A 42,523-nucleotide genomic window follows, 5' to 3' on the forward strand; every position below is an offset into this window, starting at 1 on the left:
TGTAATGGCCGGTGCCCGGCGGCTCGGTCTCGGCGCCGGAGTTGAAGGACGGCTGCAGCCGGTCGGCCTCATCAGGGCTGTGGCCCCGGCGGGCGCCGATCTCGGTCAGCTCCGGCAGGCCCGGGATCTCCAGCCGCCAGCCCTCATCCTCGGTCAGGTGGAAATGCAGGGTGTTCAGCTTGTACAGCGCCATGACGTCGAGCAGCCGGATCACGGTCGCCGCGTCGTGGAAGTTGCGCCCGACATCGAGATGCAGGCCGCGATAGGGGAAGCGCGGCCGGTCGGTGACGGCCAGGTGCGGCAGCTCGACCGGCCCGCGGCTGCCGGGCGGCACCAGCTGCAGCAGGCTCTGCACCCCGCGCATCACCCCGGCCGGGCCACGGCCGGCGATGCGGATGCCGGCGGCGTCGATGACCAGGATGTGGGCCTCGTCGGTCGCCTCCGCCACCTCGGCAATCGGGCCCAGTTCCAGCCGGATCGCCGCGGGATCTGTGCCGGATGGAAGGGCCAGACCGGCCAGTTTTTCGAGGCCTGCCGCCAGCACCGCGGCCTCGCGCTCCAGCCCCGGCGCCGCGGCGATCGCGGCCGTGGGGTCGAGCCGGAACCGGCCCGTGCCGACCGTGCTGCGCCAGGGTTTCGGCGTCAGCGGCGCCAGCGCCGTCTCCGGCAGCGCCGCGACGCCCCGATGGGCGGCGAACAGCGTCGCCGGCGTCTCCGGCGGCACCAAGTCCTCGGTGCCGCGGCTCCAGGCGGCGGGGTCGCGCGGCAGGGTCCGCCGCACCGTGCCGGTCCGCGGCGGCTGCTCCCGCCCATCCGCGCCGGTCACCACCAGGAAGCAGGTGGCGGGCAGGTGGGTCACCTGCGGCAGGGCGGATTCGCTGACCAGCCGGGCGTGCCAGCGCCGCTGCCCGGCGGCGCCCGCCGCGGGCCGCAGCCGCCGCAGGTCGCCGTTCAGCCGGTCCAGCGCCAGGTCGCCCTTGAGGCCGTCCGCCGCCAGCACGTGCCAGACATTGAAGTACAGCGCCCAGGTCGCGCCCGCCGGAATCGGGGTGTCGCCGAGGTCGAGCTGCAATTGGCTGACCGCCCGGCCGTCCGGCCGCCGCTCCAGCACCTGCCAGATCAACAAGGGTGCGGTTGTGTCCGTCATTCCAGGCCTCGTGTGAATCGGGCGCTTGTCAGATCCAGGCTATTAAATCTAAATGATTTGACAACTGTCGAGGCCAAACATGCAGGAGGCCGCCCTCGCGCGCCGTGCGGGCGCCAATCTGGAAGGGGCGAGCGCGCACAACCGGCGGGTGGTGTTCGACCTGCTGCGCCTGTCCGGGCCCCTGTCGCGGGCGGAGCTGGCGCGCCGCACCGGCCTGTCGTCGCAGACCGTCTCCAACATCATCGAGGATTTCGCCGCCGCCGGGCTGGTCGAGACCGGCGCCCGGGTGGCCGGCGGCCGCGGCCAGCCGCCGACGCCCTACCGCATCCGCCCCAGCGGCGGCCATGCCATCGGCCTGCATCTCGACCACCACGAGGTCCGCGGCGTGGTGGTGGACCTGTCGGGTGCGCCGGTGGGCCGGGCCAAACGCTGGCTGCATGCCGGCGACCCCGCCACCCGGGTCTCGACCCTGGCCGATCTGGCGGACGAGCTCGGCCGCGACCTGGCGGCGATCGATCCTGCGGCTCCGGGCCGCGTGCTCGGCATCGGCCTGGCCATGCCCGGGCCCTTCGGCCTGCCGCTGAAATCGGTGGCGGGGCGGCACGCCGACTGGATCGAATCGGCCGGCGACTACGTGCAGTCCCTGACCGAGCGCACCGGGCTGGTGGTCTCGCTCGAGAACGATGCCCGCATGGCGGCGATCGGCGAGCGCATGGCCGGCGCGGCGCGGGGGCTGGAGAATTTCGTCCAGCTGTTTATCGGCCAGGGCCTCGGCTGCGCCATCGTGGTCGAGGGCGAGGTGGTGCGCGGCGCCGCCCGCAACGCCGGCGAGATCGGCATGCTGCCGGCGGCGATGTTCGGCACCCCGCCGCCGGACGACATGCCCTTCGCGACGCTGGAGGAGCTGGTGTCGCTGTGGGCCGTCGCCCGCCATCTCGGGCTCGACCCCGACATGGCCGACCTCCACGACCGGCTGGAGGGCATCCGCAAGGGCGAATCCCCCGCGCTGGCGGACTGGATCGCCATGGCCGCGGACCGGCTGCGCGTCGCCGTCCACCTGCTGGAGACCCTGTTCGACCCCGAGACGATCCTGCTCGGCGGCCAGCTGTCGGAACCGTTCCTGGAGCGCATCGCGGCGGCGATGACGCCGCTGCTGCCGTCGCTCAGCCACCGACCGGGGCGGACCCGCCCGCGCCTGATCATCGGCACCGCCGGCCCCTGGGCCGTCGCCATCGGCGCCGCCACCGAGCCGATCGCCCGCACCTACGCCCCGCGCTTCCAGGCGCTGTTGAATCCAGTGGTCTAGTCCACTTTGTGTTGACAAGCGGTTCGGGGCCGGGTCACGATTAATTCGAAATGAATGAATAAAACGGTCGGTCCAACCATTTGCCGGGGGGCAACATGCAGTTCTGGAAATCCACCGTCATCGCCGCCCTGACGCTAGGGGCGCCAGCCGCGGCTCTCGCCGAAACCGTGCTGACCCTCCACATGGAGGAGCAGAGCGCCTGGGTGCGCAACTTCAACCCGTATAATCTCGGTTCGCGCCGCGCCAGCACGGTCGACCTGATCTACGAGCCGCTGGTGATCTTCAACCCGATGGAGGGCGGCAAGCCCTATTACCGCCTGGCCACCGGCCTGACCTTCTCCGACGATCTGAAGGCGGTCACTTACACCCTGCGCGACGGGGTGAAATGGTCTGACGGCCAGCCCTTCACCGCCGACGACGTGAAGTATTCGATCGATCTCGCGCGCGGCAACCCGGCGGTCGACGCCTACGGCATGGCCGATGCGGTGGAGTCGGTCGACGTGGTCGACCCGCACACGGTGACGATCCACCTGAAATCCGTGGATTCGACCTTCCCCGAGACCTTCAGCGACGTGCCGATCGTCCCGAAGCATGTCTGGTCGGCCATTCCGGACCCGATCGCCACCGCCAACGAGACCCCGGTGGGCACTGGCCCGATGACCGAGATCCGGCGTTTCACCACCCAGGTCTACGAGCAGTGCCGCAATCCGAACTACTGGGATGCCGCCTCGCTGAAGATCGACTGCCTGAAGTTCCCGCAGATCGCCGGCAACGACCAGACCCTGGCGATCGCGCAGAGCGGCGACCTCGACTGGTTCGGCTCGTTCCTGCCGGACATCGAGAAGACCTACGTCGCCAAGGACCCGGCCAACCACCATTACTGGCAGCCGCCGGCCGAGACCGTGTCACTCGTGTTCAACCTGAAGGCGGAGAACGAGGGCAACCGCGAGGCCTTCAACGACCTGGCCTTCCGCCAGGCCGTCAGCCTGGCGATGGACCGGGACTCGATGGTCAACGTCGCCGGCTATGGCTACCCCACGGCCAACGCCCACGCCAGCGGCCTGCCGCCCCGCTTTGAGGTCTGGCGCAGCAAGACCGATCCGGCGCAGTGGGACGCCTTCATGCATTACGACGTCGAGAAGGCGAAGGCGCTGCTCGACGCCGCCGGCTACAAGGCGGGGGCCGACGGCATGCGCACCACCCCGTCGGGCAAGGCGATCTCGTTCAAGATCCTGGTGCCGAACGGCTGGACCGACTGGATCGACGACAGCCAGATCGCGATCGAGGGGCTGCGCGCCATCGGCATCGACGCCGGCGTCGAGACGCCGGAGCTGGAGCAGCGGACGACCGCGATGATCGGGGGCTCGTTCGACGCCGGCCTCGGCTCGACCCTGGACGGGGCGACGCCGTTCAAGTTCTACAACGACACCTACAATTCGAAGAGCGGCGGCCGGGTCGAGGGTGGGTCCGCCCGCTACGCCAACCCCGACCTCGACGCGGCCCTGGCGGCGTTCCGCGACACCACCGACAGCGCCAGGCAGCATGAGCTGATGGGCAAGGTGCAGGACATCGTCTCCGCCAACCTGCCGGTCATCCCGTTGTTCAACAACCCGACCTGGTACCAGTACTCGACGAAGCGGTTCACCGGCTGGGCGACGCCGGACAACCCCTTCGCGGTGCCGGAGAACCATGACGGCGTGCACACCCGCATCCTGCACCTGCTGGCCCTGCGCCCGGTGCAGTAGGCCGTCCGGCGAGGGGGGAGGCCGGCGCCACCCCCTCACCCGACGCCCTTCCTCCGGGGGGAGGGATGGGCCCGGCGCCAGCGGCGACGGAAGGGTGAGGGGGTGGAACGCCGGCGGGTGACAGGACGACCCCATCAGCACAGCCTTGATCCGACCGGCTGGGAGGCCGCATGCGCGTTCCATACCGACGCCTGCTGATCTACGCCATCGCCTTCGCGGTCGCGATCGTGATGAACTTCCTGCTGCCGCGGCTGATGCCGGGCAGCCCGGTCGACGCGATGATCGCCCAGTTCGGCAAGCGCGCCACCCCGGCGATGATCGAGGCGATCAAGATGCGCTTCGGCCAGGGCGACGCCACACTGCTGGAGCAGTTCTGGGTCTACCTCAAGGGCATCGCCAGCCTCGATCTCGGCGTCTCGACCAAATACTACCCGCAGACGGTGGTCGAGGTGCTGGGCCGGTCGATCGGTTGGACCGGGCTTCTGGTCACCACCTCGATCGTGTTCAGCTTCGCCCTCGGCAGCCTGCTCGGCACCGTCTCCGCCTGGCGCCGCGGCAGCAAGTTCGACGGCATCGTCTCGCCCGTCGCCGTGGTGCTGCTGGCGCTGCCGCCGGTGGTGATCGCGATCTGCGCCCTGTTCCTGTTCGCGGTCAGCCTGCGCTGGCTGCCGCTCGGCTACGCCTGGGACCCGGCGCTGGACCCCGGCCTGTCCTTCGCCTTCCTCGGCAGCGTCGCCTGGCACGCCATCCTGCCGGTCTTCACCCTGTCGCTGTTCCTGATCGGGGACTTCCAGGCGACGATGCGGAACAACATGATCTCGGTGCTGGGCGAGGACTACATCACCATGGCCCGGGCCAAGGGGCTCAGCGAGACCAGTGTCATGTTCAGCTACGCCGCCCGCAACGCGGTGCTGCCGAACCTGACCAGCCTGGCGCTGGCGCTGGGCAGCGTGTTCGGCGGGTCGATCGTCACCGAGGTGGTGTTCAACTATCCCGGCCTCGGCCTCACCCTGTTCCAGGCGGCGATCTCACGCGACTATCCGGTGATCCAGGGCCAGCTGCTGATCATGACCCTGGCGACGCTGGCGGCCAACCTCGCGGTCGACATCGCCTATCTCTGGCTCGACCCCCGGCTCCGGGACCAGCCGGCATGACCGGCCTGATGCAACGGCTGTGGCGCCAGAAGAAGGTGACGATCGGCCTGGCCATCGTCCTGGCCTTCGTGCTGATCGCAGTCTTCGCCCCGCTGATCGCGCCCTACGACCCCTCCGCGCGGGTCGGGCGGCCGCATGAGGCGCCCAGCGCCGAGCACCTGCTGGGCACCACCCGGGTGGGGCGCGACGTGCTCAGCCAGCTGGTCTGGGGCGCCCGCACCTCGCTGCTGGTCGGCTTCGCCGGCGGCATCGTCATCACCGTGATCGGCACCGCGGTCGGGCTGATCGGCGGCTATCGCGGCGGGCGGCTGGACGAGGTGCTGGACCTCGCCACCAACGTGGTGCTGGTGATCCCGAATCTGCCGCTGCTGATCATGCTCGCCGCCTTCCTCGGCAATGCCGGGATCGGCGCCATCGTCACCATCGTGGCGCTGACCTCCTGGCCCTGGGGGGCGCGCGTGACGCGGGCCCAGACCCTGGCGCTGCGCCACCGCGAATTCGTGCTGGCGGCGCGGCTGGTGGGCGAGCCGACCTGGCGCATCGTCGGGGTCGAGATCCTGCCCAACCTGGCCTCGATCATCGGCATCAACCTGGTCGGCAGCATCATCTACGCCGTGGTCGCCCAGGTGACGCTGGAATATCTCGGCTTCGGCGACCCGCTCGGCGTCTCCTGGGGCCGGATGCTGTACAATGCCCAGAACGCCTCGGCGATCACGGTCGGGGCGTGGTGGGACATCATGACCCCCTGCGCCGCCATCGCCCTGCTCGGCCTCGGCCTGGCCCTGATCAACTTCACCCTGGACGAGGTGGCGAACCCGCAGCTGCGCTCCGGCCCCGCCTTGACCCGCTGGCTGCGTCTGGTCGACCGGCGCCGCCGCGAGAGGAAGCCGGCATGACCGCGCCGCTGCTGGAGGTCCGCGACCTCGTGATCGAATACCTGCTCGACAAGGGATCCTTCGTCGCGGTCGACACCGTCTCCTTCGAGATCGGGCGCGGCGAGATCTTCGGCCTGGCCGGCGAATCCGGCTGCGGCAAGAGCACCATCGCCTATGCCATCACCCAGCTGCCGCGGCCGCCGGCCTGGGTGCGGCAGGGCGAGATCCGATTCGACGGCACCGACCTGCTGCGTCTCGACGAGGCGTCGCTGCAGAAACTGCGCTGGCGCCGCATCGGCATGGTGTTCCAGAGCGCGATGAACTCGCTCAATCCGCTGCTGCGGATCGAGCGCCAGTTCTTCGACGTGCTGTACCGCCACACCGGCTGCAGCCGGGCGGAAGGGCGGGCGAAAGCCGAGGCGATGCTGCGGTTGGTGGGCATCGACCCCAAGCGGGTCGGCGACTATCCCCACCAGTTCTCCGGCGGCATGCGCCAGCGGCTGGTGATCGCCATCTGCCTGGCGCTGGAACCCGACCTGATCATCATGGACGAGCCGACCACAGCGCTCGACGTCGTGGTCCAGCGCGAGATCCTGCAGCAGATCTGCGACCTGCAGGCGCGGCTCGGCTTCTCCGTCCTGTTCATCACCCACGACCTGCACCTGATGTCGCAGTTCTGCGACCGCATCGCGGTGATGCTGACCGGGCGGATCGTCGAGCAGGGGCCGGTCGACCAGATCACCCGGGCGCCGCAGCACGACTACACCCGCCGGCTGTGGGACGCGATCCCGCGCCTGCCGGCGGCGGCGGCCGTGGAGGGTGGGACGGGCGCGCCGGCGGATGCGTTGCGGGAGCGGACCCTGTCATGACCGAAGCCGCCCTTCTCGAACTGCAGGGCGTCGGCATGCGCTTCGGCGCCGGCGACCATGCGGTCACCGCGCTGCGCGACGTCACCTTCCGGCTGCAGCCCGGCCGCGCCATCGCGCTGGTCGGCGAATCCGGCTGCGGCAAGACCACCTGCGCCCGGCTGATAGCGGGCCTGTACCGGCCGACCGAGGGCCAGGTCCGGTTCCGCGGCACCGATGTGACGGCCCAGGCCGGGCGGGCGGGGGAGTTGGCCTATCGCCGCGCGGTGCAGATGATCTTCCAGGATCCCTTCGCCTCGCTGAACCCGGTGTTCAACGTCTCGCACCACCTGTCCCGGCCGATCCGGCTGCACGGGCATGCCGCCACGGCCAAGGCGGTCGAGGCCCGGGTGGCGGAGCTGCTGCGCTGGGTCGGGCTCGACCCCGACATCGCCGCGATCAAGTTTCCGCACCAGCTCAGCGGCGGCCAGCGCCAGCGGGTCAACATCGCCCGCGCTTTGGCGGTGGAGCCGGAGATCCTGGTGGCGGACGAGCCGACCTCGATGCTCGATGTCTCGATCCGGCTCGACATCTTGAAGCTGCTGGCCGAGACCAAGGCGGCGCGCGGCCTGGCCATGCTGTACATCACCCATGACATCGCCACGGCGGCGCATGTGGCGGAGGAGATCGTGGTGATGTTCGCCGGCCAGATGGTGGAGTGGGGCGACACCGCGGCGGTGACCGGCGCGCCGCGCCACCCCTACACCCAGCTGCTGCTCTCGGCAGTGCCCGACCCCGACGTCAAGCTGCGCGGCACCGGCAGCGGCGCCTTCCAGGCCAGGGCCGAGGCAATCCGCACCGCCAGCCGGCAGGCGACGGACAGCATCGTCACCGTCGGCCCGAACCACTTCATGCGCGCGGCGCCGGGGCTGTCGCTGCAGTAGGCGACGCGTCCGGTCCGCTGCGGGCGGGCGAGGAGAAATAGTCCTGTAGCGCCTGATCCGTCTGGATCCGGGTCTCGGCCACGGCCTCCGGGGCCGAGCCGGTTCCCTGGACGGAGAAGAACGTCAGGTCATGCAGCCCGGTGATGCCCAGGACGGCCTTCAGATAGGGGGTCAGGAAATCCGGCTGGCGCGCGCGCTCCCCGGAAAACCGTCCGCCCGAGGCGATGGCGACGAAGACCGGGCGGTCGCGCAGCAGGCCCACCTTGCCCGCCGGGGTCACGTTGAAGGTCCGGCGGGCCCGGACGACATGGTCGATCCATGCCTTCAGCATCGAGGGCACGGTGAAGTTGTGCATCGGGGTTCCGATGACCAGGACATCGGCACTCTCCAGCTCCTGGATGAGCTTGTCCGACAGGGCGATGGACGCCCCGTGAAGGATGTCCACGGACGACCCCTGGGATGTCGCGTAATCCGCATCGACATGCGGGATGGAACCATCGCCGATCACCCGTTCCACCAGGATCGCGGTCGGGTCTTCCTGCTGCAGAAGACCGACGATCTTCTGCGACAGCCGATGGCTTTCGGTGTCCTGGCCGCGGGGGCTGCAGCTGACGCGCAGGATCTTCTTCATCGTCCGATCTCCGAATTCTTGCCGAATGCCGCCGTTCTCGCCGGGTTTCCTGATGTCGCCGGCCGGCCGCCACGCGAGAAGTCCTCAATCTACGGGCTGGATGGCCCATGCCCCAGATCCATGAACCGACATTGAAACTGGTCCATGATGGCCATCGCCCAGTCGCGCATGGTACAGTCGGCTTTGGCCCATCCACAAAGTTGACTGGTCCATGGCCGCCCTGAAGCCCAGCAGCATCCCGCCATTGGATCCCGCCGCGACCGCACCGTTCTACCGGCAGATCTACGATCGGTTCCGCGGCGCCATCACCAGCGGGGTGTTGAAGCCGGGCGACCGCATCCCCTCAGCCAGGGCGCTGACCAAGGAACTGGGCCTGGCGCGGGGCACGATCGAGACGGCCTATTCCCTGCTGGCCGCGGAGGGCTACATCCAGGCCCGTGGCCAGGCGGGCACCATCGTGACGCCGGGCCTCGAACCAGGGGCGGCTGTCGCCAGCACGGTGCTGCCATCCGACCGCGGCAGCGCCGTGACCAGCTTCCGTCCGGATTCGATCCTGCCGTTCCAGATGGGCTTGCCGGCGCTGGATGCGTTTCCCCGCAAGATCTGGGCCCGCCTGGGCGCGCGATGCGTCCGCGCCCTGCAGCCCTCCGGCATGGTCCATCCCCCCGTCCACGGCCTGCCGGCCCTGCGCGCCGAGATCGCCGCCTATCTCCAGCTGTCGCGCGGGATCAGCTGCTCGCCCTCCCAGATCTTCGTGACCTCGGGGTACCGCAACACCATCGAGCTGATCGCCCATGCCCTGCTGAAGGCAGGGGATCGCGTCTGGCTCGAAGATCCGGGATACCCGCCGACGCGGGAGCTGCTGGGCCATATGCGGATCGCGGGCGTCTCGGTGCCGGTGGACCGGGACGGCATGGTGGTTTCCGACGGGATCAAGCGGGCGCCGCGGGCGCGTGCGGCCGTGGTCACGCCGGCGCATCAGAGCCCGCTCTGCGTGTCCCTGTCCTTGCCGCGGCGGCTGGCGCTGCTGGACTGGGCGGCGCGGACCGACGCCTGGATCATCGAGGACGATTACGACGGCGAATACCGCTATGTCAGCCGCCCCCTGCCGGCGTTGAAGAGCCTGGATCGCGACGGGCGCGTGCTCTATGCCGGCACCTTCAGCAAGGTGCTGCTGCCGAGCATCCGGCTGGCCTATCTCGTGGTGCCGGACTCGCAGGTCGAGCGGTTCGAGCAGATCACCCAGGCCTTTGCCGGGGGCAGCCCCGAGCTGACGCAGACCATCGTCGCCGCCTTCATCAAGGAAGGGCATTTCGCGCGCCATATCCAGCGGATGCGGAAGCTCTATGCCGAGCGTCGGGACGCGACCGCAGCGGGGCTGGAAAGCGTGCTGGGGAAGCACATGCCGATCGATTCCCAGCCGGGGGGCATGCACCTGATCCTGCGGCTGCAGGGCCGGCAGTCGGACCGCGGGCTGGTCGCGCGCATGCGGGAAGATGGCCTGTACGGGGAAGCCCTGACCGATTGGACGGCGGGCGGCGATGGCCCGTCGGCCTTGCTTCTCAACTTCACGAACATCGACTCCCGGGGCACCGCCGAGGCCTTCGGACGGCGCATCCTGGCGCTGCTTTGACCGCGGCTGCGGCCCTCCCAGGGGTGATCATGGCCTAGTGCTGAAGCCGGTTTATGGCCCTTCTCGAATAGGCCAAGACGCATCACGTTTGGGATCCTTCAATCAGTTAGAGATGAGGATCATCGTGAGCAATCGCATCGACTACGCCAAGGCTTCGCCCGAGGGTTACAAGGCTTTCGGCGGGGTGTACGTCACCGTTCAGAGAAGCGGCCTGCCGAAAGAGCTGGTCAACCTCGTCTATCTCCGGGTTTCGCTGATCAATGGCTGTGCGTTCTGCATCGATATGCATTCGCGCGACCTGCTCAAATCCGGCCTAGCGGTGGAAAAGCTCGTGCTGGTGCCGGTGTGGCACGACGCGGGCGAAGTCTTCAATCGCCGCGAACGGGCCGCGCTGGCCTGGGCGGAAACCGTGACCCGCGTGTCCGAAACCGGCGTTCCCGATGCCGACTACGAGGCGGCGGCTGCCGAGTTCAACGACAAGGAACTCGCCGACCTGACCTATGCGATCAGCCTGATGAACGCCTTCAATCGCTTCGGGATCGCGTTCCGTTCCACCCCAGCTGCCGCTGCCAAAGCTTGAAACACCCCATTGGCGGGCGCTCAGCGCAGGACGACGTCCCGTCGCAGGCGCTCGCCTCCCCATGTGGCGGCCGGGTCTGAAGCCTTCCCGGCTGACATTCGCGTCAGCGGATCGAACCGGCTGCGGTTCCCTCGCCTGACATGGCTCCCACCCCCCAACAGCTCGCCCGGCCGCAAGGCCCGGCGAGTCCTTGAACGGATCTGTCACAATGGCATGGATACTCCTGAGCATCGCCGGCCTTCTCGAAATCGCATTCGCCCTCAGCATGAAGTCGTCCGAAGGCTTCACGCGATGGATACCGGGGCTGCTGACGGTCGCCACCGGCGTGTCGAGCGTCTTTCTGCTTTCACTCTCGCTCCGCACGCTGCCGGTCGGCACCGGCTACGCGGTCTGGACCGGCATCGGCGCGGCCGGCACCGTGATTCTGGGCATGGCGCTGCTGGGCGACTCGGTTGCGCCGATGCGGGTGCTCTGCATCGCCCTCATTCTGGCCGGCGTCATCGGGCTCAAGCTGGTCTCGAGCGCATGAGGTCAAGACCGGATCCTTAAAACGAGAGAAGGTCTCCTTTGTCGCGCTTCGGTGATAAGAAGGAATTTCGTGATAATTAGTGAAATTTTATCTTTATATTCGGATGCGCAATAGGAATTGCAATTCTGGACAGAATTGGGAATAGTGTCTCTCAGAGTGCGTCGTTTCGTGAGACCCGATATTTTCCTCGCGGAGATACGGCTCCTAATCTGATGTTAAGCAGATCTTTCAGATGATTGCTGGATATTTTAATATATAGATTTTTGCAGTAAAAGAGTTATTGCAGATATAGTTTATTTCAAAAGCAATTAATAAAAGGAATGTAAAGTAGATAACATCAAACGTTATAGATGAGGTGGTGCAGTTTCACCATCTCGTATTATAGTATTCGAAGAATCGGCGATTCAGATTTTGAATATGCCCGGTCAGATGGTCGATAAATTCGGATTGCCTCTTCTCAATTTCAGATTATTGGGGGATCGATATGGATAACTCGGGATTCCATTTGTCGCGTCGTGACGTTCTGGTGGCCGCCGCCGTGACGGCCGGTGCAGCGGCCATTCCGCTCAGGCCATCGCGGGCCGCCGCGAAATTCACCCGCCCCAATGTCACCAGCGAGGCCGGCCAGAAGATGCTGGCCATCTACGCCAAAGGCGTGGAGGCGATGCTGAAGCTGCCGGCGGACCATCCGCACAACTGGTTCCGCAACGCCTTCGTGCACATGATGGACTGCCCGCACGGCAACTGGTGGTTCTATGTCTGGCACCGCGGCTACATCGGATATTTCGAGCAGACCATCCGCACCGTGACCAAGGAGGACAGCTTCGTTCTGCCCTATTGGGACTGGACCCAGCTGCCGCAGATTCCGGACGGGATGTTCGACGACTGCCTGACGCCGTCGAGCGCCCCCTTCCTGCCCTATACCGGCAGCGTGACGGCGTTCACCAACTTCATGAAGCCGGCCCTGACGACGTACTGGAGCGGCTTCTCGCCCGCCCAACTCGCGCAACAGGCCAAGCGGGGCTACAAGAAACTCGACGATGTCTGGAGCGACATCCTCGGCTATGCCATGTGCGATGGCAATCCGGTGCCGATCTCCCAGAACCAGGCATTCGTCATCACCGGCGGCGCGCGCTACCTGACGCGCGACAACCCGAAGCTGGACGACAAGACCGCCGCCAATGTCGAGATCGACAAGATCCTCGGGGGGCTGTCGCCCGAGGGGTTCAACGTCACCGAGCAGAACGGCGACACCGACGCCGTCAACAGCTTCACCAGCTCGCACACGAAGTCGCATCACGTCCCGCCGCCCGGCAGGACCGTGTTCTCCACGCTCGAGGGCTTTCCGCACAACAAGGTCCACAACTACATCGGCGGCTACGGCTCCCTTCCGGATTCGGATCTGCAGCCGGGTCCCTTCGGCAACATGACCAACAACCTGTCGCCGGTCGACCCGATCTTCTTCCTGCATCACGCCAACATGGACCGGCTGTGGGACGTCTGGACGCGGAAGCAGGTGGCGATGGGCCTGTCGCCCAACCCGTCGGATGCGGACAAGACGGACTATTTCGGCGAGCCGTTCCTGTTCTTCATCGACGGCAAGGGCGATCCGATCGTCGCCGGCAAGGCCGAGGATTATTTCGACAAGGCCGTGTTCGACTACGACTACGAGCCGGGGTCGGGGGAACAGATCATCCCGCAGACGAGCGTGGCGAACGCCGAACCGCTGCCACTGATCCGCAGCGCCGTGGCCGCCAACATCGCGACGCTCACCGTGCCGCGCGCGGCGGTCCAGGGCCATCTGGCCGCCGGCCAGGCCCGGCTGCTGGTCGCGGCGGTGACGATGAGCCGGCCGATGGAGCTGGCCGGGCCGCGCGAGTTCGACGTGCTGGTCAACGCGCCCGAGGGCGTCACCCATGTCTCGGCCGACAGCCCCTATTATGCTGGCACCTTCGCCCTGTTCGGCGCGCCGATGCCGGGCATGCACATGCATGGGGACCTGACCTTCTCGGTGCCGCTGCCGCGGAGGCTGCAGGCCTTCACCGCCCTCGCCGCGGGGGCGGATGCAAAGCTGCAGATCCGGGTGGTGCCGTCCCATGGCGAAGACAAGCGGGCCGTCGTGCTCAAGGCCGTCTCGCTGTCCGTGCGGTAGGGCGATGCCGCGCTCCGCCGCCGCGGCCCTGCTCGCGATCCTGGTGCTCGGCGGCGGGCACGCGGCGGCGCAGGAGCGGACGCTGCCCCTGCCGCCGTCGTTCCGGCCGGGCGAGACTGCCTGGATCGAGCTGGAGGTCGGCCCGGTCGGCCGGCGGGAGGTCACCATTGCGACGGCGGCGGGCCGGATCATCGGCGTGATCTCGCCCTTCGGCCCGCGCGCCGGTGAGACCGCTGGGGTCTACGCGCTGCCCCTGCCGGCGGAGGCGATCGCGGATGGGCATGTGACCATCCGGCTGACGATCACCCAGACCGGCGGGGCGGCGCGGGCTCCGACCGAGCAGGAGGTTCCGCGCGTCACGGTGCGCATCGGCCCCTGACCGGCCGGCGCGCCCCGTGGGGCGGGATGTTTTGAGATTTCGATATTCGAACAATTTTCGGAGGATGATATGGCTGTCACGACCAAGATCCCCATCGCACGTCTTCTGCTCGCCGGGCTGGCCCTGGCCGCCTTCGGCGCGATCCCGGCCTCGGCGCAACAGACCACGGAGCGCCTGATCAGCAACCCCCGGGTGCTGGGCGCGGGGATCGCACCGGAGAGCCTGACGCCGACGGTGCGGGCGCTGCCGCATGAAAGGGTGCTGGACCTCAACATCGTCTACACGCCGGGAAAGATCTACAACCCGGCGACGGGCCGCGAAGACGAGGTGTATCTGCGCAGCTACAACGGCACGGATGTCAATCCGGACACCCCCTACGTCTCGCCGACGATCGAGGCCGTGCCGGGCGACACGATCCGGGTCAACCTGGACAACCAGTTGCCGGCCGACCCGAGCTGTACGGCCGACGATCACGGTCATAACGGGCCGCATTGCTTCAACGGCACCAACCTGCACACCCACGGGCTGTGGGTGAACCCGGCGGGCAATGGCGACAACGTGCTGCTGTCGATCAACCCCGGCGTCAAGTTCCAGTACGAATACAACATCCCGGGCGACCATCCGGCGGGGACGTTCTGGTACCACACCCACCGCCACGGCTCGACCGCGCTGCAGGTCTCCAGCGGCATGGCCGGGGCGCTGATCATCCGCGGCAACCGGCAGCCGACTCCCACGAAGACTGGCGATCTCGACACGCTGCTGGATGGGTTGACGGACCGGGTGCTGGTGTTCCAGCAGATCCAGTATGCCTGCCGCAACCCGGATGGATCGATCAAGCGAACCAATCCTCCGGAAGACAAGACCTATCGCTGCGACCCCGGCGATGTCGGCAAGATCGAAAACTACGACCTGTTCTCCCCGGGGCAATGGCCCGAATCGGGGCGCTACACCTCGATCAACGGCGAGGTCCTGCCGACCTTCAAGGCCACACAGGGGCAGCTCGAGCGCTGGCGGATGATCCACGGCGGCGTGCGCGACACGATCAGCCTCCGGATCGTGAAGATGAGGCCCACGGCCCGGCTCGCCGCGACATTCAGCGCGGCGCAGGCCCAGGCCTTCATCCAGGAATCCTGCAGCGACGCGGGCATTACCCATTATCGGGTCGCGGCGGACGGGCTGACCCTGGCGCAGGCGCAGGCCTCGAACCTCACGGTCTTCCAGCCCGGCTACCGCTGGGATGAGGTGGTGATGTTCCCGGAGGCGGGCCGCTACTGCCTGATCGACGCCTCCTCCCCGGCGGCGGGGTCGGTCAACGGCGACAGCCCCAACCCGTCGCTGCTCGGCTTCGTCGATGTCGAGCCGGGCACGGCGCCGCCCGCGGACTACACCAACTATGTCAGGGACGCCCTGGTGGCCCAGGCCGACGCCAAGATGCCGGATGATGTCAAGGCAACGGTGGTCGCCGATCTCAAGGCCGGCCTCAAGCTGTCCAAGTTCGTCCCCCATCCGGATATCGCGGACAGCGAGGTCACCGGCCAGCAGGAGCTGACCTTCTTCATCGACACCAGCACCGACGACACCAAGTTCGAGGTGAGCAACACCCTGGACGAGAAGCAGGCCGAACCCTACGACCCCACGCGGCTGGACCGGGCGCTCAAGCTGGGCGGGGTGGACGAGTGGACGCTGCAATCGCATTTCGTCAGCCACCCGTTCCACATCCACGTCAATCCGTTCCAGGTCGTCTCGATCATCGATCCCAAGGGCGTCGATGTCAGCGTCCCGGGGGCCATCGACAACAACGGCGGCCAGCCGGGGGTGGCCGATCCTCAGTATCCTGGCTTGAAGGGCGTCTGGAAGGACACGCTCTGGATCAAGAGTCTGCTGCCGAGCGACCCGAAGGGCCTCTATACGATCAAGATCCGGACCCGCTATCAGCGTTACATCGGCGAGTTCGTGCTGCACTGCCACATCCTCGATCATGAGGATGGCGGCATGATGCAGAACGTCGCGATCGTGCTGCCGGACGGGGATGTCGCCGACGTGGCCGAGGGGGCGTCGCCGCTCCAGCTCCAGGGTGGGCATATGCAGCACATGCCCTGAGCGAGCCGGGCGGCGTCTTCATCCTCCTTGGGAGGTGAAACGTCTCGCGCAACTGAAGAGGAATCGGCGGCTTCGGCCGCCGATTCCATTTCGAGGCGGCGGCGGTCGAGACCCTGACCACAGGATGTCCGCCGCGTGCCAAAGCGTCGCTATGCCGACCTCTATTCCCCCGCGGGCAAAGGGTCGTATAGTTTAGAACGACTCAAAACTGAGCAACGCCAACGGAGGGAACATGGCCAGCGAAAGCAAATGCCCGGTTGCGGGCGGGACCCGCGGGCACACCAATCGTGACTGGTGGCCGGACCAGTTGAACCTTTCGGTGCTCCACCTGCACTCCGCCCTGTCCGACCCGATGGGCGAATCCTTCGATTACGCCAAGGAATTCAAGACCCTAGACCTGAACGCGGTGATCAACGACCTGAAGGCCGTGATGACCGATTCGCAGGAATGGTGGCCGGCCGATTTCGGCCATTACGGCGGCCTGTTCATCCGCATGGCCTGGCACAGCGCCGGCACCTACCGCATCGGCGACGGCCGCGGCGGCGGCGGGCGGGGTCAGCAGCGCTTCGCGCCGTTGAACAGCTGGCCGGACAACGGCAATCTCGACAAGGCGCGCCGGCTGCTGTGGCCGGTCAAGCAGAAATACGGCCGCAAGCTCTCCTGGGCCGACCTGCTGATCCTGACCGGCAACGTCGCGCTCGAGTCGATGGGCTTCAAGACCTTCGGCTTCGCCGGCGGCCGTCCCGACACCTGGGAGCCCGACCAGGACATCTTCTGGGGCCCCGAGGGCAAGTGGCTGGGCGATGAGCGCTACAGCGGCGACCGCGAGCTGCAGGGCCATCTCGGCGCCGTGCAGATGGGCCTGATCTACGTCAATCCGGAAGGCCCGAACGGCAACCCGGACCCGGTGGCCGCGGCCCGTGACATCCGCGAGACCTTCGCCCGCATGGCGATGAACGACGAGGAGACGGTCGCCCTGATCGCCGGCGGCCACAGCTTCGGCAAGACCCATGGCGCCGGCGACGCCGCCCATGTCGGCAAGGAGCCGGAAGGCTCCGACATCGTCAACCAGGGCCTGGGCTGGATGAGCAGCCATGGCAGCGGCATCGCCGGCGATGCGATCACCAGCGGCCTGGAGGTGACCTGGACCTCGACGCCGACCCGGTGGAGCCACGAGTTCTTCAAGAACCTGTTCGAATATGAATGGGAGCTGACCAAGAGCCCGGCCGGCGCCCATCAGTGGACGCCGAAGAACGGCGCCGGCGCCGGCACGGTCCCGGACGCCCACGACCCGTCGAAGCGCCATGCGCCGGGCATGCTGACCACCGACCTGTCGCTGCGCTTCGACCCCGCCTATGAGAAGATCTCGCGGCGCTTCTACGAGCATCCGGAGCAGTTTGCCGACGCCTTCGCCCGCGCCTGGTTCAAGCTGACCCATCGCGACATGGGCCCGCGCGCCCGGTATCTCGGCCCGCTGGTGCCGCAGGAGATCCTGCCCTGGCAGGACCCGGTGCCGGCGGTCGACCATCCGCTGGTCGACGCGTCGGACATCGCGGCACTGAAGGCGAAGGTGCTCGCCTCCGGCCTCACCGTGCCCCAGCTGGTCTCGACGGCCTGGGCGTCGGCCTCGACCTTCCGCGGTTCCGACAAGCGCGGCGGCGCCAATGGCGCGCGCATCCGCCTGGCGCCGCAGAAGGACTGGGCGGTCAACCAGCCGCAGCAGCTGGCGACGGTGCTCGCCAAGCTGGGGGAGATCCAGGCGGCGTTCAACGCCTCGGCCCCCGGCGGCAAGAAGATCTCGCTGGCCGACCTGATCGTCCTCGCTGGTGGCGCGGCGGTCGAGAAGGCGGCGAAGGATGCCGGGCAGGACGTGCAGGTGCCCTTCACCCCGGGCCGTACCGACGCGACGGAGGAGCACACCGACGCCGCCTCCTTCGCGCCGCTCGAGCCGAAGGCCGATGGGTTCCGCAACTATCTCGGCAATGCGCAGGGCCTGCCGCCCGAGGAGCTGCTGGTCGACCGGGCGCAGCTGCTGACGCTGACGGCGCCCGAGCTGACCGTCCTCGTCGGCGGTCTACGCGTGCTGGGCGCCAATGCCGGAAACTCCCCGCATGGCGTCTTCACCAAGCGGCCGGGGGTGCTGACCAACGACTTCTTCGTCAACCTGCTCGACATGGGCACGAAGTGGCACCCGTCCGCGGACGAGCACGGCGTGTTCCAGGGCCGGGACCGGAAGACGGAAGAGCCCAAGTGGACGGCGACGCGCGTCGACCTGATCTTCGGGTCGCATTCGCAGCTGCGGGCGCTGGCCGAGGTCTATGGCGGCTCCGACGCGCAGGCGCAGTTCGCGAAGGACTTCGTCGCGGCCTGGACCAAGGTGATGAACCTCGACCGGTTCGACATCGCCTGATGTCGGCGGCGGATCCCCGGCGGTCGACGCCGGGGATCCGCTCCTGCAGCGTGGCGCCGGCCAGGATGGGCACGAACGGGCGAAAGCGGGCCCGTTGGCTCTGGAGAAGCTTGGCGCCGCTTCAGTCAGCCCGGCCTTCGGCTGCGCCGGGCGCGACCAGGGGCAGGATCACGGTGAAGCGGGTGCCGTGGCCGGGTGTGGAGTCGACCGTGATCTGCCCGCCCAGGCTCGCGGTCACCAGGTTGTAGACGATGTGCAGGCCCAGGCCGCTGCCCCCCGCCCCCCGCTTGGTGGTGAAGAACGGGTCGAAGATCCGGCCGATGGTCTCGGGCGGGATGCCGGCCCCGTCATCGGCGAAGCCCAGGATCACCTGGCCCGGCTCCGGCCCCGGCGCCACAGTCAGCGCCACGGTGCCCGGCGCGCCGGTCGGGAAGGCATGGGCCAGGGCGTTGATCACCAGGTTGGTGACGATCTGCGAGAGGGCGCCCGGGAAGCTGTCCATGGTGATGCCGGCCGGGCTGCGCAGCGTCACCCGGTGCGGCGTGCGCCGGTAGTTCGGGGCCAGGCTCGTGATCACGCCTTCGAGATAGGTCGCGAGGTCGAAGGTCCGGCGCTCGGCGCTGGTCTGGTCGACCGCGACCTGCTTGAACTCGCGAATCAGGGCGGCCGCGCGCTCCAGGTTCGACAGCAGCAGTCGCGACACCTCGCCGGCGCGGTCGACGAAGCGCTCCAGCTCCGAGCGCCGGATCTGGCCACCGGCCACGATCTCGGCGAAGGCGCGGGCCCGTTCCTCAAGATGCGACGCCGCGCTCAGGGCGGTCCCCACCGGCGTGTTGATCTCATGGGCCACGCCGGCCACCAGCTGCGCCAGCGACGCCATCTTCTCGGCCTGCACCAGGTCGGCCTGGGTCCGGCGCAGGTCGGCGACGGTGCCCTGCAGCTCCTCGGCGACCCGGGCGTACTGCGCCGTCCGGTCCTCGACCCGGCGCTCCAGGTCGGCGGCGCTGCGCCGCAGCTCCTCATCCATCCGGCCACGCTCGATCGCGGCGCCGATCAGGCTGGCCGCCGATTTCAGCACGTCGATCTCATCGGCGCGCCACGACCGCTCTTCCTCGCGGATGTCGTCGAACCCCATGGTGCCCCACCAGCGCCCGCCGAACAGGATCGGCACCTTGAGGTTCGAACGCACGCCCTGGCGCCGCAGCTCCCTCTGCTCCAGCTCGCTGCCGAGATTCCAGCCGCTCAGCGCGGCCATGCCGGTCATGCGCTCGTCGATCAGCGCCTGCAGCACAGCTGGGTCGTCGGGCAGCGGATGGTCATGCATCTGCGGGTCGTCGATCAGCGCCGGCACGCCCTCGGCCACCCATTCATAGCTGTAGCGGCTGGTCAGGCGACCGCCCGGCAGGTCCTGGACCTCGAAGATATAGGTCCGGTCGGTGCCGGTGGCGCGGCCCAGCCGGGCCAGCATCTCCTGGATGCCGGCGCGCCAGGTGCTGCGCCCGATGATCTGGGTCGCGGCATAGCCGATCGCGTCCAGCATGGCGGTGCGGCGGGCGTCGTCCGCCAGCGTCGCGGCCAGCCGCCTCTCGCTGTCGCCCAGCGCCGCCTCGCGCCGCTTGATGTCGGTGATGTCGACATGGATGCCGACGATGCCGCCCTCATGGGTCGGGCGCTCGGTCATGCGCACCCAGCGGCCATCCGCCAGTGGCAGGTCCAGCGGCGCCGAGTCGCCGCGATGGTGCCGCAGCCGCCGCCGCATCCAGTCGACCACGTTGTCCGCATCGGCATAGAGGCCGCGGGCGATGGCGGTCTCGACCAGCGTGCGGAAGGCGGTGCCGGCCGCGATCTCGCCGTCGCCGATCCCGTACAGCCGGCGATAGGCGCTGTTCGACAGCACCAGCCGGTCCTCGGCGTCGAACAGCACGAAGCCGTCATGGATCGACTCGATGGCGTCGGTCATCCGCAGGCGCAGCCCGTCCAGCTCGGCCTGGGCATCGATGCGGACGGTCACGTCCTGCCAGATCATCACCACGCCGCCATCGTCCTGGCGCCGCTCCTCGTATTGCAGCCAGCGCCCGTCACGGTCGCGCAGCACCGCCGGTTCGCGCGGGGCCGCGTCCGGCTGGGGCATGGCCAGCAGCCGCTCGGCCCGCGCCGCCTCCCCCGGGGCCAGGACGGAATCGGCCAGCAGCCGGATGTGGTCGCCCCGGGTGCTGCCGGACCGGAACTGCCCCACCAGCGCCGGGAACAGCACGCTGGCGGCGCGATTGGCGGTCTGGAACGTGCCGTCGCCGGCATAGCGGATCAGGCCGACATCGACCGCGGTGATCGCCTCTTTCATCGCGCCGCTGTCATGGCGCGACGTCACGTCGGTGAAGATCTTGAGCAGCCGGCCGTCGGCCAGGCGCCTGACCTCGAGCGACAGCCACCGCCCATCCTTGCACTGCCGGGTGTAAGAGCTAGGCGGGTTGCGGTGGCGCTCCAGCGCGGCGGCGACGTGGCGGTCGATGAAGGGGCGTTCGGCCGGCTCCAGATGGGTCTCGAAGAAGCGGCGCACCGTCTCCTTCAAGGGCAGGCCCGGGCGCAGCAGATCGGCTTCCTCGGGAAACAGCGTCAGATAGGTGTCGTTCCAGGCCAGGAGGCGGTCCTCGGCATCGAGCACGCAGATGCCGGCGCCGAGCACGGCGGCAATGGCATCGAGCACCGGATCCAGGGCGGGGTTCGGCGCCTGTGTTCCCGATCGGCTGGCCGCGGTCAAGCTTGTTCCCATCCCTCCGCCCGCGCCGTCGATCCGATCGGGGCGACACGATTATGGCCGCGGGGCGATCCGCCCCCCTGACGCGATACAGACGATACCAAAAACCCGGCGCCGCGACATGAGCCTGATACCGGGGTGGCAGATCATCTCGTCATCGGCCGGTCGGTCCGGTGCCGATCAAACAGGGAGCATCCTCATGTTTCGCAACATCTTCACCAGCATGGCCCTGGCCGTCACGATCCTGCTGGGCGCGATCCTGGCGTCCCCGCACCTCGCGATGGCCCAGGGCGCGGTGACCGGGACCTACAGCGTCGCCGGCACCAACCCGACCGGCAGCCACTATGCCGGCACCGCCGTGGTCGAAGCGACCGGGGACACCTATGTCGTGACCTGGACGGTGGCCGGCGACACCTCGGTCGGCCGCGGCGTCTTCCTCGGCACCACCCTGGCGGTCGGCGGCATCCTCGGCAAGGGCGGCTTCGTCTTCGCCATGTCGCCGAAGGGCGCCAATCTCGAAGGCATCTGGGCCGACATGGAGAATGGCACGAAGCTGGGCGGCGAGATCTGGACCCGCATCAAGTAGGCGATGGCCGGTGATCGCCGAATTGCTATCCCGCACAGCGCCTCGGCGCTGTGCGGCGCCGCGAGACATGGCATACTGGGCAATGCTGGGCCCGTCCGGAATGGCTCTTGGCCGCGCCCTGCCAGAGATCGAGCGGATGAGTCAGCCCCATATCGCGGTCGTCGACGACGATGCCTTCCAGCGGCGGGTGCTCGAGGAATATCTGACGCGGCAGGGCTATCGCGTGACCGGGGTCGAGGGCGGGGCCGAACTGCGCAAGCTGCTGGCCCGACGCAATCCGCTGGACCTCGTCCTGCTCGATGTCCACATGCCGGGTGAGGACGGCTTCGCGGTGGCCCGCTTTCTGCGGGAACGCGGCAATGTCGCGATCATCATGGTGACGGCCGCCACCGACACGGTCGACCGCGTGGTCGGGCTGGAGACCGGCGCCGACGACTACGTCACCAAGCCCTATGAGCCTCGCGAGCTGGTGGCGCGGATCAAGAGTGTGCTGCGCCGGTCCGGTGGGCGCGCCAATACGGCCCCGGACGGATGCCTGCGCTTCGGGCGCTGCATCCTCGACCTGGCGGCCCGCCGGTTGACGACGCTGGAGGGCGACGGCGTCGCCCTGGCGGCATCGGAGTTCGCGCTGCTGAAGGTGTTCGCCCAGCATCCGAACCAGGTCCTCAGCCGGGACCGCCTGCTGGACCTGACCAGCAACCGGGAGATGGAGCCGTTCGATCGCTCGATCGACCTGCGGATCACGCGGATCCGCCGCAAGATCGAGATGGACCCCACCAAGCCCGAGGTGATCCGGACCGTGCGGGGCGCCGGGTACATGTTCGCGCCGGATCCGGGATACTGAGCCCGGTCGCGCGATGGCCGAGAAAGGGCGGATACCATGACGGCGAAGGCGCAGCCGGACGATTTCCTGATCCTCGACGACGACGCGCCCGAGGAGATCCCCAAAGAGGCGTCCGGCCGCGCCGAACCGTGGCGCGTGCTGATCGTCGACGACGACCCCGAGGTGCACCAGATCACCCGGCTGATCCTCGACGGCTTCAGCTTCTCCGGCCGCGGCGTGGCGTTGATCGACGCCTATTCCGCGGCCGAGGCGATGGACATCCTGCGCCGGACCGAGAACGTGGCGCTGGTCCTGCTGGACGTGGTGATGGAGACGGACGACGCCGGGCTGCGATTCGCCCGCTGGATCCGCGGCGTGCTCGGCAACAGCATGGTGCGCATCGTGCTGCGGACCGGGCAGCCGGGCCAGGCGCCGGAGCAGGAGGTGATCGTCGCCTATGACATCAACGACTACAAGGCGAAGACCGAACTGACGCAGACCCGGCTGTTCACCACCCTGGTCGCCGCACTGCGGTCCTATGAGCAGATCCGCACCATCGAGGACGGCCGCAAGACGCTGGCCCAGGCCAATGACGTGCTGGAGCACGCCGTCGCCGAACGCACTGCGGAGCTGCGCGAGAGCGAGCGGCTGCTGCGCGACATCCTCGACCGCAGCCCGATCAGCATCGCCATCTATGGCCGCGACGGGAACTTCCTGTTCGCGAACCAGCGCCATGTCGACCTGTTCGGCCTGGCCGGGCAGACCATGGCACGGCGGAATCCGCGCGGCCTCTACGCCGATCCCGGCGACGCTGCCCGGCTGGAGGCGACGCTGCGCCAGGACGGGCTGGTGCATGATGCCGAGGTCGAGTTCCGCACCGGGGAAGGCGGCCGCTTCTGGGGGCTGCTGTCGCTCGAGCGTATCGCCTTCGAGGGCCAGTCCGGCACCATCGCCTGGACCTACGATATCACCGAACGCCGCCTCGCCGAACAGGTGATGGCCGAAGCGCGCCAGGCGGCGGAGGCCTCGGCCCGGGCCAAATCCGAATTCCTCGCGGTGATGAGCCATGAGATCCGCACGCCGATGAACGGCGTGCTGGGCATGCTGGAGGTGATGGAGCAGTCGCGGCTCGACGAGGGCCAGCGCCAGTCGCTGCAGCTCATCCGCGAATCCGCGCGGTCGCTGCTGCGCATCGTCAACGACATCCTCGACTTCTCGAAGATCGAGGCCGGTCGGCTGGACCTCGAATGGATGCCGGTCTCGATCCGCACCGCGATCGCCGGCCTGGTCGACATGCTGGCCCCGCAGGCGCGCGACAAGGGGCTGGTCCTGACCGCCGCGACCGACCCGACGATTCCGGATCCGGTGCTGGCCGACCCGGTCAGGCTGCGCCAGATCCTGCTGAACCTCGCCGGCAACGCGATCAAGTTCACCGAACGCGGCAGCGTCCGCATCGAGGCCGCGCTGGCCCGGCACGAGGCCGGACGCGCCCGGATCTCGATTGCCGTCATCGACACCGGCATCGGCATCAGCGCGATCGAGCAGGAGCGCCTGTTCCAGCCCTTCTCGCAGGCGGATGCCTCGACCACGCGCCGCTTCGGCGGCACCGGCTTGGGCCTGTCGATCGCGCGGCGGCTGGCGACCATGATGGGCGGCGACATCACGGTGGACAGCGTGCCCGGCCGGGGCGCGACCTTCCGGCTCACGCTCGACCTCGCCGTGGCACAGGCGGAGGATGCGGAGATCGCGCCCGCCCGCGCCGCCACTCTGCCGGCCGCGACCGACATCGACCAGGCGCGCCGGGACGGCCGGCTGGTCCTGGTGGTCGACGACCATCCGGTGAACCGGCAGGTGCTGGTCCGGCAGCTGCAGCTTCTCGGCTACGCCGCCGACACGGCGGCGGACGGGGTGGAGGCGCTGGCGGCCTGGGCTGCGGGCCCCTACGCCCTGGTCCTGACCGACTGCCACATGCCGTCCTTGGATGGCTTCGAGCTGACGCGGCGGATCCGTGAGGCGGAGCGGGCCGGCCGGCGGCGGATTCCAATCGTGGCGGTCACGGCCAATGTGCTGGCCGGCGAGGCCGAGCGCTGCCGCGCCGCGGGAATGGACGACTATGTCGGCAAGCCGGTCCAGCTCGCCCGGCTGCAGGAGGTGCTGCAGCGTTGGTTCCCGTCCGAGGATCCCGGCCGGGGCAGGGCGATCGACCCGGCCGCGCTGTCCGGGCTGTTCGGGGACGATACGGCGACGATCGCCGCCATGCTGGCCGACTTCCTCGTCTCCGCCGAGGCGTCCGCGGCGGCGATCGCCCGGGCGGTCGCCGGCGGGTGGCGCCCGGATGTCGTGGCCGAGGCGCACCGGCTGAAGGGCGCGGCCCGCATCGTCGGCGCGGCGGTTCTGGGCGATGCCGCCGAGGCGCTGGAGAGTGCCGCGGCTGCGGATGCGCCCGACCTGGCCGGACCGGCGCAGCGCGTCGAGGCGGAGATCCGGCGGGTCCAGTCGGACATCGCCGGCCATTCCTGACCGCCGGGGCGATACAGACGATACACATTCACCCGCCCGGCGACATCCGCCGGATACCGGCCGGGCCTAGTTTCCCCTTGGGCCGCCGCATGGGGTGGCCAGCTCATTCAGGGGGAAACTCATGGCCACCATCAACGGCGACGACAACGACAACGTGCTCAACGGCACGACCGAAGGGGATTCGATCTCCGGCAACGGCGGCAACGACCAGATCTTCGGCGATGCGGGCAACGACTTCGTCTTTGCCGGCAACGGCAACGACCTGGTCAATGGCGGTGCCGACAACGACTTCATCGGCGGCGACGGCGGCGACGACACCCTGAACGGCGATGCCGGCAATGATACGCTGCAGGGCAGCGACGGCGCCGACACGCTGAACGGCGGCGACGGCCTCGACACTCTCGAGGGCGGCGCCGGCGCCGACATCCTCAATGGCGGGGCCGGTGTTGACAGCGTCACCTACGCCACGACCTTCGCCGGCGGTGTGACGGTGACGATCGGCGCGGTCGCCTCCGGCGGCGAGGCGCAGGGCGACGTGATCGGCGCCGATATCGAGAACATTGCCGGCACCAATGCCTTCGACGACGTCCTGACCGGATCGGCCGCGGACAACCAGCTGGATGGCTCGGGCGGCAACGACATCCTCTCCGGCCTCGGCGGCGCCGACGTCCTCATCGGCGGCAGCGGCGACGACGACATGACCGGCGGCGCCGGCAACGACGCCATTGAAGGCGATGGTGGCAATGATATTCTCGATGGAGGCGGAGACCTCGACGCCATTTCCGGCGATGCCGGCGACGACTTCGTGCATGGCGGCACCGGAGGCGACACCCTGTACGGCGGCGACGGCATCGACACCGTCACCTATTTCGACAGCACCGCCGGCGTCACCATCAATATGACGACGTTCGTCACGACGGGCGGCGACGCGACAGGCGATTTCGTCTCCGGCTTCGAGGACGTCATCGGCTCGGCCGGCTTCGGCGACGCGCTGACCGGCGATTCCAACGCCAACCGCCTTGTCGGCCTGGGCGGTAACGATACCCTCGACGGCCAGGACGGCCAGGACGTCCTGCTCGGCGGCGACGGGGACGACCTGCTGATCGGCGGCACCGGCGCCGATGTGCTGGACGGCGGCGCCGGCATCGACACCCTCAACTACGGCACCAGCTTCACCCCCACCGGCGTGCGGGTCGATCTCTCATCCGGTTTGGCCGTCGGCGGCGACGCCCAGCGCGACGTGTTCTCCTCGATCGAGAACGTCATAGGCAGCTACGGCTACGCGGATGTGCTGACGGGTGATGCGGGCGCCAACGGCCTGAGCGGCCTGGGCGGCGCCGACGCGCTCTACGGCGGCGGCGGCAACGACGTGCTCGATGGCGGCCTGGGCGCGGATGTGCTGGACGGGGGCATCGGGATCGACACCGCCAGCTATGCCGCCAACACCTTCGCGGTGACGGCGAACCTCGCCACCGGGATCGGAACGGGCGAGGCCCTGGGGGACATCTATGTCGGCATCGAGAACCTGACCGGTGGTCTGGCCGGCGACACCCTGACCGGCGACGCCGGCGCCAACCTGCTGCAGGGGCTGGCGGGCAACGATGTGCTCCGGGGCGGCCTCGGCGCCGATCGGCTCGAAGGCGGCGACGGCACCGATGCCGTGCTGTACAGCGACGGCACGGCCGGCATCGTGGTCAACCTGGCCACCGGCATCGGCACCGGCGGCAGCGCCCAGGGCGACGTCCTGGTCTCGATCGAGAACGTCTACGGCACGGGCTTTGCCGATACGATGCTCGGCAGCGCCGGCGCCAATGGCATGGTCGGCGGCGCCGGCAGCGACCAGCTGTTCGGTATGGGCGGCCAGGACACCCTGATCGGCGGCGACGGTGCGGACCGCTTCGTCTACACCGCGGCCAGCGACAGCACGGTCGCCGCGGCCGACCGCATCACCGATTTCAGCCATGCCCAGACCGATCGCATCGACCTGCACCTGATGGACGCCAACCCGGCGCTGGCCGGCGACCAGGCCTTCAGCTTCATCGGGGCCGGCGCCTTCACCAGCCATGCCGGCGAATTGCGGGCGACCGTGGCCGGGGGCATCACCACCGTCAGCGGCGACATCGACGGCAACGGCACGGCGGATTTCAGCATCGCCCTGACCGGTGCCATCACCCTCACCGCCGGCGACTTCGTGCTCTAAGCGCGGGGGACACTCCGGAAAAGTGCTTCGAGGCCGCTTCCAGGAAGCGGCCTCGAATGCTTTGATCCGGATGGTGTCAGAAAACCGTCTCTGTTTGCCACTAAATCAGAAAACTGCCATTCTCTCGTCCAACAAGCCCGCAGGATGGGAGGTATCATGGCACCCGACGACACCGGTGGTTCGCCCGCCGATCTCTCCGCCCGGATCGATGCGCTGTTTGCGCCCTGGGCGAAGCCGAAGTCTCCCGGCGCGGTGGTGGTGGTGCGGCGCCACGGGCGCGAGATCCATCGCGGCTGCTACGGCCTGGCCCAGCTGCCGCACCGCATCCCGCTGTCCGGCCGCAGCGTCATGCGCATCGCCTCGCAGACCAAGCAGTTCACCGTGCTGCTGGCGCTGATGCTGGAGACCGAGGGCAAGCTGTCGCTGCAGGACGACGTCCGGCGCCATCTGCCCTGGCTGCCGGAATTCCCGCGCAAAGTCACGCTGCAGCACCTCGCCGCCAACGTCTCTGGCCTGCGGGACTATGTCGAGATCATGGAGCTGGGCGGCCAGTCGCCGCTGTCGCCGGCGCCGCGCGCGATGCTGCGCCGGGTCATCCGCGAGCACGGCGGGGTGAACTTCCCGGCCGGCGACGACCTGATCTACTGCAATGCCGGCTTTCTGCTGCTGTACGAGGTGATCGAGCAGGTCGCCGGCCGCAGCTTCAACGAGCTGCTGCGCGACCGGATCACCGGCCCGCTCGGCATGAGCCAGACCCTGCTGCTGAAGCAGGATGACGAGATCGTGCCCCATCTCGCCGACCATCACACCAAGGGGCCGGACGGGGCCTGGCGCCGCGCCTGGGCCGGCGAGGAGGCCAATGGCGATGGCGGCATCGTCTCCTCGGTCGACGACATGCTGATCTGGCTGGCCAATCTGAACGACCCGAAGGTCGGCGGCGCGGAGCTGGCGCGGATGGCCCGGCCGGGCGCCACCATCAACGGCCGGCCCAGCCCTTACGGCCTCGGGCTGGTCACGACAGAGTATCGCGGCCACCGCAGCATCGGCCATGGCGGGGCGATGGCCGGGGCCCGGTCGGAAGGGGTGCGGTTCCCCGATCTCGGCCTCGACATCGTCATCCTGGCGAATACCGACGACATCGCGCCGTTCTCGCTGGCCCGCCGCATCGTCGACGCGGTGCTCGGTCGGCCGCCGGGGCCGCCGCATTCGGCCGAGGCCGGCGCGCACCTGGCCGCAGCCGCCGGCCTGTATCATGACGAGGCGACCGACGACGTCTTCGCCATCGCGCTGAAGGACGGCGTGCCGGTGCTCGGCGGCAATGGCGGCAAGGCGCAGGTCGAGGAGGTCGAGCCGGGGGTGTTCCAGCCCGAACGCGGCATCATCCCGCTGCGCCTCGGCCTGCGGCCGGACGGCGACATCGATGCCGACTGGTTCGGCCGCCGGCGGCACTATCGCCGTCTGCCCGGCATGGCCCCGGCCCTGCCCGCCGATGCCGCCGGCCGCTATGGCGATCCCGCCATCGCGCTGGAGGCCGAGATCGTGCTGGAGGGAGAGACGGCCCGGCTGCGCCTCCGTTCCTCCTTCGCCGTGCTGGACGCGGTGCTGCGGCCAGTGGCGCCCGGCCTGTTGCTGGCCCGCCCAGCGACAGAGGCAGACGGACCCGAGCCGGAGGTCCCGTCCTGGCTCTGCGCCGTGCGGATACTGCCGGATGCGATCGTCATCAACAATGACCGCACCCAGCGGCTGCGGCTGCCGCGCCTGGGATAAGCCCGTAGGTTGGGTTCGCGCTTGCGAACCTAACACTCGCTCTGGCTTCGGCATGTTGGGTTCGCCCCGGGGCGAACCCAACCTACGCATCGTCAGGCGGCCGGCACGTCGTCGCGGACCAAATCCTCGACCGTGTCCGGCCGCCGGATCCAGGCGACGTCGCCGGCGCGGCGCAGCATCACCGCCCCGGCCCGGCGCCGGCCGCAATAGGGGAACATCTGCTCCAGCGCATAGGCGCCGACATCCAGCAGCGCGACGATGTCGCCCGGCGCGGTGGCGGCGGCCAGGCCGCGGTGCCGGGGCAGCCGGACCACCGCGGCCTCCAGCCCGTCATCGTCGGGCCGCGACTGTCGGAGCGCGTCGTAGAGATGCTCGCCCTCGACATCGAAGAAGCAGTCGGCGGAATCGCACAGCGGGCCGACCACGCGGAATGGCGCCTCGGCCTGGCCGACCCGGTTGGCGGTGACCATGTGGAAGTACCAGCGCACCGCCGCGGAATCGATCAGGGTGTGGTAGCCGGCATCCAGGAACAGCCAGGGCTGCGCGCCGCGGTGCTTGATGTTCTCGACCGTGGTCAGCAGCACCGCCGCATCGCCGACGATGGCGCGGCCGGGCTCGAACAGCAGCTCGACATCCGGCCCCAGTTCCTGCGCCGCCTCGGCCGCCACCCGCCCGACCATCGCCGCCGCATCCTCGGCCGCGTCGAACGCCCCCAGTCCCGCGGCGTCGCCATGGACGTAGCGCACCGGATAGCCGCCGCCGAGATTGACATGGCGCAACGGCCGCCCCAGCCAGGCGCCGATCTCCCGCGCCTGCCGGGCCATGAACCGGGTGCCGTCGCGGAAGGCGCCCGCGTCGGCGACCTGCGAGCCGATATGGCAATGCAGGCCGATGACCTCGACCGCGTCGGCGAACTCCGCGGCGATCGCTCGTGCTTCTGGCAGGTCCTCCGGCATCATGCCGAACTTGCTGTCGCTGCCGCCGGTGCGGATGCCGGGCGTGGCGCCGCCCTCGACCCCCGGCACCAGGCGCAGCGCCACCTCGGCCCGCCGGCCCATCGCCCGCGCCGTCTCGCCGATCCGCCGCAGCTCGAACGGGGAATCGACATTGATCGCCTTGATCCCCCGGCCGATCGCCTCGCCGATCTCCGCCACGGTCTTGGCCACGCCGTTGAACACGATGCGGTCCGGCACCACGCCGGCGGCCAGCGCTTTGTACAGCTCGCCGCCGGAATTGACCTCGACGCCCAGCCCTTCGTCGCGCACCGCTGCCAGCACCGCCAGGTTCGAGCAGGCCTTGCTGGCGTAGCAGACCAGGGCGCGGGGATGGCCCGCCTCCGCCGCCTGCCGGAACCGCCGGGCGTTGCCGCGCAGCCGCGCCTCGGAGAAGACGAAGAGCGGCGTGCCATGCGCCCGGGCCAGGGCGACCAGGTCGTGGCCGTCCAGCGTCAGGTGCCCGGCCGCCGCGCCGACGCGCGGCGACACCAACTGAGAGTCGATCATGATGCGGCCCGGGTCACAGGGCCATGTCGCGGTCCAGCGGATAGATCGGCCGCGGCACGTTGTGATAGGGCATCTTCTCGTAGTCCAGGGTGCACAGGGCGCCGCTGTCGCAGACGATGACCTTGCCGGCGATCGGCTCGAACGCCGCCCGGAAATGCTGCATCGACTTCAGCCCGACCACGCGGTGCGCCGCAGGGTCGATGCCGAAGGCGCGGAACTGCTGCAGGTCCAGCATCTGCGACGGTTCGCTGACCACCAGCACGGTGATGCCGTCGACCTGGACCACCGCGGTCGGGCCGAAGCTGAATTCGAGGCCGCCCAGCATCGGGCCATCGCCGACCAGCTTGCCGTCGCTGGTCCACAGCAGCGTCGCCGCCACCGCCAGCGGGCCGCCGCCGAAGCGCGGGTCGGTCTTGCCGCCCAGGCGCAGCTGCAGCGTTTCGCCGGCCTTGGCCCGGTGCAACTGCTGCACCGTCTCGGGGTCGACGATCGGGCCGAAGCAGGCCTTGTCAATGCCGGCCTGCAGCAGGGCGCCCAGCAGGGTGGTGGCGTCGCCATAGCCGCCGGCGCCGGGGTTGTCGGCGTAGTCGGCGACGATCAGCGGCTTGTCGTCATGCCAGCCGCGGGCGATCGCCGCCGCCTTGGCCACCGTGTGATAGGTGTTCAGCACGTCGAAGCGGGCGTCCCAGATCTTGTCGGCGATGCCTTCGGCGAAGGCGCGGTGCGGCGCCTCATCCCCCTGATAGGTCACCAGCACGGTCGGCCCGACCTCGGGGATGTCGGCGTTGGGGAAGGCGCCGTTGATGCTGACGGCGAAGGCGTCGCCCTGGCCTTCATAGGCCCGGGCCTCGGCGATCCAGCCGACCATCGGCCCGACATCGGTGCGGCCGGCATTGATCTCCTCCAGCATCGGCCGGCGGACCAGCAGGGTCTTCGGCCGGATCTCGCCGGCCATGGTCCGCTGCAGCACCTCGCCGGCATGTCGCGCGATCTCGCGCATGTCGATGTGGGGATAGGTCTTGTAGGAGATGATGATGTCGGCGTGCCGGCACATCTTCGCCGTGACATTGGCGTGCGGATCCAGGGTGATCGCGATCGGCAGGCCGGGGCCGATGACGTCGCGCAGCCGTTCCAGCAGCTCGCCCTCGCCGTCCGGCGAGAAGTCGGTGACCATGGCGCCGTGCAGGGCCAGCAGGATCCCGTCCAGCGCCCCCTTCGCCTCGGCCGCCGCGCGCACGATGGCGCCGCCCAGCCGGTCGAAGGCATCGCGGGTCACGGGGCCGGCCGGCTCGGCCGCGGCGCTCAGCACATGCCGCAGGGTCCAGCCATGCTGGCGGGCAACGTCGCGGAAGCCGGCGATGCCGGTGTTGGCGTCGCCCAGGGCGCGGATGGCGTCCTCGCCGAAATACAACTCGCGCCGGGCGAAGGCGTCGTAGTCGGTCGGGTGGACGTTGAAGGTGTTGGTCTCATGCGCGAATTCGGCGGTCAGGACGCGGAAGGTCATGGTTGCTCCCTTCAGATCAGGGGGTGATGGCAGGCCGCCTGCTGTCCGCTGGCGGTGTCGCCGGAGACAGGGGCCAGCGCGGGCAGGGTGTGACGGCACAGATCGGTGGCGCGGGGGCAGCGGGCGGCGAAGGCGCAGCCCGGCGGCGGGTCCCAGCCGCTCGGGATCTCGCCCGACAGCCGGGTGATGTGTCGGCGGCGGCGCGGATCGGGCTCGAAGGTGCTGTCCAGCAGCGCCCGGGTGTAGGGATGCGCCGGCTCCGCCCCGCTCGGCAGCATCTCGACGATGCGGCCGAGATACATCACCAGGATCCGGTCGCAGAAATAGCGGACCAGGCCGAGGTCGTGCGAGATGAACAGATAGGTCAGCCCCAGCTCGCGCCGCAGCCGGTCCAACAGGCCGATGATCTGGGCCTGCACCGACACGTCCAGCGACGCGGTCGGTTCGTCCAGCACCACCAGCGACGGCCGCAGCGCCAGGGCGCGGGCGATGCCCACCCGCTGCTTCTGCCCGCCGGACAGCTGGTGCGGATAGGCGCGGGCCAGGGCCGGGCTCAGCCCCACCATCTCCAGCAGGCCGGCGACGGTGGCGTCACCCTCCGCCGGCGGGAGGCGCTGGACGCGGAACGGCTCCAGCAGCGCGTCGCGCACGGAATAGCGCGGGTCGATCGACGAATACGGGTCCTGGAACACCAGCTGCATCCGGCGCCGCAGCCGCCGCAGCTCGCCCCGCTTCAGGCCGCGGATGTCCTGGCCATCGAAGCGGATGCTGCCCTCGCTTGGCGGGATCAGCCGCAGCACCAGCCGCGCCAGGGTGGACTTGCCGCAGCCGGATTCGCCGACGATGCCGACCACGCCGCCGTGCGGCACCGAGAACGAGACGTCGCTGACGGCATGGAACACGCGGCGCCGGCGGAACAGCCCGCCGCCGGCGAAGCGCCGGCCCAGGCCGGTGACGGTCAGGAGTGCGCTCATGCCGCCTCCGCCAGGTGGCAGGCCGCGCCGTGGCCGTCGAGCGCGCCGCCCAGCAGCGGCATGTCTTCGCGGCAGCGGTCGGAGGCGCGGGGGCAGCGCGGGTGGAAGCGGCAGCCGGGCGGGTGGTCGGCGGCGCCGGGCACGATGCCGGGAATGCCGCTCAGGGTTCCGCGCGGCGTGTCCTGGCGCGGGATGCAGCGGATCAGCGCCTGGGTGTAGGGGTGCCGGGGCTGGCTGAAGATGTCGTCGACCGGAGCGCGCTCGACCACCCGGCCGCAATACATCACCGCCACCCGGTCGCAGGTCTGGGCCACCACGCCCATGTCATGGGTGATCAGCACCAGGGCCAGGCCGCGGTCGCGCACCAGCTCGACCAGGATCTGCACGATCTGGGCCTGCACCGTGACATCCAGCGCGGTGGTCGGTTCGTCCGCCACCAGCAGCTCGGGGTCGCCGGCCAGGGCCATGGCGATGACGATGCGCTGCTTCATGCCGCCCGACAGCTGGTGCGGGTACAGCGCGTACACCGCCGCCGGGTCGGGGATGCGCAGATCGGCCAGAAGTTCCAGGCTGCGGGCGCGGGCGGCGCGCCGGTCCAGCCCGAGATGCAGCCGGGCCGACTGGTCGATCTGCGGCCCGACCCGCATCATCGGGTCCAGCGAGGTCATCGGGTTCTGGGTGATCAGCGCCATGCGGCCGCCGCGCAGCCGGCGCAGCCGCCGCTCCGGCAGGCCCACCAGCTCCTGCCCGTCGAAGCGGATATGCCCGGCCTCGATGCGGCCGCCGATCCGGGGCAGCAGCCCCATCACCGCCAGCGCGGTCAGCGACTTGCCGGACCCGGACTCGCCGACCACGCCCAGGATCTGGCCGCGGTCGACGCCGAAGCCGACATCGTCCACCGGGGCCAGGGTGCCGATGCCGATGCGCAAGCCCTCCACGGTCAGCAGCATCTCAGGCCTCCCGCAGCCGGGTGCGGATGTCCAGCGCCGCGATCAGGGCGTCGCCAAACAGGTTGAGGAACACCACAGTCAGGGCCACGGCCAGGCCGGGCAGCAGGATCACCCAGGGCGCGATGAACAGCTGGGCCGACCCGGCGGACATCATCGCGCCCCAGCTCGGCGTCGGCGGCTGGGCGCCGAGGCCGAAGAAGCCCAGCGTCGCCTCCAGGATGATGGCGTCGCCGGTGGCCAGCATCGCCGCCACCAGCACCGGCGCCAGGGCGTTGGGCAGCAGATGGGCGAACAGCACATGGGCGTGGCCGGCGCCGAGATTGACCGTGGCCTCGACATAGGTCTCGCTTTTCAGCGACAGCACCTGGGTCCGGGTCAGCCGGGTGAACTGGGCGAGGTAGGCGATGGCGATGGCCAGCAGCACGCCCTGCAGCCCTGGCCCGATGATCGCCACCAGGATCAGGGCGATCAGGATCTCCGGGAACGACCAGGTCAGGTCGACCGCCACCATCACCGCGCGGTCGAAGGCGCCGCCGAAATAGCCGCAGGCGGCGCCCAGCACCAGGCCCAGCAGCACCGAGACGCCGATCGCGGTGACGCTGACCGACAGCGAGGTGCGGGCGCCATTCAGGATGCGCGACAGCACGTCCCGGCCCAGCTCGTCGGTGCCCAGCAGGTGTTCGGCTGAGGGCGGTTGGTTGACGATCGACAGCTCCTGCTGGTCGTAGGGATAGGGCGCCAGCCAGGGGGCGAACACGGCGCCGGCCACCAGCAGCATCAGGTACAGCCCGGCGATGCCGCCCTTGACGGTCGACAGGGCGGAGAGGAGGGCAGGGCGCCGGGTCATGACGGCCGCCCCTCGCGTTGGCGCGGATCCATCGCCGCCTGGACGATGTCGCCGAGGAGCGTGCCCAGGATCACCGCCATCGCCAGCATCAGCAGGCAGCCCTGCACCAGGGGATAGTCGCGCTGGTTCAGGGCGCGGATCAGCAGCGACCCCAGGCCGGGCCGGGCGAAGACGTATTCGATGGCGACCGCGCCGCCCAGGATCCAGCCGATGCGCAGCCCCAGCACCGTCACCACCGGCAGCATGGCGTGGCGCAGCACATGGCGCAGCTGGATGGTCCAGGGCGGCACGCCCTTGGCGTGCAGCAGCAGCACGAAATCCTGGCGCGACGCCTCGATCATCGCCACCCGGGTCACCCGCGCCACCAGGGCGATGCCGCCGGCGCCGGCGGCGATCACCGGCAGGATCAGCGAGCTCCAGCCGCGGGCGCCGGACACCGGCACCCAGCCCAGCGACACGGCGAAGACCAGGATCAGCAGCAGCCCCAGCCAGAAGCCGGGGACGGTGGACCCCAGCAGGATAAGGCCGGTGACGCCGTCGTCCAGCCAGCTGCGGTGGAAGCTGGCCGCCAGCGCCCCGGCGGCCACGCCGACCAGGGTCGAGAAGGCCAGCGCCAGCCCGCCCAGGGCCAGGCTGTAGGGCAGGTTCTGGCCGATCAGCTCCGCGACCGGCCGGCGCTGGATGATGGCGGTGCCCAGGTCGCCGGTCAGCAGCCGCCCCATCCACACCAGGTACTGCTCGGCCAGGCTGCGGTCGAGGCCGTACTTTGCCTCGATCTGGGCCCGCTGCGCCGGGGTCGACCCGACCCGCATCAGGTTGTCGATCGGGTCGCCCGGGACCAGGTGGATGATCAGGAACACCACCAGCGACACCACCAGGAAGACCGGCACCATCAGCACCAGCCGCCGCAGCACGAAGGCGATCATGTCGGTCTCCCCGTCCGCGCGGCGCTACTCGGCGACCTTGAGGTCGACGATGGTCTGCTGGCTCAGCTGCGGGCCGCGGATCACGCCGGGCACCTGCAGCCGCGCCTTGTTGAAGGCGACGTTCTGGGCCGGCTCGTAGATCGGGGCGAACACGAACTGGCTCAGCAGGTACTCGTGGTACTTGCGGAAATTGGCCTCCCGCTCCGCCCCGGTGCGGGACTGGTGCATGGCGACCTCGTTCAGCTCCTCCGACTTCGGGTCGTTCCACATCGCCACATTCGGGTAGAACAGGCGCTTGCCGCTGAAGCACCAGTCCAGGATGTCGGCGTTGTTCCAGCCATAGGTGGCGATCACCAGCTGGTGCTCGCCCTTCTTGTACTGGTCGCGGATGGTGCTGGTGTCGAAGACGGTGATCGCGGCGTCCATGCCGATGGCCTTCAGCTGGGCCTGGACGATCTCGGCGATGCGCTTGTATTCGGTCTCCGCCCGGGTCCACAGCTTGACCGACAGGGGCTTGCCGTCCTTGACCCGGATGCCGTCGTCGCCGCGCACCCAGCCGGCCTCGTCGAGGATCTGGTTGGCCTTGGCCGCGTCGTAGCGGATCTCGACCTTGGGATCGACCTTGGATTCCGGCAGCGACGCGATCAGGAACTGGTGCGCCTCGGTGCCGATGCCGTTGTAGACGGTCTTCAGGATCGCGGCCTGGTCGATGGCCAGCGCCGTGGCCTGCCGCACCCGGATGTCGGTGAAGGGCTCGGCCTGGGTGTTGATTGGCATGTAGGTGGTGCCGAAGCCCGGCTGGGTGCGGAAGTCGATGTCCGGTTCGGATTTCAGCTGCGACAGGTAGTCGGTCGGCAGGTCCAGCAGCATGTCGACGCCGCCGGTCTTCAGCTCCAGGAAGGCGGTCGACTGGTCCGGGATCTCGCGCAGCGTCAGCCGCCCGATATGCGGTGGGCCCTGGTTCTCCGAGAGGTCGCTGCCCCAGGCGTAGTCGTCGTTGCGGACCAGCACGGTTTCCTGGCCGACGGTGAAGCTCTCCAGCTTGTAGGGGCCGGTGCCCACCGCCTCGGTCACGCCATAGCTGTCGCCGGCCGCGTCGAACGCCTTCGGGCTGGGGATGCTCATGAAGGTGCTGGCCAGGTTGTAGATCAGGTTCGGCTCCGGCCGCTTCATCACGAAGCGCACGGTGTAGTCGTCCACCGCCTCGACATGGTCGATGGCGTCGATCATGAATTCGTTCTCGGTGCCTTTGTATTTCGGGATCCACCACACGATGGTCTGGGCGTTGAACGGCTCGCCATCGGTGAACTTGACGCCCTGGCGCAGCTTGAAGGTCCATGCCATGCCGTCCGAGGTGCTTTCCCAGGACGTGGCGAGGTGGGGGTGGAAGGACTGGTCGGCGTCCTGCTCGACCAGCCGGTCATAGATCAGCGCCGCCCCGGTGTTCAGGATCGCGCCGCGGATGGGGTCGTAGTTCGGCACCCCGGCCTCGGCGCTGCTCAGCACGATCACCGCATCCTGTGCCGCCGCCGGCCGCAGCGGCAGCATCGCCGCGAGAGCAAGGCCCAGCACTCCGGCCAGGCGGACTCCGCCTGTCGTCAGTCCCGTCATCTCTGCCTCCGTGTTTTGGTCTTTTGTCGTGGCCGGCCGCGTCAGCGGTCGGGAATGCGGCCGACATGGCCGATGAAGTCGTTGTAAAGCTCGGCCATCCGGTTCAGCCGTTCCTCCACCTCGGGCCCGAGCTCGGCGAAGATGCCGTTCAGCAGCAGCTGGATCAGCGACACCATCGGTGCCGTCGAATCCCAGAACAGGTTGATCTCGGTCGGCACTGCGAACACCTCGGTGGCGCAGTCATGCCCCCAGTCGCAGAACTGGTCGGTGACCAGCGTGACCGGCATGCCCGCATCCCGCGCCCGGCGCGCCAGCAGCGGCGCCTGCTGCGAATAGCGGCGGGCGTCGAACAGCACCAGCGCGGCCCCTTCGGCGTCGGTCAGCAGCACCTCGGCGAAGTTGCCGGAGGACAGGTCGACCAGATGCACCCCGTCGCGCAGGTAACGCAGCTGATGCACCATGATCGCGGCGATGCCGCGTTCGGTCTGGAAGCCGGCGACGAAGATCCGCGGCACGGTCGCCAGCCGCTGCACCACCGTCTTCCATTGCGGTGTCTGGGCCAGCTCGTAGACCCGGACGATGGCGGCGATCTCCAGATCCAGGCTGCGCGCCAGGTCGCCGCCGCCGGTCCGGCTGCGGGCCTGGAACTCGCGCAGCCGGTCGCCGATCAGCCAGGGGCTGTCGCCGATGTCGGATTTCAGGTCGGCCTTCAGGTCCTTGAAGTGCTGGTAGCCGACCGAGCGGCAGAAGCGGCCGACGGTCAGCTCGCTGACACCCACCTTGCGGGCGATGGTGGCCGAGGTCTCGAACGGCAGCTCGCTCAGATTGGCCAGCATGTAGGTGGCGATCGCGCGCCCCGCGGCCGTCCCGTCCTCCAGGCTTTCGGTCAGTCTCTGGCGCACCGATCCGGTCACTGAACCCCCCTGTTTGAGAAAGACTGTCAGCTTTCTGATTTATACGCAACAGATGTCATGTTTCTGATATAAAAAAGGCACGCCATCTCTGCCAGGGAATAGCACGAGGGTGATGCGCCAGATGGTCGGCCTCTCGGCCGTGGCCGGAGCGGAGCCGGCCTGACCCTGGTCAGGATCCTCGCCGCGCTGTTCCAGCAGCTCATGGCGAGGCCCGGCCCAAAGGCCAGGCGATGGAGGGTGAAGATCGTGCCGTCGGTCGCGACGGCCCCGGCCAAAAAAGACCGAGAATCAATCATCTTGTGTTTCGCCCGGCGGGTCTTAGCCCATAAAGTCGCGGGGCCGTCCTGCCGCTGCGGGAGGGGATGGCGCCGGCAAGGCCAATCGAGATGAACCGTTGAGCGATATCGCGGCGACGCGGACCGGGCCGACCGATCCCGGAACCGGCCGGCTGATGGAATGCCATGAATGCGGGCTGCGGCACGACGTGCCGGCGCTGCCGGACGGCACCGCCGCGCGCTGCAGCCGCTGCGGCGCCACCCTGCACAAGTTCCGCGCCACCTCGCTCGACCACGCCTTCGCCTACACCTGCGCCGGGCTGGTGTTCTTCCTGATGGCGAATCTCCTGCCCTTCATCTCGCTGGAGATCTCGGGCCGGATCCAGGCGGCCAGCCTGGTCACCGGCGTCGTCACCCTGTACCGGCAGGGATTGTGGGAGCTGGCGGCGGTGGTGGCGCTGACCATGTTCGTCGCCCCCGGGCTGCGGCTGGGCACGCTGGCCCTGGTGCTGGGCGGCTTGCGCCTGAAGCGGCCGCCGCGCTGGCTGCCGCGCCTCTATCGCTGGGCCGAACTGCTTGGCCCCTGGGCGATGATGGAGGTTTACCTGCTGGGCGTCTTCGTCGCCTATGTGAAGCTGATCGACCTCGCCACGGTCGACATCGGCCCCGGCCTCTATTCGGTCGGGGCGCTGATGCTGGCGATCATCGCCGCCGGCACCTCGCTCGACAACCAGACGGTGTGGCGGGTGTTCGAACGGCGCGGGCTGGTGCCGACGCCGCCGGCGGCCGACCCGGCCCGGCCGGCGCGGCTGTGCCATGCCTGCGGCCTGGTCTCGAACGTGACGCCGGGCGCCCATGCCGGTTGTCCGCGCTGCGGCGCCGCGCTGCACCGCCGCAAGCCCGACAGCCTGACCCGGACCTGGGCGCTGGTCATCACCGCCATCATCCTCTACATCCCCGCCAACATCCTGCCCGTCATGACGGTGATCTCGCTCGGCAGCGGGGCGCCCGACACGATCATGAGCGGGGTGATCGAACTGGCCGATTCCGGGATGTGGCCGCTGGCGGCGCTGGTGTTCTTCGCCTCGATCACCGTGCCGGTGCTGAAGCTGGCCGGGCTGATCACCCTCCTGGTCACCACCCGGCGCGGCACAAGGCGGCGGCTGCAGGACCGCACGGTGCTGTACCGCATCGTCGAGGCGGTGGGGCGCTGGTCGATGATCGACATCTTCATGATCTCGATCCTGGTCGCGCTGGTGCAGCTGGGGCAGATCGCGACGATCGAGCCCGGCATCGGGGCCGTGTCCTTCGCCGCCGTGGTGATCATCACCATGATCGCGGCCATGAGTTTCGATCCGCGCCTGATGTGGGACGCGGCGGGAGAGAACAGTGCCGACCATGACTGAGACCAGCGGCCTCCCGCCGGCCGCCCCCCGCATCGACCGCAAGCGCCGGCTGTCGCCGATCTGGCTGATCCCGATCGTGGCGGTGCTGATCGCCGGCTATCTCGGCTGGATCACCTTCTCCAGCCAGGGGCCGACCATCACCATCAGCTTCCAGGCCGCGGACGGGCTTGAGGCGGGCAAGACCCTGATCAAGCACAAGGAGGTGGTGTTCGGCACGGTCAAGACCATCGCCCTGTCGGAGGATCTGAGCCATGTCGAGGTCACCGCCGAGATGACCCAGGCGGCGGCGCCCCACCTGAACCAGGACACCCGGTTCTGGGTGGTGCGGCCGCGGCTGTCGGCCAGCGGCGGGCTGACCGGCTTCTCCACCATCGTCTCCGGCTCCTATATCGAGCTCGACCCCGGCAAGGGCGAAAGCCGCCGCAGCTTCACCGGGCTGGAGGATCCGCCGGTGGTGCGGGCCGACGTGCCGGGCACCGAATTCCTGCTGAAGGCCGACCGCATCGGCTCGGTCGGCCCCGGCTCGCCGATCTTCTACCGCGACGTCCAGGTCGGCCAGGTCATGGGCTTCGACGCCGACAACCTGGCCAATGGCGTCACCATTCACGCCTTCGTCCGCGCGCCCTTCGACAGCCAGGTCCGGGCCAAGACCAATTTCTGGAACGCGTCCGGCATCTCGATCGGCGCCGGGGCGCAGGGGCTGAAGATCCAGCTGGAATCGCTGACCGCGGTGCTGGCCGGGGGCATCGCCTTCGACACGCCCGATGTCGGTAGCGCCGGCGAGCAGGCCAAGGCCGGAACCACCTTCACCCTGTACAAGGACCAGGCCAGCGTCGAGGAGGCGGAATACACCGTCCGGCTGCCCTATCTCCTGTATTTCGACGGCTCGGTCGGCGGGCTGGAGCCGGGGGCCAATGTCGAATGGCGCGGCATCAAGGTCGGGCGGGTGTCCGAGGTCCGGCTGCAATACGACGCCGCCCAGAACCGGATGCGGATCCCGGTGCTGGTCGAGCTGGAGCCGCAGCGGATCGAGATGGTCGGGGCCAAGCCCGGCCTCGGGCCGAAGGAATACACCGATCAGGTGAAGGCCCTGGTGGGCCGCGGCCTGCGGGCGCAGCTGAAGAACGGCAACCTGCTGACCGGCCAGCTGATCGTCACGCTGGACATCTTCCCCGACACCTACCAGCAGACCGTCGGCGAGGGCGACCGCTATCCGATCCTGCCGACCGTCCAGGGCCAGTTCGACAGCGTCATGCGCTCGGCCAGCGCCATCCTCGACAAGATCTCGGCGCTGCCGATCGACCAGCTGGTCGACCAGACCAACGCCACGCTGAAGACCCTCCAGTCCCTGGCGGCCTCGCCGGAGATCACGGAGTCGCTGCGCTCGCTGGCCGGGGCCCTGTCCTCGACCCAGCAGCTGCTGGGCCAGGCCAACACCAATCTCGGCCCGACGCTGCAGCAGCTGCCGCCGCTGCTGGCCGCGGCGCAGCAGGCGGTGCGGCGGCTCGGCGGCACGCTGGGGTCGGACGGCTACGGCGCCGATTCCGGCTTCAAGCGCGACCTCACCCGGCTGATGGGCCAGGTCGAGGACACGCTGCGCTCGATCCGCGTCCTCACCGACTATCTCGAGCAGCACCCCGAGGCGCTGATCCGGGGCAAGACCGAAGGGTTGAACTGATGCGCGCTCTGCCGCTATCCCACCGCGCCTTCGCCGCCTGCCTGCTGGCGGCGGTGGCGGCCTGTTCCTCGACGCCGCCCAAGGTCTACACCCTGGCGGCCGCGCCGGGCGTCTCGGCCCCGGGGCGGCCGGTGACGGCGTCGGTGGCGGCGGTCGAGGTGCCGAAATACCTCGACCGGCCGCAGATCGTCACCCGCTCGGGCGCGGTCGAGCTCGGCGTCGCCGAATTCGAGCGCTGGGGCGAGCCCTTGGCCAACATGGTGCAGCGGGTGCTGGCCGACGACCTGACCCGGCGGCTGCCGGCGGGATCGGTCATCACCACCAGCCGCACCCTGTCGGGCGACGAGGACCTGACGGTCGAGCTGGCGCTCAGCCGCTTCGACCCGGAGGCCGACGGCACCATCGTGCTCGAGGCGCAATGGCGCCTGCGCCACAAGGCGCGCGGCAAGCCGGTGACCGAGACCGCCCGCATCACCCGCCGCCCGGCGGACCAGACCACCGCGGCCGAGGTCCAGGCGATGAGCGACGCCCTCGGCGAACTCGCCGACCGCATCGCCGGCAAGCTGCGGTAGCGGGGCGGTCCGGCGCCAGCGCCCGTTTCGTCACCAGCAGGCGCTCCTGAGGGGGAGGGGGCTCCTCCGCCGAGCCGCAGACAGCCCTTTGCGTCGCCTCTCCACCCCAACACCGTCATTGCGAGCGCAGCGAAGCAATCCATCGGGCCGCTCGGACCGGCACCATGGATGGATTCGTCGGCTTCGCTTCCTCGCAATTGTCTGTTGGAAAGAGGGTAGAAAGGATCATTCCGCGAGAGCGGGATGCCCCGGTCCGGGTGGCCACCCGGACCGGGGCGCGGAA

The 42,523-nt window shown here is 69.2% G+C and carries 32 protein-coding genes (1 of these 32 running past the window's edge); 21 read left to right on the forward strand and 11 right to left on the reverse strand.

The window, feature by feature from the left end:
- Positions 1–1,147, reverse strand: the start of a protein-coding gene (locus tag E9232_RS32690; RefSeq protein WP_309801450.1) for a family 20 glycosylhydrolase. It extends 1,343 nt beyond the left edge of the window; only the first 1,147 of its 2,490 coding nucleotides appear in the window; its start codon is at positions 1,145–1,147; its stop codon lies off the left edge, out of view.
- A gap of 79 nt (positions 1,148–1,226) precedes the next feature.
- Here E9232_RS32690 and E9232_RS32695 point away from each other — a divergent pair, with 79 nt between their 5' ends.
- The 6 genes from E9232_RS32695 to E9232_RS32720 all read left to right on the forward strand — a co-directional run bounded on the left by E9232_RS32695 (position 1,227) and on the right by E9232_RS32720 (position 8,016).
- On the forward strand, positions 1,227–2,453 hold the full coding sequence (locus E9232_RS32695) for an ROK family transcriptional regulator (protein ID WP_309801451.1): 1,227 nt from the start codon (positions 1,227–1,229) through the stop codon (positions 2,451–2,453).
- 95 nt (positions 2,454–2,548) lie between these two features.
- Complete coding sequence (locus tag E9232_RS32700) at positions 2,549–4,198, forward strand: ABC transporter substrate-binding protein (RefSeq protein ID WP_309801452.1); 1,650 nt, start codon at positions 2,549–2,551, stop codon at positions 4,196–4,198.
- Positions 4,199–4,368: 170 nt separating this feature from the next.
- On the forward strand, positions 4,369–5,352 hold the full coding sequence (locus E9232_RS32705) for an ABC transporter permease (RefSeq protein ID WP_309801453.1): 984 nt from the start codon (positions 4,369–4,371) through the stop codon (positions 5,350–5,352).
- Positions 5,349–6,248 (forward strand): ABC transporter permease, encoded by a 900-nt coding sequence (locus E9232_RS32710; protein ID WP_309801455.1) that lies wholly within the window; start codon positions 5,349–5,351, stop codon positions 6,246–6,248. Before E9232_RS32705 ends, E9232_RS32710 begins: the two co-directional genes overlap by 4 nt.
- Complete coding sequence (locus E9232_RS32715; RefSeq protein ID WP_309801456.1) at positions 6,245–7,096, forward strand: ABC transporter ATP-binding protein; 852 nt, start codon at positions 6,245–6,247, stop codon at positions 7,094–7,096. The genes E9232_RS32710 and E9232_RS32715 overlap by 4 nt, the downstream gene beginning before the upstream one ends.
- Entirely contained in the window at positions 7,093–8,016 is a 924-nt protein-coding gene (locus tag E9232_RS32720) for an ABC transporter ATP-binding protein (RefSeq protein WP_309801457.1), read from the forward strand. The genes E9232_RS32715 and E9232_RS32720 overlap by 4 nt, the downstream gene beginning before the upstream one ends.
- On the opposite strand, the gene E9232_RS32725 is transcribed toward E9232_RS32720, so the two are convergent.
- Positions 7,982–8,647: an FMN-dependent NADH-azoreductase gene (locus tag E9232_RS32725; protein ID WP_309801458.1), complete on the reverse strand. Its 666-nt coding sequence runs from the start codon at positions 8,645–8,647 to the stop codon at positions 7,982–7,984. The two genes, E9232_RS32720 and E9232_RS32725, sit on opposite strands and share 35 nt — an antisense overlap.
- A gap of 211 nt (positions 8,648–8,858) precedes the next feature.
- Here E9232_RS32725 and pdxR point away from each other — a divergent pair, with 211 nt between their 5' ends.
- The 7 genes from pdxR (at position 8,859) to katG (ending at position 18,430) form a co-directional block, all read left to right on the forward strand.
- Positions 8,859–10,280, forward strand: a complete 1,422-nt coding sequence (gene pdxR / locus E9232_RS32730; protein ID WP_309801459.1) for a MocR-like pyridoxine biosynthesis transcription factor PdxR — start codon at positions 8,859–8,861, stop codon at positions 10,278–10,280.
- 124 nt (positions 10,281–10,404) lie between these two features.
- The gene (locus E9232_RS32735; RefSeq protein ID WP_309801461.1) at positions 10,405–10,860 is read left to right on the forward strand and encodes a carboxymuconolactone decarboxylase family protein; all 456 of its coding nucleotides are present in this window, start codon (positions 10,405–10,407) and stop codon (positions 10,858–10,860) included.
- A 208-nt stretch (positions 10,861–11,068) separates the two neighbouring features.
- Positions 11,069–11,389, forward strand: coding sequence for a DMT family transporter (locus E9232_RS32740; protein WP_309801462.1), 321 nt, complete (start codon positions 11,069–11,071; stop codon positions 11,387–11,389).
- 505 nt (positions 11,390–11,894) lie between these two features.
- Positions 11,895–13,541: a tyrosinase family protein gene (locus E9232_RS32745; RefSeq protein WP_309801463.1), complete on the forward strand. Its 1,647-nt coding sequence runs from the start codon at positions 11,895–11,897 to the stop codon at positions 13,539–13,541.
- Positions 13,542–13,545: 4 nt separating this feature from the next.
- Positions 13,546–13,920 (forward strand): hypothetical protein, encoded by a 375-nt coding sequence (locus E9232_RS32750; RefSeq protein WP_309801464.1) that lies wholly within the window; start codon positions 13,546–13,548, stop codon positions 13,918–13,920.
- Positions 13,921–13,989: 69 nt separating this feature from the next.
- Complete coding sequence (locus E9232_RS32755) at positions 13,990–16,020, forward strand: multicopper oxidase family protein (protein WP_309801465.1); 2,031 nt, start codon at positions 13,990–13,992, stop codon at positions 16,018–16,020.
- Positions 16,021–16,252: 232 nt separating this feature from the next.
- Positions 16,253–18,430: a catalase/peroxidase HPI gene (gene katG / locus E9232_RS32760; protein ID WP_309801466.1), complete on the forward strand. Its 2,178-nt coding sequence runs from the start codon at positions 16,253–16,255 to the stop codon at positions 18,428–18,430.
- A 121-nt stretch (positions 18,431–18,551) separates the two neighbouring features.
- On the opposite strand, the gene E9232_RS32765 is transcribed toward katG, so the two are convergent.
- The gene (locus E9232_RS32765; protein WP_309801467.1) at positions 18,552–21,188 is read right to left on the reverse strand and encodes a PAS-domain containing protein; all 2,637 of its coding nucleotides are present in this window, start codon (positions 21,186–21,188) and stop codon (positions 18,552–18,554) included.
- A gap of 196 nt (positions 21,189–21,384) precedes the next feature.
- On the opposite strand from E9232_RS32765, the gene E9232_RS32770 reads away from it, so the two are divergent.
- From E9232_RS32770 to E9232_RS32790, 5 genes are all read left to right on the forward strand, one after another.
- On the forward strand, positions 21,385–21,771 hold the full coding sequence (locus tag E9232_RS32770) for a hypothetical protein (protein WP_309801468.1): 387 nt from the start codon (positions 21,385–21,387) through the stop codon (positions 21,769–21,771).
- Positions 21,772–21,907: 136 nt separating this feature from the next.
- Positions 21,908–22,615 (forward strand): response regulator, encoded by a 708-nt coding sequence (locus E9232_RS32775; RefSeq protein WP_309801469.1) that lies wholly within the window; start codon positions 21,908–21,910, stop codon positions 22,613–22,615.
- 36 nt (positions 22,616–22,651) lie between these two features.
- Positions 22,652–25,114: a hybrid sensor histidine kinase/response regulator gene (locus tag E9232_RS32780; RefSeq protein WP_309801470.1), complete on the forward strand. Its 2,463-nt coding sequence runs from the start codon at positions 22,652–22,654 to the stop codon at positions 25,112–25,114.
- A gap of 121 nt (positions 25,115–25,235) precedes the next feature.
- Positions 25,236–27,314 carry a M10 family metallopeptidase C-terminal domain-containing protein gene (locus E9232_RS32785; protein ID WP_309801471.1) on the forward strand — a complete coding sequence of 693 codons (2,079 nt, stop codon included), beginning with the start codon at positions 25,236–25,238 and terminating at the stop codon, positions 27,312–27,314.
- A 156-nt stretch (positions 27,315–27,470) separates the two neighbouring features.
- Complete coding sequence (locus E9232_RS32790) at positions 27,471–29,081, forward strand: serine hydrolase domain-containing protein (RefSeq protein WP_309801472.1); 1,611 nt, start codon at positions 27,471–27,473, stop codon at positions 29,079–29,081.
- Between the two features lie 92 nt (positions 29,082–29,173).
- Here E9232_RS32790 and lysA read toward each other — a convergent pair whose 3' ends face one another.
- From lysA to E9232_RS32830, 8 genes are read right to left on the reverse strand one after another with little or no spacing between them, the layout of a single operon-like run.
- On the reverse strand, positions 29,174–30,583 hold the full coding sequence (gene lysA / locus E9232_RS32795; protein WP_309801473.1) for a diaminopimelate decarboxylase: 1,410 nt from the start codon (positions 30,581–30,583) through the stop codon (positions 29,174–29,176).
- A gap of 13 nt (positions 30,584–30,596) precedes the next feature.
- Positions 30,597–32,087 carry a M81 family metallopeptidase gene (locus E9232_RS32800; RefSeq protein WP_309801474.1) on the reverse strand — a complete coding sequence of 497 codons (1,491 nt, stop codon included), beginning with the start codon at positions 32,085–32,087 and terminating at the stop codon, positions 30,597–30,599.
- 11 nt (positions 32,088–32,098) lie between these two features.
- The gene (locus E9232_RS32805) at positions 32,099–33,061 is read right to left on the reverse strand and encodes an ABC transporter ATP-binding protein (protein WP_309801475.1); all 963 of its coding nucleotides are present in this window, start codon (positions 33,059–33,061) and stop codon (positions 32,099–32,101) included.
- The gene (locus E9232_RS32810) at positions 33,058–34,011 is read right to left on the reverse strand and encodes an ABC transporter ATP-binding protein (RefSeq protein ID WP_309801476.1); all 954 of its coding nucleotides are present in this window, start codon (positions 34,009–34,011) and stop codon (positions 33,058–33,060) included. The genes E9232_RS32805 and E9232_RS32810 overlap by 4 nt, the downstream gene beginning before the upstream one ends.
- Position 34,012: 1 nt before the next feature.
- Entirely contained in the window at positions 34,013–34,858 is an 846-nt protein-coding gene (locus E9232_RS32815; RefSeq protein ID WP_309801477.1) for an ABC transporter permease, read from the reverse strand.
- A complete protein-coding gene (locus E9232_RS32820; protein WP_309801478.1) occupies positions 34,855–35,784 on the reverse strand; it encodes an ABC transporter permease in 930 nt (309 codons plus the stop codon). The genes E9232_RS32815 and E9232_RS32820 overlap by 4 nt, the downstream gene beginning before the upstream one ends.
- A 24-nt stretch (positions 35,785–35,808) precedes the next feature.
- Entirely contained in the window at positions 35,809–37,395 is a 1,587-nt protein-coding gene (locus E9232_RS32825) for an ABC transporter substrate-binding protein (protein ID WP_309801479.1), read from the reverse strand.
- A 41-nt stretch (positions 37,396–37,436) separates the two neighbouring features.
- Positions 37,437–38,297, reverse strand: coding sequence for a MurR/RpiR family transcriptional regulator (locus E9232_RS32830; RefSeq protein WP_309801480.1), 861 nt, complete (start codon positions 38,295–38,297; stop codon positions 37,437–37,439).
- A gap of 406 nt (positions 38,298–38,703) precedes the next feature.
- Between E9232_RS32830 and E9232_RS32835 the strand changes: the two genes are divergently transcribed.
- The 3 genes from E9232_RS32835 to E9232_RS32845 are packed head-to-tail and all read left to right on the forward strand — an operon-like array spanning position 38,704 to position 42,240.
- The gene (locus E9232_RS32835; protein ID WP_309801481.1) at positions 38,704–39,990 is read left to right on the forward strand and encodes a paraquat-inducible protein A; all 1,287 of its coding nucleotides are present in this window, start codon (positions 38,704–38,706) and stop codon (positions 39,988–39,990) included.
- Positions 39,983–41,668: a PqiB family protein gene (locus E9232_RS32840; protein ID WP_309801482.1), complete on the forward strand. Its 1,686-nt coding sequence runs from the start codon at positions 39,983–39,985 to the stop codon at positions 41,666–41,668. The genes E9232_RS32835 and E9232_RS32840 overlap by 8 nt, the downstream gene beginning before the upstream one ends.
- Positions 41,668–42,240: a PqiC family protein gene (locus E9232_RS32845; protein WP_309801483.1), complete on the forward strand. Its 573-nt coding sequence runs from the start codon at positions 41,668–41,670 to the stop codon at positions 42,238–42,240. The genes E9232_RS32840 and E9232_RS32845 overlap by 1 nt, the downstream gene beginning before the upstream one ends.
- The last annotated feature ends 283 nt before the right edge of the window (positions 42,241–42,523 follow it).

This window comes from Inquilinus ginsengisoli, from assembly GCF_031453975.1.
GTDB lineage: Bacteria > Pseudomonadota > Alphaproteobacteria > DSM-16000 > Inquilinaceae > Inquilinus > Inquilinus ginsengisoli_A.

Bases quoted from the DNA above. Each gene is read 5' to 3' on its own strand.
- E9232_RS32695 (WP_309801451.1), top strand. From the start codon at position 1,227: ATGCAGGAGGCCGCCCTCGCGCGCCGTGCGGGCGCCAATCTGGAAGGG.
- E9232_RS32700 (WP_309801452.1), top strand. From the start codon at position 2,549: ATGCAGTTCTGGAAATCCACCGTCATCGCCGCCCTGACGCTAGGGGCG.
- E9232_RS32705 (WP_309801453.1), top strand. From the start codon at position 4,369: ATGCGCGTTCCATACCGACGCCTGCTGATCTACGCCATCGCCTTCGCG.
- E9232_RS32710 (WP_309801455.1), top strand. From the start codon at position 5,349: ATGACCGGCCTGATGCAACGGCTGTGGCGCCAGAAGAAGGTGACGATC.
- E9232_RS32715 (WP_309801456.1), top strand. From the start codon at position 6,245: ATGACCGCGCCGCTGCTGGAGGTCCGCGACCTCGTGATCGAATACCTG.
- E9232_RS32720 (WP_309801457.1), top strand. From the start codon at position 7,093: ATGACCGAAGCCGCCCTTCTCGAACTGCAGGGCGTCGGCATGCGCTTC.
- E9232_RS32725 (WP_309801458.1), bottom strand. From the start codon at position 8,647: ATGAAGAAGATCCTGCGCGTCAGCTGCAGCCCCCGCGGCCAGGACACC.
- pdxR (WP_309801459.1), top strand. From the start codon at position 8,859: ATGGCCGCCCTGAAGCCCAGCAGCATCCCGCCATTGGATCCCGCCGCG.
- E9232_RS32740 (WP_309801462.1), top strand. From the start codon at position 11,069: ATGGCATGGATACTCCTGAGCATCGCCGGCCTTCTCGAAATCGCATTC.
- E9232_RS32750 (WP_309801464.1), top strand. From the start codon at position 13,546: ATGCCGCGCTCCGCCGCCGCGGCCCTGCTCGCGATCCTGGTGCTCGGC.
- E9232_RS32755 (WP_309801465.1), top strand. From the start codon at position 13,990: ATGGCTGTCACGACCAAGATCCCCATCGCACGTCTTCTGCTCGCCGGG.
- katG (WP_309801466.1), top strand. From the start codon at position 16,253: ATGGCCAGCGAAAGCAAATGCCCGGTTGCGGGCGGGACCCGCGGGCAC.
- E9232_RS32770 (WP_309801468.1), top strand. From the start codon at position 21,385: ATGTTTCGCAACATCTTCACCAGCATGGCCCTGGCCGTCACGATCCTG.
- E9232_RS32775 (WP_309801469.1), top strand. From the start codon at position 21,908: ATGAGTCAGCCCCATATCGCGGTCGTCGACGACGATGCCTTCCAGCGG.
- E9232_RS32780 (WP_309801470.1), top strand. From the start codon at position 22,652: ATGACGGCGAAGGCGCAGCCGGACGATTTCCTGATCCTCGACGACGAC.
- E9232_RS32785 (WP_309801471.1), top strand. From the start codon at position 25,236: ATGGCCACCATCAACGGCGACGACAACGACAACGTGCTCAACGGCACG.
- E9232_RS32790 (WP_309801472.1), top strand. From the start codon at position 27,471: ATGGCACCCGACGACACCGGTGGTTCGCCCGCCGATCTCTCCGCCCGG.
- lysA (WP_309801473.1), bottom strand. From the start codon at position 30,583: ATGATCGACTCTCAGTTGGTGTCGCCGCGCGTCGGCGCGGCGGCCGGG.
- E9232_RS32800 (WP_309801474.1), bottom strand. From the start codon at position 32,087: ATGACCTTCCGCGTCCTGACCGCCGAATTCGCGCATGAGACCAACACC.
- E9232_RS32805 (WP_309801475.1), bottom strand. From the start codon at position 33,061: ATGAGCGCACTCCTGACCGTCACCGGCCTGGGCCGGCGCTTCGCCGGC.
- E9232_RS32810 (WP_309801476.1), bottom strand. From the start codon at position 34,011: ATGCTGCTGACCGTGGAGGGCTTGCGCATCGGCATCGGCACCCTGGCC.
- E9232_RS32815 (WP_309801477.1), bottom strand. From the start codon at position 34,858: ATGACCCGGCGCCCTGCCCTCCTCTCCGCCCTGTCGACCGTCAAGGGC.
- E9232_RS32820 (WP_309801478.1), bottom strand. From the start codon at position 35,784: ATGATCGCCTTCGTGCTGCGGCGGCTGGTGCTGATGGTGCCGGTCTTC.
- E9232_RS32825 (WP_309801479.1), bottom strand. From the start codon at position 37,395: ATGACGGGACTGACGACAGGCGGAGTCCGCCTGGCCGGAGTGCTGGGC.
- E9232_RS32840 (WP_309801482.1), top strand. From the start codon at position 39,983: ATGACTGAGACCAGCGGCCTCCCGCCGGCCGCCCCCCGCATCGACCGC.
- E9232_RS32845 (WP_309801483.1), top strand. From the start codon at position 41,668: ATGCGCGCTCTGCCGCTATCCCACCGCGCCTTCGCCGCCTGCCTGCTG.